The 53763-nt window shown below is 64.8% G+C and carries 60 protein-coding genes (2 of these 60 running past the window's edge); 36 read left to right on the top strand and 24 right to left on the bottom strand.

Annotated elements, in window-relative coordinates; translation table 11 throughout:
* On the bottom strand, positions 1-636 hold the 5' portion of the coding sequence (locus BMI88_RS15590; RefSeq protein ID WP_078520771.1) for a Ppx/GppA phosphatase family protein. 510 nt of this gene lie to the left of the window's left edge; only the first 636 of its 1146 coding nucleotides appear in the window; it begins with the start codon at positions 634-636; the stop codon falls past the left edge of the window.
* Positions 637-767: 131 nt separating this feature from the next.
* Complete coding sequence (locus BMI88_RS15585) at positions 768-1826, bottom strand: ATP-binding protein (RefSeq protein ID WP_078550220.1); 1059 nt, start codon at positions 1824-1826, stop codon at positions 768-770.
* A 390-nt stretch (positions 1827-2216) separates the two neighbouring features.
* On the opposite strand from BMI88_RS15585, the gene BMI88_RS15580 reads away from it, so the two are divergent.
* Positions 2217-2477 (top strand): hypothetical protein, encoded by a 261-nt coding sequence (locus BMI88_RS15580; protein ID WP_146673603.1) that lies wholly within the window; start codon positions 2217-2219, stop codon positions 2475-2477.
* On the opposite strand, the gene BMI88_RS15575 is transcribed toward BMI88_RS15580, so the two are convergent.
* From BMI88_RS15575 to BMI88_RS15565, 3 genes are read right to left on the bottom strand one after another with little or no spacing between them, the layout of a single operon-like run.
* Entirely contained in the window at positions 2474-2995 is a 522-nt protein-coding gene (locus BMI88_RS15575) for a gamma carbonic anhydrase family protein (RefSeq protein WP_078550218.1), read from the bottom strand. The two genes, BMI88_RS15580 and BMI88_RS15575, sit on opposite strands and share 4 nt — an antisense overlap.
* Positions 2992-3636, bottom strand: coding sequence for a guanylate kinase (gmk, locus tag BMI88_RS15570; protein WP_078550216.1), 645 nt, complete (start codon positions 3634-3636; stop codon positions 2992-2994). The genes BMI88_RS15575 and gmk overlap by 4 nt, the downstream gene beginning before the upstream one ends.
* 5 nt (positions 3637-3641) lie before the next feature.
* Entirely contained in the window at positions 3642-4577 is a 936-nt protein-coding gene (locus BMI88_RS15565) for a YicC/YloC family endoribonuclease (RefSeq protein WP_246831905.1), read from the bottom strand.
* Positions 4578-4751: 174 nt separating this feature from the next.
* On the opposite strand from BMI88_RS15565, the gene BMI88_RS15560 reads away from it, so the two are divergent.
* Complete coding sequence (locus BMI88_RS15560; RefSeq protein WP_078550212.1) at positions 4752-5516, top strand: PAS domain-containing protein; 765 nt, start codon at positions 4752-4754, stop codon at positions 5514-5516.
* Between the two features lie 146 nt (positions 5517-5662).
* Here BMI88_RS15560 and BMI88_RS15555 read toward each other — a convergent pair whose 3' ends face one another.
* Positions 5663-7033, bottom strand: a complete 1371-nt coding sequence (locus tag BMI88_RS15555; protein WP_078520777.1) for a 3-deoxy-7-phosphoheptulonate synthase class II — start codon at positions 7031-7033, stop codon at positions 5663-5665.
* A 222-nt stretch (positions 7034-7255) separates the two neighbouring features.
* Between BMI88_RS15555 and BMI88_RS15550 the strand changes: the two genes are divergently transcribed.
* From BMI88_RS15550 to BMI88_RS15525, 6 genes are all read left to right on the top strand, one after another.
* The gene (locus BMI88_RS15550) at positions 7256-8284 is read left to right on the top strand and encodes a GlxA family transcriptional regulator (RefSeq protein WP_108722344.1); all 1029 of its coding nucleotides are present in this window, start codon (positions 7256-7258) and stop codon (positions 8282-8284) included.
* 191 nt (positions 8285-8475) lie between these two features.
* A complete protein-coding gene (locus BMI88_RS15545; RefSeq protein ID WP_078550210.1) occupies positions 8476-9660 on the top strand; it encodes an ABC transporter substrate-binding protein in 1185 nt (394 codons plus the stop codon).
* A 104-nt stretch (positions 9661-9764) separates the two neighbouring features.
* On the top strand, positions 9765-10625 hold the full coding sequence (locus tag BMI88_RS15540) for an ABC transporter ATP-binding protein (RefSeq protein WP_078540797.1): 861 nt from the start codon (positions 9765-9767) through the stop codon (positions 10623-10625).
* Positions 10622-11326, top strand: coding sequence for an ABC transporter ATP-binding protein (locus BMI88_RS15535; RefSeq protein WP_078540796.1), 705 nt, complete (start codon positions 10622-10624; stop codon positions 11324-11326). Before BMI88_RS15540 ends, BMI88_RS15535 begins: the two co-directional genes overlap by 4 nt.
* 3 nt (positions 11327-11329) lie before the next feature.
* A complete protein-coding gene (locus tag BMI88_RS15530; RefSeq protein WP_078550208.1) occupies positions 11330-12337 on the top strand; it encodes a branched-chain amino acid ABC transporter permease in 1008 nt (335 codons plus the stop codon).
* A complete protein-coding gene (locus BMI88_RS15525; protein ID WP_078550206.1) occupies positions 12334-13662 on the top strand; it encodes a branched-chain amino acid ABC transporter permease in 1329 nt (442 codons plus the stop codon). Before BMI88_RS15530 ends, BMI88_RS15525 begins: the two co-directional genes overlap by 4 nt.
* A 102-nt stretch (positions 13663-13764) precedes the next feature.
* On the opposite strand, the gene BMI88_RS15520 is transcribed toward BMI88_RS15525, so the two are convergent.
* The 5 genes from BMI88_RS15520 to dusB all read right to left on the bottom strand — a co-directional run bounded on the left by BMI88_RS15520 (position 13765) and on the right by dusB (position 20936).
* Positions 13765-15165 carry a sigma-54 dependent transcriptional regulator gene (locus BMI88_RS15520; protein WP_078550204.1) on the bottom strand — a complete coding sequence of 467 codons (1401 nt, stop codon included), beginning with the start codon at positions 15163-15165 and terminating at the stop codon, positions 13765-13767.
* Positions 15162-17444: a PAS domain-containing sensor histidine kinase gene (locus BMI88_RS15515; protein ID WP_246831904.1), complete on the bottom strand. Its 2283-nt coding sequence runs from the start codon at positions 17442-17444 to the stop codon at positions 15162-15164. The genes BMI88_RS15520 and BMI88_RS15515 overlap by 4 nt, the downstream gene beginning before the upstream one ends.
* 73 nt (positions 17445-17517) lie before the next feature.
* Positions 17518-18888: a response regulator gene (locus BMI88_RS15510; protein WP_078550200.1), complete on the bottom strand. Its 1371-nt coding sequence runs from the start codon at positions 18886-18888 to the stop codon at positions 17518-17520.
* Positions 18889-18891: 3 nt separating this feature from the next.
* Positions 18892-19959, bottom strand: a complete 1068-nt coding sequence (locus BMI88_RS15505) for an ATP-binding protein (RefSeq protein ID WP_078540791.1) — start codon at positions 19957-19959, stop codon at positions 18892-18894.
* Positions 19956-20936 (bottom strand): tRNA dihydrouridine synthase DusB, encoded by a 981-nt coding sequence (gene dusB, locus BMI88_RS15500; RefSeq protein WP_281478276.1) that lies wholly within the window; start codon positions 20934-20936, stop codon positions 19956-19958. The genes BMI88_RS15505 and dusB overlap by 4 nt, the downstream gene beginning before the upstream one ends.
* Positions 20937-21152: 216 nt before the next feature.
* Between dusB and BMI88_RS15495 the strand changes: the two genes are divergently transcribed.
* The 4 genes from BMI88_RS15495 (at position 21153) to BMI88_RS15480 (ending at position 24622) form a co-directional block, all read left to right on the top strand.
* Positions 21153-22280, top strand: coding sequence for a bifunctional 2-C-methyl-D-erythritol 4-phosphate cytidylyltransferase/2-C-methyl-D-erythritol 2,4-cyclodiphosphate synthase (locus tag BMI88_RS15495; protein ID WP_078550197.1), 1128 nt, complete (start codon positions 21153-21155; stop codon positions 22278-22280).
* Between the two features lie 4 nt (positions 22281-22284).
* Positions 22285-22794: a phosphatidylglycerophosphatase A gene (locus BMI88_RS15490; protein WP_078550195.1), complete on the top strand. Its 510-nt coding sequence runs from the start codon at positions 22285-22287 to the stop codon at positions 22792-22794.
* The gene (locus tag BMI88_RS15485) at positions 22791-23264 is read left to right on the top strand and encodes a CinA family protein (RefSeq protein WP_078550193.1); all 474 of its coding nucleotides are present in this window, start codon (positions 22791-22793) and stop codon (positions 23262-23264) included. Before BMI88_RS15490 ends, BMI88_RS15485 begins: the two co-directional genes overlap by 4 nt.
* Before the next feature lie 179 nt (positions 23265-23443).
* Positions 23444-24622 (top strand): ammonium transporter, encoded by a 1179-nt coding sequence (locus BMI88_RS15480; protein WP_078550701.1) that lies wholly within the window; start codon positions 23444-23446, stop codon positions 24620-24622.
* A gap of 78 nt (positions 24623-24700) precedes the next feature.
* On the opposite strand, the gene BMI88_RS15475 is transcribed toward BMI88_RS15480, so the two are convergent.
* On the bottom strand, positions 24701-25159 hold the full coding sequence (locus BMI88_RS15475; protein WP_078550191.1) for a type II toxin-antitoxin system RatA family toxin: 459 nt from the start codon (positions 25157-25159) through the stop codon (positions 24701-24703).
* A gap of 84 nt (positions 25160-25243) precedes the next feature.
* Here BMI88_RS15475 and hpt point away from each other — a divergent pair, with 84 nt between their 5' ends.
* Together hpt and BMI88_RS15465 are read left to right on the top strand one after the other, a co-directional pair.
* Positions 25244-25792 carry a hypoxanthine phosphoribosyltransferase gene (gene hpt, locus BMI88_RS15470; protein ID WP_078520791.1) on the top strand — a complete coding sequence of 183 codons (549 nt, stop codon included), beginning with the start codon at positions 25244-25246 and terminating at the stop codon, positions 25790-25792.
* Positions 25789-25971 (top strand): hypothetical protein, encoded by a 183-nt coding sequence (locus BMI88_RS15465; protein WP_078550189.1) that lies wholly within the window; start codon positions 25789-25791, stop codon positions 25969-25971. Before hpt ends, BMI88_RS15465 begins: the two co-directional genes overlap by 4 nt.
* 85 nt (positions 25972-26056) lie before the next feature.
* Here BMI88_RS15465 and BMI88_RS15460 read toward each other — a convergent pair whose 3' ends face one another.
* The 5 genes from BMI88_RS15460 to BMI88_RS15440 form a co-directional block, all read right to left on the bottom strand.
* On the bottom strand, positions 26057-26977 hold the full coding sequence (locus tag BMI88_RS15460; RefSeq protein WP_078550699.1) for a branched-chain amino acid ABC transporter permease: 921 nt from the start codon (positions 26975-26977) through the stop codon (positions 26057-26059).
* Between the two features lie 94 nt (positions 26978-27071).
* Positions 27072-27968, bottom strand: coding sequence for a branched-chain amino acid ABC transporter permease (locus BMI88_RS15455; RefSeq protein WP_246831903.1), 897 nt, complete (start codon positions 27966-27968; stop codon positions 27072-27074).
* Positions 27969-28031: 63 nt separating this feature from the next.
* Complete coding sequence (locus BMI88_RS15450; protein WP_198453301.1) at positions 28032-28739, bottom strand: ABC transporter ATP-binding protein; 708 nt, start codon at positions 28737-28739, stop codon at positions 28032-28034.
* A gap of 11 nt (positions 28740-28750) precedes the next feature.
* A complete protein-coding gene (locus BMI88_RS15445) occupies positions 28751-29524 on the bottom strand; it encodes an ABC transporter ATP-binding protein (RefSeq protein WP_078540781.1) in 774 nt (257 codons plus the stop codon).
* Between the two features lie 72 nt (positions 29525-29596).
* Positions 29597-30814, bottom strand: a complete 1218-nt coding sequence (locus BMI88_RS15440) for an ABC transporter substrate-binding protein (RefSeq protein ID WP_078550188.1) — start codon at positions 30812-30814, stop codon at positions 29597-29599.
* A gap of 372 nt (positions 30815-31186) precedes the next feature.
* On the opposite strand from BMI88_RS15440, the gene BMI88_RS15435 reads away from it, so the two are divergent.
* Positions 31187-32101 (top strand): LysR family transcriptional regulator, encoded by a 915-nt coding sequence (locus BMI88_RS15435; RefSeq protein ID WP_078550186.1) that lies wholly within the window; start codon positions 31187-31189, stop codon positions 32099-32101.
* A gap of 54 nt (positions 32102-32155) precedes the next feature.
* On the opposite strand, the gene BMI88_RS15430 is transcribed toward BMI88_RS15435, so the two are convergent.
* A complete protein-coding gene (locus tag BMI88_RS15430) occupies positions 32156-32596 on the bottom strand; it encodes a hypothetical protein (RefSeq protein ID WP_078550184.1) in 441 nt (146 codons plus the stop codon).
* Between the two features lie 315 nt (positions 32597-32911).
* Here BMI88_RS15430 and BMI88_RS15425 point away from each other — a divergent pair, with 315 nt between their 5' ends.
* The 11 genes from BMI88_RS15425 (at position 32912) to BMI88_RS15385 (ending at position 42833) form a co-directional block, all read left to right on the top strand.
* On the top strand, positions 32912-33223 hold the full coding sequence (locus tag BMI88_RS15425; RefSeq protein WP_078550182.1) for a virulence factor: 312 nt from the start codon (positions 32912-32914) through the stop codon (positions 33221-33223).
* A 14-nt stretch (positions 33224-33237) separates the two neighbouring features.
* Entirely contained in the window at positions 33238-34131 is an 894-nt protein-coding gene (locus tag BMI88_RS15420; protein ID WP_078550180.1) for a 5,10-methylenetetrahydrofolate reductase, read from the top strand.
* Entirely contained in the window at positions 34128-35114 is a 987-nt protein-coding gene (locus tag BMI88_RS15415; RefSeq protein ID WP_078520801.1) for a methyltetrahydrofolate cobalamin methyltransferase, read from the top strand. The genes BMI88_RS15420 and BMI88_RS15415 overlap by 4 nt, the downstream gene beginning before the upstream one ends.
* Positions 35115-35499: 385 nt before the next feature.
* On the top strand, positions 35500-36990 hold the full coding sequence (locus tag BMI88_RS15410; protein ID WP_078550178.1) for a DUF2927 domain-containing protein: 1491 nt from the start codon (positions 35500-35502) through the stop codon (positions 36988-36990).
* Positions 36991-37042: 52 nt separating this feature from the next.
* Positions 37043-37210: a hypothetical protein gene (locus BMI88_RS19790; RefSeq protein ID WP_165756950.1), complete on the top strand. Its 168-nt coding sequence runs from the start codon at positions 37043-37045 to the stop codon at positions 37208-37210.
* Between the two features lie 13 nt (positions 37211-37223).
* Positions 37224-38405, top strand: a complete 1182-nt coding sequence (locus BMI88_RS15405; protein ID WP_078550176.1) for a VWA domain-containing protein — start codon at positions 37224-37226, stop codon at positions 38403-38405.
* Positions 38402-38776 (top strand): hypothetical protein, encoded by a 375-nt coding sequence (locus BMI88_RS19785; protein ID WP_168174005.1) that lies wholly within the window; start codon positions 38402-38404, stop codon positions 38774-38776. Before BMI88_RS15405 ends, BMI88_RS19785 begins: the two co-directional genes overlap by 4 nt.
* Entirely contained in the window at positions 38773-39405 is a 633-nt protein-coding gene (locus BMI88_RS15400) for a DedA family protein (RefSeq protein ID WP_168174004.1), read from the top strand. Before BMI88_RS19785 ends, BMI88_RS15400 begins: the two co-directional genes overlap by 4 nt.
* Before the next feature lie 34 nt (positions 39406-39439).
* Complete coding sequence (locus tag BMI88_RS15395; RefSeq protein ID WP_078550697.1) at positions 39440-40132, top strand: M48 family metallopeptidase; 693 nt, start codon at positions 39440-39442, stop codon at positions 40130-40132.
* Between the two features lie 56 nt (positions 40133-40188).
* Complete coding sequence (locus BMI88_RS15390; protein WP_078550173.1) at positions 40189-41463, top strand: hypothetical protein; 1275 nt, start codon at positions 40189-40191, stop codon at positions 41461-41463.
* A complete protein-coding gene (locus BMI88_RS15385; protein ID WP_078550170.1) occupies positions 41460-42833 on the top strand; it encodes a cytochrome P450 in 1374 nt (457 codons plus the stop codon). Before BMI88_RS15390 ends, BMI88_RS15385 begins: the two co-directional genes overlap by 4 nt.
* A gap of 108 nt (positions 42834-42941) precedes the next feature.
* Here the strand turns inward: BMI88_RS15385 and BMI88_RS15380 are convergent, their stop codons facing one another.
* On the bottom strand, positions 42942-43616 hold the full coding sequence (locus BMI88_RS15380; RefSeq protein WP_078550168.1) for an AAA family ATPase: 675 nt from the start codon (positions 43614-43616) through the stop codon (positions 42942-42944).
* Positions 43616-44233 (bottom strand): thiamine phosphate synthase, encoded by a 618-nt coding sequence (locus BMI88_RS15375; RefSeq protein WP_078550166.1) that lies wholly within the window; start codon positions 44231-44233, stop codon positions 43616-43618. The genes BMI88_RS15380 and BMI88_RS15375 overlap by 1 nt, the downstream gene beginning before the upstream one ends.
* Before the next feature lie 100 nt (positions 44234-44333).
* On the opposite strand from BMI88_RS15375, the gene BMI88_RS15370 reads away from it, so the two are divergent.
* The 7 genes from BMI88_RS15370 (at position 44334) to BMI88_RS15340 (ending at position 49863) form a co-directional block, all read left to right on the top strand.
* Positions 44334-45089, top strand: coding sequence for an RNA methyltransferase (locus BMI88_RS15370; protein ID WP_078550164.1), 756 nt, complete (start codon positions 44334-44336; stop codon positions 45087-45089).
* Between the two features lie 20 nt (positions 45090-45109).
* Positions 45110-45838 carry a hypothetical protein gene (locus tag BMI88_RS15365; protein ID WP_146673602.1) on the top strand — a complete coding sequence of 243 codons (729 nt, stop codon included), beginning with the start codon at positions 45110-45112 and terminating at the stop codon, positions 45836-45838.
* Between the two features lie 69 nt (positions 45839-45907).
* Entirely contained in the window at positions 45908-46957 is a 1050-nt protein-coding gene (gene alr / locus BMI88_RS15360) for an alanine racemase (protein WP_078550160.1), read from the top strand.
* A complete protein-coding gene (locus BMI88_RS15355; RefSeq protein WP_078520812.1) occupies positions 46954-47745 on the top strand; it encodes an ABC transporter permease in 792 nt (263 codons plus the stop codon). The genes alr and BMI88_RS15355 overlap by 4 nt, the downstream gene beginning before the upstream one ends.
* On the top strand, positions 47742-48488 hold the full coding sequence (locus BMI88_RS15350) for an ATP-binding cassette domain-containing protein (RefSeq protein WP_078550158.1): 747 nt from the start codon (positions 47742-47744) through the stop codon (positions 48486-48488). Before BMI88_RS15355 ends, BMI88_RS15350 begins: the two co-directional genes overlap by 4 nt.
* A gap of 127 nt (positions 48489-48615) precedes the next feature.
* Positions 48616-49389, top strand: a complete 774-nt coding sequence (locus tag BMI88_RS15345) for a DNA repair protein (RefSeq protein ID WP_246831902.1) — start codon at positions 48616-48618, stop codon at positions 49387-49389.
* Positions 49390-49425: 36 nt separating this feature from the next.
* Positions 49426-49863: a paraquat-inducible protein A gene (locus BMI88_RS15340; protein ID WP_078520814.1), complete on the top strand. Its 438-nt coding sequence runs from the start codon at positions 49426-49428 to the stop codon at positions 49861-49863.
* Between the two features lie 33 nt (positions 49864-49896).
* Here the strand turns inward: BMI88_RS15340 and BMI88_RS15335 are convergent, their stop codons facing one another.
* Both BMI88_RS15335 and BMI88_RS15330 read right to left on the bottom strand, forming a co-directional pair.
* Positions 49897-50124: a DUF1150 family protein gene (locus tag BMI88_RS15335; protein WP_078520815.1), complete on the bottom strand. Its 228-nt coding sequence runs from the start codon at positions 50122-50124 to the stop codon at positions 49897-49899.
* A gap of 23 nt (positions 50125-50147) precedes the next feature.
* Complete coding sequence (locus BMI88_RS15330; protein WP_078540722.1) at positions 50148-50558, bottom strand: Hsp20 family protein; 411 nt, start codon at positions 50556-50558, stop codon at positions 50148-50150.
* 232 nt (positions 50559-50790) lie between these two features.
* Between BMI88_RS15330 and BMI88_RS15325 the strand changes: the two genes are divergently transcribed.
* The 3 genes from BMI88_RS15325 to BMI88_RS15315 all read left to right on the top strand — a co-directional run bounded on the left by BMI88_RS15325 (position 50791) and on the right by BMI88_RS15315 (position 52653).
* Positions 50791-51009, top strand: coding sequence for a DUF465 domain-containing protein (locus tag BMI88_RS15325; protein ID WP_078520817.1), 219 nt, complete (start codon positions 50791-50793; stop codon positions 51007-51009).
* Positions 51010-51110: 101 nt separating this feature from the next.
* Complete coding sequence (purE, locus tag BMI88_RS15320) at positions 51111-51596, top strand: 5-(carboxyamino)imidazole ribonucleotide mutase (protein WP_078520818.1); 486 nt, start codon at positions 51111-51113, stop codon at positions 51594-51596.
* A complete protein-coding gene (locus tag BMI88_RS15315) occupies positions 51589-52653 on the top strand; it encodes a 5-(carboxyamino)imidazole ribonucleotide synthase (RefSeq protein WP_078550156.1) in 1065 nt (354 codons plus the stop codon). The genes purE and BMI88_RS15315 overlap by 8 nt, the downstream gene beginning before the upstream one ends.
* 43 nt (positions 52654-52696) lie before the next feature.
* Here the strand turns inward: BMI88_RS15315 and BMI88_RS15310 are convergent, their stop codons facing one another.
* Together BMI88_RS15310 and BMI88_RS15305 are read right to left on the bottom strand one after the other, a co-directional pair.
* Entirely contained in the window at positions 52697-53500 is an 804-nt protein-coding gene (locus BMI88_RS15310; RefSeq protein WP_078550154.1) for a VOC family protein, read from the bottom strand.
* 12 nt (positions 53501-53512) lie between these two features.
* A protein-coding gene (locus BMI88_RS15305) for a DoxX family protein (RefSeq protein ID WP_078550152.1) crosses the window boundary here: on the bottom strand, positions 53513-53763 show its 3' portion. 154 nt of this gene lie beyond the right edge of the window; the window shows 251 of its 405 coding nt (coding positions 155-405); its start codon lies off the right edge, out of view — the gene reads right to left on this strand; the stop codon is at positions 53513-53515.

The raw sequence follows: 53763 nt of genomic DNA, 5'->3' as shown, positions 1-53763 counted from the left end.
GTCCGGCCCGTCGGGCTGGTTGAACCCTTGCGAGAGCCGCATGATCGCGCGGGCTCGGTCGCCGGGCGGCACATCTTCGAGGTCAATCCAGACCAGCTCGGTCGAGCCGCCGCCGATATCGACCACCAGCACTTGCTCGGAATTGGGTGACACCAGCGAGGCGCAGGAGATCACGGCCAGCCGGGCCTCTTCCTCGGGCGGGATGATCTCCAGCGGCAGGCCGGTCTCGCGGCGCACATAGCGGATGAAATCGCGCGCGTTCTTGGCCCGGCGGCAGGCCTCGGTCGCCACAAGACGCATCCGGGTGACCCCGTGGGTTTCGATCTTGCGTCGGCAGATTTGCAATGCCTGAACGGTCCGCGACATCGAGCTGCGCGACAACCGGCCATAGGTTTCAAGACCTTGGCCCAGCTGGACGGCTTTTGAGAAGCTATCCACCACCTGAAACTGAGAACCCCGTGGACGGGCAATCAGCATCCGGCAACTGTTGGTGCCAAGGTCGAGAGCGGCATATAGCCCCTCGCCGGACTTGGCGGATTTGGTCGCGGGGGACTCGACCTGAGCCGGTTTCACCGCCCGCGCGGGCGATGCAGCTGTCGGGAGCGCGCCCGCCGACCGGGGACGCTTGGGCGCCATGATTACGCCCTCCGATTTGAAGTTGCTCTAAAGCTATCGGTTTGCGCCTCCCGGTTCAAGGGAGCGCGACGCGGAAGTGATAGAAGCTCCGCGCTTTTCGCGGGCCGCAACCGGGTCGCCCCGGCGCGCCCTCAGACCGCGGGCAGGATCACGGTGAAGCAGCTGCCCTCGCCCTTCTTGCTGTCGACGCGGAAGCGCCCACGGTGGCGCGCCACGATATGCTTGACGATGGCGAGCCCCAACCCGGTGCCGCCCTTCTCGCGCGAGCGGTGGGTGTCGACGCGGTAGAAGCGCTCGGTGATGCGCGGCAGATGCTGTTCGTCGATCCCCTCGCCGCGGTCGATCACATCGACGCGATAGGCTTTGCCGCGCAGCACCGGTTCATGCGCGATCGCGGAGACGCGCAGCCGCACCTCGCCGCCCTGCCCGCCATATTTGATCGCGTTCTCCACGAGGTTGGAGAAGACCTGCGTCAGCTGATCGGGATCGCCCTGCACCGGCAAAGCCCCGGTCTCGCCCTCGGAGATCAGCTTCACCTGTGCCGCCTCGGCGACGGGTTCGAGCGTCTGCGTGACCCCCTTGAGAACCAGCGCCAGATCGACCTTGGTTGTCGGGCGCATCCGTTCCTCGCCCTCGACGCGGCTCAGCGACAGAAGATCGCCCACCAGACGGTTCATCCGCGCCGCCTCGCGCTCCATGATCGACAGGAACCGATCCCGCGCCGCCGCATCGTCGCGCGCGCTTGAGCGCAGCGTCTCGATGAAGCCCATCAGCGCGGTCAGCGGCGTGCGCAACTCATGGCTGACATTGGCCACGAAATCGCGCCGCATCGCTTCGGCGGATTCGAGCGCGGTGATGTCCTCGAAGCTTGCCAGAACCGAATTCGTGGCAAGCGGCCCTTCGGGCGCGGGCGGCAGTGGAGAGAAATGCACCAGCGTGATCGTCTCGGCCTGACCGGTGGGGTGCAGCCGCAGGCGCACCGGATCGGGCCGCGCACCGCGCAGCGCCGCGCTCACCGCCGCGCCGAAACCGGGCTGGCGCAGCACCGTCACATAGGGACGCCCCAGAAACTGCGTGCCGAAAAGCCGGTTGGCGGCAAGATTGCCCTGCGCGATCCGCTCGTCGCGCCCGATCAGCAAAACCGCGCTCGGCAGCGCGTCGAGAACCTGTCCGATCGCCCCTTGGCTCATTGCCATGTCTCCCCGCCTGCCATCGCCGTCGCGGCAAGGTTTGAGCGATGCGACGCGACCTGTAAAGCCTTGCCATGCGCAAAAAACCGAACACCGCTTCGGTTCTGCAACTCACGCTTCGCGGTTAACAATCGATGGCTTGTGAAGTAGGTGGAAAAAAGCTAAACCTAGACGTGTATTTCATGGGGCCTTTCCGGGTCCTGTCACTTACACCGCGGGGGCGATGAGGTTTGCACTATTACTATGTCAAGAACCCCCCGTTCCCGTCTCGCCTTACAAGCCGTTCTCTTTCAATGTGTGAAGGCGTCTGAGACCAGCAACCTGCTGCTGGTCGACCCCGCGCGTGAGCTGCCGTCTTCGCTCAAAGAGATCTCCGGCCAGGCGATTCAGGTGCTTCAATACGACCAGATCACCGCGCAAAAGATGGTGAAGCTGCGCCCCGAACTGGTGCTGGCTCCGCTTCTGTCGGAGAGGTTCGACATTCTCGACCTCGCGAAGCGGCTCGAGGAATTCGGGTTCACCGGCAAGCTGCGAGCCTATTCCCGCCCGCTGCCCAATATCTCAGCCATCCGGCAGGAGGTGCGCGCCGCGCATCCCCAGCTCGACTTCGACATCTTCACCCTGCCGGTAGATGAGTTTCGCGACAATTAACCGATCGCTTTGAGCCCCTTCGAGAAGCGCGCAGCGTTTTCGCGGTAATGCGCGGCCGAGCCCAGCAGCGCCTGCAGCGCCTTCTCGTCGAGCTGGCGGACCACCTTGCCCGGCGCGCCCATCACGAGGCTGCCATCGGGGATTTCCTTGCCTTCGGTGATCAGCGCGCCCGCGCCGATCAGGCAGCCCTTGCCGATCTTCGCGCCGTTGAGCACCGTCGCCCCCATGCCGATCAGCGAGCCGTCCCCGATCGTGCAGCCATGCAACATCGCCTTGTGCCCGACCGTGCAATTCGCGCCGATCACCAGCGGAAAGCCCATATCGGTGTGGCAGACGACGTTTTCCTGAATATTCGAACCCGCGCCCACGCGGATTTCCTCGTTATCGCCGCGCAGCGTGGCGCCGAACCAGACCGAGGCCTCAGCCTCCAGCACCACCTTGCCGATCAGATTGGCGTCCGGCGCGACCCATGCGTCTTCGGCGATTTCGGGCGCGATCCCGTCCAGTTCGTAAATCATCTCGTCTCGAATTCCCTGTTCAGTTTTCGCACGAATTCATTCAGCCCGGTCTGACGGTCGCGGCGGCTGCGCTCGGCGGTCAGGATGGTGCGCAACTGCTCTTCGGCGCGGTCAAGATCGTCATTGACCAGAACATAGTCATATTCCGACCAATGGCTGATTTCGGCGAGCGATTTTTCCATCCGGCCGTTGATCACGGCATCGCTGTCCTGCGCACGGCTGCGCAGCCGCTCTTCCAGCGCCGCAATCGAGGGCGGCAGGATGAAGATCGAGACCACGTCCTTGCCCAGCGAGGAGTTGCGGATCTGCTGCCCGCCCTGCCAATCGACGTCGAACAGCGTATCGCGCCCCTCGCCCATCGCGGCCTCCACCGGCCCTTTCGGCGTGCCGTAGAAATTGCCGAACACCTCGGCATGTTCCAGCATGTCGCCCTGATCGACCATCTTCTCGAACTCGGCGCGGGACTTGAAGAAATACTCCACCCCGTTGCTCTCGCCCGGACGCGGATCGCGGGTCGTGGCCGAGATCGAGAAGCGCAGCGTCGGGTCCCAGGTCATCAGCCGCTTGGCCAGCGTGGATTTGCCTGCGCCCGAGGGCGAAGAAAGGATAATGAGAAGGCCGCGGCGGCTGGTATCGGGCATCGAAATTACTCTACGTTCTGAATCTGCTCGCGCAGCTGGTCGATCGCGTATTTCAACGCCAGACCGATCCGCGTCAACTCCGCATCGCCCGATTTCGAGCACAGCGTATTGGCCTCGCGGACGAATTCCTGCGCGAGAAACTCGAACTTGCGGCCCACGGGGCCGGTCTCGGCCAGAAGCGCACGCGCGGCCTCGACATGGACGCGGAGCCGCTCGATCTCTTCGGTGACATCGGCCTTGATCGCGATCAGGGCCAGCTCCTGCGCGACCCGGTCGGGATCGGCCTCGGTGGCCTCCATCACCCGCGCAAGCGCGGCCTTCAGCGTCTCTGCGGCTTTCGGGGCGCGCGCGGCAGCAGCATCAGCGGCCTCGTCGGTCAGCGCGGCGATCTCGTCGATGCGCGCGGCCAGCAAGGCGCCGGTCCGGGCGCCTTCTTCGCGGCGCATCGCGACAAAACTCTCCAGAACGGGCTCGAAACTCTCAAGCAGTGCGGCCAGCAGTGCCGCGGGATCCTCGATCGTGCCGCCCGAGTGATCGACCACTCCGCGCATCGCCATCAGATCGCTCGGCTTGAGCGGCGCCAGCGCCACGCCCTTGCGCTCGGCGGCGCGCTCGACCCTGTCGACGGCAGCAAGGGCGGCATTGAGCACGTCGGGCTCGATCCGCATCGCGGCACTGCCTGCGGCCTGCGTGAGCTTGAGGTTCAGCGTGACATTGCCCCGCGCGACGCGTTCGCCCACCGCCTTGCGCAGAGTCGGCTCCAGCCCCTCGATATCGGGCAGCCGCAGCCGCAGGTCGAACCCTTTGCCATTGACCGAGCGCAGATCCCAGCTCCAATCATGCCCCGCGCCGCTCCCCTGTCCGGCGGCAAATCCGGTCATCGAGACGGTAGCGGCGGCGGGCGCCCCCTCCGGGCGCGGCTCTGGAGCGGGTTTAACCATTTAAGAGTTTCTTTCCCCATGTGACGAAAAAATGGCCTAACTTGGCCTTGGTAAGAGTTCAGTAACGATTTCGCCCTGACGGTCAACCGCAAGGCGGCACATGCCGCCCGATCGCCGGGCGCGAGACAGCCACCCCGCGCCCGTGCCGCGCGGGACGAAGCAAGGGTGATTGAAATGGATCGCGAGACCGACAGCAACGCCGCATCCCCCGCCTCGGCCAAAGGTCGCCGGATCGGGAACGAGCTGCGCGCCTATTGGGAAGCGCTGCTGGCCGGCCGGCCGATGCCCGCGCGCGCCGATATCGATCCGCGCGGCATCGACCGCGCGCTGGAATTCGCCTTCATCCTCGAACGGGTCGCACCGGGCATGGGGCGGTTTCGTCTCGCGGGCCAGCATATTTGCGACCTGATGGGGATGGAGGTGCGCGGGATGCCCCTGACCTCGCTGTTCGCGCCCGAAGGCCGCAAGCAGATCGCCGATCTGACCGAGGCCGTCTTCGCGCGCCCCGCGATCGCCGAGGCGCAGCTGGTCTCGGAGGCCGGGATCGGCAAGCCGGGGCTGGCGGGCCATCTGGTGATGCTGCCGCTGACGGATGATTTCGGCGCGGTGACGCGGGTGCTGGGATGTTTCGTGGCAGAGCCTCTGCGCAATACGGGCGAGGCGGAAGACATCCACGATGCAGGCCGCGCCCCGCGCCGCTTCACGGTCACGGGCGCCCGGATCAAGCAGCTGGAGATGCCGCCCCAGCCCAAACCTGCCGGACGCGATTTCCGCGCCGCGCCCCAATTCGAGCAGCCCGCACCGATGCCCGCCAGTTCGGGCTTCGCCGAGGGCCAGACGCCCTACACGCCACGCCCAAAAACCCGCGCCGAGCATCTGGCAGAGATGACACCGGACGAGCGCCGCGCTATGTTCCGGGTGGTGCGTCAGGAGGGGTAGAGAAGCCCTCGCGCTGGCGCTCAGCTACAGCCCGCAACTTCCTATCACGCTTTGATTATTCTCTGCAGCGCCACACTTGAAAAAGGCCCGGACACAAAGGTCCGGGCCAATCAATCCGTTGAAACCTGCCGCAGCGCGGCGCGCGCTTATTGCGACGCGGCTTTCGCGAACTTGCGGCGGTCCTGCAGTTCCTCGGCGACGAGGAAGGCCAGTTCCAGCGACTGGCTCGCATTCAGACGCGGGTCGCAGGCGGTGTGGTAGCGCGAGGACAGATCGCCATCGGTCACGGCGCGCACGCCGCCGGTGCATTCGGTCACGTCCTTGCCGGTCATCTCGAAATGCACGCCGCCGGGGATCGTGCCCTCGGCTTTGTGGATCGCGAAGAATTCCTTCACCTCGCGCAGCACGGACTCGAACGGACGGGTCTTGAAGCCCGAGGCCGATTTGATCGTGTTGCCGTGCATCGGATCGCAGGACCAGACGACATTCGCGCCCTCGGCCTCGACCGTGCGGATCAGGCGCGGCAGGTGATCGCCGACATTGCCCGCGCCGAAGCGCGCGATCAAGGTCAGACGGCCCGCCTCGTTTTCCGGGTTCAGCTTCTCCATCAGCACCTTGAGGTCGTCCTCGGTGGTGGTGGGGCCGCATTTCAGACCGATCGGGTTCTGCACGCCGCGTGCGAATTCGACATGCGCGCCGTCGGGCTGACGGGTGCGGTCGCCGATCCAGAGCATGTGGCCGGTGCCCGCGATCGGCAGGCCGGAAGTGGAATCGATGCGGCAGAGCGCCTCTTCATATTCCAGCAGCAGCGCCTCGTGCGAGGTGTAGAAATCGACCGAAGCCAGCTCATGCGCGGTTTCCGAGGTCACGCCCGCGGCCCGCATGAAGTCCATCGCCTCCGAGATCTGATCGGCGACCTGACGATATTTCTCGGCGTCGTCGGCATCGGTGAAGCCCGCGATCCAGCTTTGTACGCGGTGGATGTCGGCGAAACCACCGGTCGAGAAGGCGCGCAGCAGGTTCAGCGACGCGGCCGCCTGCGTGTAGGCCTGCAGCATCCGGTTCGGATCGGGCAGACGCGCCTCCGAGGTGAATTCGAAGCCGTTGATGATGTCGCCGCGGTAGCTCGGCAGCTCGGTGCCGTCGATGGTCTCGGTCGGTGCCGAACGCGGCTTGGCGAACTGCCCCGCCATGCGGCCGACCTTGATGACCGGAACCTTCGCGCCCCAGGTCAGCACGACCGCCATCTGCAGCATCACCTTAAAGGTGTCGCGAATGTTATCGGCCGAGAATTCCCCGAAGGACTCGGCGCAATCGCCGCCCTGAAGCAGGAATGCCTCGCCGCGCGCGGCTTTCGCCAGCTCCGCCTTCAGCGTACGTGCCTCGCCCGCGAAGACCAGCGGCGGCATCCGCGACAGCTGTGCCTCGACAGCGTTCAGCGCCCCCTGATCGGGATAGTCGGGCATCTGAACCCGCGGTTTCGCGCGCCAGTCCGATTTGCTCCAACCCTTGCCCATCTGATCCTCCAAAAGCGTGGTCGTTTCATTCGGCGCCGCTTATAGACGGCGCGGGTCAGGGAAACAAACCCGAAATTGCATTTCCGCACGCCTGCGGGCCCCTCCGTAAGTTCCCCCTCTTGCGGCGGGCCCCAATTTCCTGTTTCGGTGATTCACCACAGATGACGGATTGACGACATGCCTGATCCCCGCCCCACCCGTCGCCCAGCCCCTTCGCAGGGGATGATCCGGATCGCCCCGGACGCGCGCCAGCGCTCGGTCGTCTTCATGCTTCTCGACCGGTTCACGATGATGGCCTTCGCCAGCGCCATCGAGCCGCTGCGCCTCGCCAACCAGGTTTCGGGCCGCACGCTTTATACGTGGAAACTGGCCTCGGAAACCGGCGAGGATGTCACCTGCTCGAACGGCACGACCTTCCGTACCGATATCGGGCTGGAGGAACTGGGCCGCGATACGATGGTGCTGGTCTGCGGCGGCATCGACGTGGCCGAGGCGGTAACCAAGCCGCTTTTGAACTGGCTCCGGCGCGAGGCGCGGCGTGGCGCGACGATCGGGGGCCTGTGCACCGGCTCTTATGCGCTGGCCCGCGCAGGGCTGCTCGACGGCAAACGCGCGACGATCCACTGGGAGAATGTCGACGCCTTCGCCGAGGATTTCCCCGATATCGAGCTGACCAAGGGCGTCTTCGTGATCGACGGCAACCGGGTAACGACGGCGGGCGGCACCGCCTCGATCGACCTGATGCTGCGGCTGATCGCCCGCGATCACGGCGAAGAACTGGCCAATACCGTCGCCGATCAGCTGATCCATTCCTCGATCCGCTCGGATCGCGACACGCAGCGGCTGTCGATTCCCACCCGGATCGGCGTGCGCCACCCCAAGCTCGCACAGGTCATCGGCCGGATGGAGCGCAATATCGAAGACCCGATCAGCCCCGCGACGCTCGCGACCGAAGTGGGCATGTCCGCGCGCCAGCTGGAGCGGCTGTTCCGTCGCTACCTCAACCGCTCGCCGAAGCGCTACTACATGGAATTGCGCCTGCAAAAGGCGCGTAACCTGTTGATGCAAACGGAAATGAGCGTGATCAACGTGGCCATGGCCTGCGGCTTTGCGAGCCCATCGCATTTCTCGAAATGCTACCGCGCGCATTACCAGACCACACCCTACCGTGAACGCGGCGCGAGCGCTGCGGGCGAAAAGGAAAGCCTGGACTCCACCGTGGATTTAGGGCCGGAAGACTCGCTCGACTGAAAATTGCGCAATCTCCCCCCGCGGCTTTCACGAATTTGCACATAACCCCAAATTGCCGTTACGTCGCATTGCGCGCACCTTGACCTTCGGGTCCGTTTTTCGCGTCATCGCCCCACTCGCGGTTCTTCACATTTGACAAACCGCGCACTAACCTCGCGCAAGAACGCGAGTTCCAACACGGGAGTGAACACATGAAAAAACTGCTTCTGGCTTCGGCTGCGATCGCGCTTGGCGCGACTGGCGCATATGCCGATGACGTGAAGATGGGCGTCCTGCTGGGCTTTACCGGCCCGCTTGAATCGCTCGCCCCGCCGATGGCGCAGGGTGCCGAGATGGCGATCAAGGAAGTCTCCGATTCCGGCAAGCTGCTGGGTGGCGACACCGTGACCGCAGTCCGCGGCGACTCGACCTGCGTCGACGCAGCAGCCGCGACCGCGGCAGGCGAAACGCTGGTCACTACCGACAAGGTCGCTGGCATCATGGGCGCAATGTGCTCGGGCGCGACCACCGCTGTCCTGCAAAACGTCGCCATGCCGAACGGCGTCGTGATGATCTCGCCCTCGGCAACCTCGCCGGCACTCTCGACGCTCGAAGATGATGGCCTGTTCTTCCGCACCGCTCCGTCGGATGCGCGTCAGGGCGAAGTCATGGCCGACGAGATCCTCGAGAAGGGCATCAAGAACGTCGCCGTGACCTACACCAACAACGACTACGGCAAGGGTCTCGCCGACAGCTTCGAGAAAGCCTACAAGGCCAAGGGCGGCAGCGTCACGATCTCGGCCGCGCACGAAGACGGCAAGGGCGACTACTCCGCTGAAGTCGCCTCGCTCGCTTCCGCAGGTGGCGACGCGCTCGTCATCGTCGGCTATATCGACCAGGGCGGCTCGGGCATCCTGCGCGGCGCACTCGACACCGGCGCCTTCGAGACCTTCGTCTTCCCCGACGGCATGGTCAGCCAGACGCTCGAAGACAATTTCGGCTCGGAAATCAACGGCTCCTTCGGCCAGCTTCCCGACTCGGCAGGCGACGGCATGAAGACCTATCTCGGCATGGCCGAGAAAGCCGGCTTCGACGGCTCGTCGGCTTATTCGGGCGGCGCCTATGACGCAGCGGCTCTGATGCTGCTGGCGATGCAGGCGGCGGATTCCACCGACCCGAAAGTCTACAAGGACAAGGTCATGGAAGTCGCGAACGGCCCCGGCGAGAAGATCTATCCCGGCGAGCTGGGCAAGGCGCTCGACCTGATCAAGGAAGGCAAGCCGGTCGACTATGAAGGCGCGACCGCCGTCAACCTGATCGGCAATGGCGAAGCCGCGGGCACCTTCCGCGAAATCGCGATCAAGGACGACAAGATCGAGACGGTGAAATACCGCTAAGCGGTCATCAGAGCTGAAGCAGCCCGGAGCGATCCGGGCTGTTTTCAATTATAAAACAACAAGATGCGGCGTGAAGCTAACGCGCCTACAACTCAGGGGACCCTATGATCCGGGTTGAAAACCTAGTCAAATCCTTCGGCGGATTCCGCGCGGTCGATGGCGCGAGCCTCGAAATCGCGACCGGCTCGATCACCGGGCTGATCGGCCCGAACGGCGCCGGCAAATCCACGCTCTTCAACGTCATCGCAGGCGTGCACGAACCCACCGCGGGCCGTGTCACGATGGATGGCGAGGACATCACCGGGCTTGCCCCGCACGAGCTGTTTCACAAGGGGCTGCTGCGCACCTTCCAGATCGCGCATGAATTCCCCTCGCTCACCGTGCGCGAGAACCTGATGATGGTGCCCACCGGTCAGGCGGGCGAAACGCTCTGGAACACATGGTTCGGGCGAAAACACATCCGCGACGAGGAAGCGGCGCTTCTGAAGAAGGCCGATGAAGTGCTTGATTTTCTGACGATTTCGCATCTCAAGGATGAGAAGGCGGGCAACCTCTCGGGCGGTCAGAAAAAGCTTCTGGAGCTGGGCCGCACGATGATGGTCGAAGCCAAGATCGTCTTCCTCGACGAGGTCGGCGCGGGCGTGAACCGGACGCTTCTGAACACGATCGGCGATGCCATCGTGCGCCTCAACAAGGAGCGCGGCTACACCTTCTGCGTGATCGAACACGACATGGATTTCATCGGCCGCCTCTGCGACCCGGTCATCGTGATGGCCGAGGGCAAGGTGCTGGCCCAGGGGTCTGCCGATCACATCATGGAAAACGAGGCCGTCATCGAGGCCTATCTCGGCACCGGGCTGAAGAACAAGGTCAAGGCCGAGGAAACGGCCGAGACCGCCGCCCATGAAGACCACGGCGCGCAGCCCGGTCTGGGTGACGAAGCCGGCAAAGGGGGTGCCCAATGAGCTATCTCAACGCCTCCAACATGACCGGCGGCTACGGCAAGGCCGACATCCTGCACGACTGCACGCTGACCGTCGAAAAGGGCGAGATCGCCGTGATCGTCGGCCCCAACGGCGCGGGCAAATCCACCGCAATGAAGGCGGTCTTCGGCATGCTCGGCCTGCGCGAAGGCAAGGTCACGCTCGACGGGCAGGACATCACCGGCCTCTCGCCCCAGGACCGCGTTAAGAAAGGTATGGGCTTCGTCCCGCAGGTGAACAACGTCTTCCCGACCATGACGGTCGAGGAAAACCTCGAGATGGGCGCCTTCATCCGCGACGACGATTTCCGGGGCACGATGGATCAGGTCTTCGATCTGTTCCCGATCCTGAAGGAAAAGCGCCGCCAGAACGCGGGCGAGCTGTCCGGCGGGCAGCGTCAGCAGGTGGCCGTGGGCCGCGCGCTGATGACCCAGCCGAAACTGCTGATGCTCGACGAGCCGACCGCGGGCGTCTCGCCCATCGTGATGGACGAGCTGTTCGATCGCATCATCGAGGTCGCCCGCAGCGGGATCTCGATCCTGATGGTCGAACAGAACGCCCGACAAGCCCTTGAGATCGCGGATAAAGGCTATGTCCTCGTGCAAGGCGCGAACAAATACACCGACACTGGCGAGGCCCTTCTGGCCGACCCGGAAGTCCGCCGCACCTTCCTGGGGGGCTGAGGAATGGAACTCATCAACGCGCTTGTCGCGGTTACCAATTACGTCATCATCCCCGCCACCGCCTATGGCGCGCAGCTTGCGCTCGGCGCACTCGGGGTCACGCTGATCTACTCGATCCTGCGGTTCTCCAACTTCGCCCATGGCGACACGATGGCCTTCGGCACCGGGGTCGTGATCCTGATCACCTGGGGTTTCCAGGCGATGGGGATCAGCTTCGGCCCGCTGCCGACCGCCCTTCTCGCCCTGCCCTTCGGCATCGCGGTCACCGCGGCGCTGATGCTTGGCACGGACAAGGTCGTTTACCAATATTACCGAAAAGTCAGGGCCGCGCCCGTGGTCATGGTCATGGTTTCGGTCGGCGTGATGTTCGTGATGAACGCGCTCACGCGCTTCCTGATCGGCGTCGACCAGATCAATTTCGACGACGGCACGCGCTTCGTCATCAACGCCCGGCAATGGCGCGACATGACGGGCCTGCACGAGCCGCTGACGCTGCGCTCGACCCAAGTTATCACCGTCGTCACCGCGATCATCACCGTGGCCGCGCTGTTCTGGTTCCTCGGCAAGACGCGCACCGGCAAATCCATGCGCGCGTTTTCCGATAACGAGGATCTGGCGCTGCTGTCGGGCATCGATCCGAACAAGGTCGTGGCCGTCACCTGGATCATCACCGGCGCGCTCGCGACCATCGCAGGCACGCTCTACGGGCTCGACAAATCGTTCAAAGCCTTCACCTATTTCCAGCTTCTGCTTCCGATCTTCGCCTCGGCCATCGTCGGCGGCATCGGCAACCCGGTGGGCGCGATCGCGGGCGGCTTCGTGATCTCCTTCTCGGAAGTGGGCCTCACCTACGCGTGGAAGAAGGTCGCGACCTATCTGGTCCCGAGCTGGGAGCCGGACGGCCTCGTCCAGCTTCTCTCCACCGACTACAAATACGCAGTCAGCTTCACGATCCTGATCCTCGTCCTGATCTTCAAGCCGACCGGCCTCTTCAAGGGGAAAATCGTATGAGCAGCAATCGTCAGGCTGGCGAGACCAGCCGTCTCCGCGCCCCCCTCTTCTTCGCCATCATGGCCGCGCTCATCCTGCTCGAGGGCTTCACCTCCGGCTGGAACTCGGCGCTCGGCATTCTCAACATGGGGCTTCTGTCGGCGATCATGGCGCTCGGCGTGAACATGCAATGGGGCTATGCGGGCCTGTTCAACGCGGGCGCGATGGGCTTCCTCGCGCTTGGCGGCCTCGCCCCGGTGCTGATCTCCATGCCGCCCACCCCCGGCGCCTTCTCGGGCGGCGGTCCGGGCATCATGGCGGCCTTCTTCGTGGCCATCGTCGCGGTTCTCGCGGCGGTCTGGATCTGGCGCAATCTGCGCGGCAAGACGCGCGGCCTCGCCGTGACCGCCGTGCTGGTCGTCGGCTTCTTCACCTATCGCTGGCTGTTTGATCCGGCGGTCGAGGTGATCGAGGCGATCAACCCCTCGGCGCAGGGCAACCTCGGCGGGCTGGGCCTGCCGACGCTGATCTCCTGGCCCGTGGGCGCAGTTCTGGCCGCAGGCGCGGCCTGGCTGGTCGGCAAGACCGCCCTCGGCCTGCGCTCGGACTATCTCGCGATCGCCACGCTCGGCATCGCAGAGATCATCGTCGCGATCCTGAAGAACGAGCAATGGCTCGACCGGGGAGTTCTGAACGTCAACGGCATCCCGCGCCCCTGGCCGGTGCCCTACGAGATCGACCTGCAGAACTCGCCCGACTTCGTCGCGCAGATGCAGGCTTGGAGCCTCGACCCGCAGCTGGGCTCCACCATCGCGGTGAAGCTGGCCTTCCTCGTTCTGTTCGTGATCGTCATCCTCGCGCTGATCTGGCTGACCGAGATGTCGCTGAAATCGCCCTGGGGCCGGATGATGCGCGCGATCCGCGACAACGAGATTTCGGCTGCGGCAATGGGCAAGAACGTCACCCGCCGCCACCTGCAGATCTTCGTGCTGGGCTCGGCGGTGATCGGGCTTGCGGGCGCGATGATGATCTCGCTCGACGGGCAGATGACGCCGACTTCCTACAACCCGCTGCGCTACACCTTCCTGATCCTCGTGATGGTGATCGTGGGCGGCTCGGGCAATAACTGGGGCTCGATCCTGGGTGGCGTGCTGATCTGGTATGTCTGGGTCAAGGCAGGCGACTGGGGCCCGGATATCATGGGCGCGCTGGCGGCACCCTTCCCCGATGGCGGGCTCAAGGATCACCTGATCCAGTCGGCCCCGCATATGCGGATGCTGGTGATGGGGATCATCCTGCTGATGGTGCTGCGCTTCAGCCCGCGCGGGCTCTTGCCGGAGAAATAAAAATGAGGGGCTCTGCCCCTCGCCCGTTCCGGGCTCACCCCGGGATATTTCTTCCAAAACGAAGACAGGACGCGCGCCCCGAAAGGAGGCGCGCGTTTTTCGTTACTCCTCGCCGCCGTCGAATTGGGCGACGCGGGCGCCCGCCTTGTTCGTGGTGACGACGCCGAGCGATTTGAGTTTGCGGTGCAGCGCCGAGCGCTCCATGCCGACGAAATTCGCGGTGCGCGAGATATTGCCCCCGAAGCGGTTGATCTGGGTGAGCAGGTATTCGCGCTCGAACAGCTCGCGCGCCTCGCGCAAAGGCAGCGTGGCGAGCGCGCCGCCCAGAACGATGCGCCCCTCATCCGCCGGGCGTTCCTGACCGGGCAGCTCGCGCGCCTCAATCGCGCCCGTGCCTTCGCCGAGGATCAGCACCCGCTCGATCACGTTGCGCAACTGGCGAACGTTGCCGGGCCAATCCATCGTCTGCATCAGCGCCGCGGCCTCTTCCGAGATCTCACGCAGCGGCAGGCCCTGGGTCTCGTTGAAGCCGCGCAGGAAATGGTCCGCCAGAAGCGGCACGTCCTCGCGCCGCTCCGACAGCGGCGGCACCTCGATCGGCACCACGTTCAGCCGGTCGTAGAGCTCCTGCCGGAAAAGACCCTCGCGGATCTGCGTCATCAGATCGCGGGTCGTCGACGAGATCACCCGCAGATCGACGCGGACCTTGTCGGCCCCGCCCACGCGCAGGAATTGCTGTTCGGTCAGCACGCGCAGGATTTTCGACTGCGTGCCGAGCGGCATCTCGGCCACCTCGTCGAAATAGATCACGCCGCCATGGGCCTGTTCCAACAGGCCCTTCTCGACGCCGCGCTCTGGTGTTTCGCGCCCGAACAGCACCTCTTCCATCCGGTCGGGCTCGATCGAAGCGGAATTCACGGTGATGAACGGCCCCGCCGCACGGGTCGAGAACTGGTGGATGTAGCGCGCGGCCATCTCCTTGCCCGAGCCCGGCTCGCCCGTCAGCATCACCCGGCCGTTCGACTTGGTCACCTTGTCGAGCTGATCCTTCAGCCGCCGGAACGCGGCCGAGTCGCCGATCATCTCGCCCGAGGACATGTCGCGGCGCTTGAGCGTCGAGTTCTCGCGCCGCAGCCGCGCCGTCTCCATCGCGCGCGAGATCACCACCATCAGCTGGTCGATGTTGAAGGGCTTCTCGATAAAGTCGTAGGCGCCCTGCTTGATCGCCGCCACCGCGATCTCGATATTGCCGTGGCCCGAGATGATGATCACCGGCACGTCCGGGTTGTCGCGCTTGACCGTCTTGAGGATGTCGATCCCGTCCATCTTGCTGTCCTTCAGCCAGATATCGAGGATCATCAGCGCCGGTTCCTGCGCGTTGATCTCGTCCATGCACTCGTTGGAATTCGCCGCGAGGCGTGTCTTGAAGCCTTCGTCGCGCAGGATGTCGGCGATCAGCTCGCGGATGTCTTTCTCGTCGTCGACGATCAGAATGTCGCTCATGTCACTTCCCCGGGGGCTTCGCCCCTCTCCTTGATGGCTCTGAGCGCTGCTCGGGCGCGTGGGAGCCTGATTTCGGCGAGCGCCCCGCGATGGGCACCCTCTGCAAAGGCGGGCGCATCGCTCAGGGTCAGCGTTCCACCATGTTCCTCAATGATCTTCTTGACGATGGGAAGGCCCAGCCCGGTGCCTTTCTCGCGCGTCGTCACGTAAGGCTCGAACAGCCGCGAGCGGTCGGGCGGCAAGCCGATCCCGTTATCCGCGATATGGATCGTCACATGCTCGGGCGCGACCTGCATATCGAGGCGAACCTCGGGCGCGAAGCCTTCTTCCACGTTGCCTTTTTCCGTATAGGACTCAATCGCTTCGCCAGCATTCTTCACAAGGTTCGTCACCGCTTGCGAGATCATCGTCGCGTCCAGCTCGACGATCACCGGCTCACTCGGGACATCCGTCACCAGCTTCGCGCCATGCAGGCTGTCTTGCTGCAGGGTCGCGGCGTCGCGCACCAGCTGCGCCAGATCGTGATCGGCGCGGTCGGGTTCCGGCATCCGGGCGAAGCGCGAGAATTCATCAACAATGCGCCGCAAGTCATTGGTTTGCCGCACAATCACGCCGGTGAGCTGATTGAGCGTTTCAAGATCTTCGCCCTCGGTCATCTTGCCGAATTTGCGCTTGATCCGCTCGGCCGAAAGCTGGATCGGCGTGAGCGGGTTCTTGATCTCATGCGCGATGCGTCGCGCCACGTCGCCCCACGCCGCCATCCGCTGCGCGGAGACCAGATCGGTCACATCCTCGAAGGCCACCACATAGCCCTCGGGCGTGCCCAGATCGTTGCGGCGCACCGCCATGCGCACCAGCAGGCTTTCCAGCCGCCCACCGCGCGAGACCCGGATTTCCTCTTGCGCGACCTCGTTAAGTCCGTCCTGCAAGCGATTGTAAAGCCCAACGAATTCCGGAACGGCGGTCGAGAGCTCGCGGGCATTGTCACGCGCACTATCAAGCGCCAGCAAGGTCATCGCCGCCCGGTTCACGAAGTCAATGCGCCCATCGGCATCCAGCCCGATCACCCCCGAAGTCACCGAAGACAGCACGGAATCGAACATCCGCCGACGCTCCTCGGTCTCGCGGTGGTTCTCGATCAGGGCCATGCGCTGACCCTTCAACTGTCCGGTCATCCGGTTGAACGCCTCGCCGAGGGTCGCGATTTCGTCGTCGCCCTCGGCCTCGATGACCCGCGCATCCAGATCGCCCGAGCCGACGCGCTCTGCCGCGGCAGCAAGCCGCCCGATGGGGCGCGACAGGCGCTCGGCGAACCACAAGCCCATCCAGAGCGCGGCGAGGATCAGGATCAGCGCAAAGCCGAAATAGAGCAGCCCGAATTCGAAAATCACCCGGCCGCGTGCGCTTTCCAATTGCTGATAGAGCGTCACCGTCTCGCGCGTTTTATCGAGCAGCGCGAGGATCTGCCCGTCTACCTTGCGCGAGATATAGAGATAGCGGTCCACAAACGCATCGAGCCGGATCAGCGCGCGCAGTTCCGAGTTCGGCCAATCCTCGATCAGCACCGTCTCGCCCTTCTGGGCCTCGACGATGTCGCGCGGAGAAGGCTCTTCGTAGTCAAAGAGATAGGAGCGATCGCCCCGCGCGACGATCCGGCCCGTGCCGTCGATCACATAGGCCTCTTTCACGCCGCGCTGGATGCCCGCCTGCCCGGTGATCAGCAATTCGCGCAGTTCGCCATCCGACATGAAGGTCGAGGCCTGCCGCCGCAGATTGAGGAAATTCGCGAGCGCCCGGCTATCCTGCACAAGATCGCGCTTATGCTCGGACTGATACGCCTCGGCGGCCTGAAGCGACGTGCCCACGACCGAGCGCACGCGATCCGAGAACCAGCCCTCGAGACCGATATTCACCGTGAGGAACGCGAAGACCGCGACGAGGATCGTCGGCACCAGCGCGATGCCCGCGAAAACGCCCGTCAGGCGCAGGGTCAGCCGCGATCCGGCGGAATGGGCGCGCCTTGCGGCGATGATCTGCACCAGCCGCATCAGGATCAGACCGGCGAGTAGCAGGAAATAAACGAAATCGGCGAGCAGGATCAGGCGCAGCGCGGTGCTGTCCGCCCCCTGTCCCAAGGGCCCTAGGACTATAAAAGTCGCAATCGCGAGCGCCGGGCCCAAAACGACCAGACCGAAGGTAAACAGGTTGCGCACCCGCTTCTGGCGGCGAAAGCGCGCCAAACGGTCCCAGCCTGAGCGATATGCCGTGCTGCCCTGCACTAATGCCCCCTCATTCCAGACCGTGGCTCGCGAATCCGTGTGAACGGAAAAGCCACAGCCCCCTGTTGCGGGTTTACATCAGTTTGCGGCGGCGTGTCACCTGAATATCCAGATCGGTGATCTTTTTACGCAACGTATTGCGGTTGATGCCGAGCAAATCGGCACATCTGGCTTGGTTGCCACCGGTCGCATCGAGCGCGATTTCGATCAGCGGCGCCTCCATTTCCTTCAAAATCCGGTCGTAGAGGCCCGGCGGCGGCAGCGTGCCGCCGTGAAGGTCGAAATAGCGCCGCAGGTGGCGCGCGATGGAGGCCGAGAGCTTCTCGCCCTCGCCGCCTTGGCGCAGCGGTTCGATCGCGGGCTGGTTGCCCAGCACGAATTCGGCCTCGGCGCGGGTGATTTCTTCCTCGGGCGAGGTCACCGCGAGACGGCGGATCGTGTTCTCCAGCTGGCGCACGTTGCCGGGCCAGGAATAGGCGCGCACGAGTTGCAGCGCCTCGGGCGTGAAGCGGCGCAGGCCCAGCCCGTCGCGCTCGGCGCGGGCGAGGAAATGCTCGGCCAGAAGCGGGATATCCTCGACCCGCTCGCGCAAGGACGGCACGTTCAGCGTCACGCCGCCCAAGCGGTAGAACAGGTCCTGACGGAACTTGCCCGCCTCCATCAGCCCCGCGAGGTCGATCTGTGTCGTCGCCATGATCCGCGGCGCGGGATCGGGCAGCGCGTCGAGCATCCGCACGATCCGCGCCTGAGTGTCGTCGTCGTAATCGCCAACCTCATCGAAGACGAGCGAGCCACCCTTGGCCTTCGCCACCAGCGCCGCCGGGCCGTCCGCGCCCTGCAGATCACCCGCCTGCGCCACCACGAAGGGCAGCGTGCGGCGATCGGAGAAATCGTGAATAGCCTTCGCGATCAGGGACTTGCCCGTGCCGCTCTCACCCGCGATCAGCACCGCGAGATCGGCATTCATCACCCGTGCGACAAGCCGGTAAAGCTCCTGCATCGCCGGGGTCCGCCCGACCAGAGGTAGATCGCCCGCATCGCCGCCACCTTCGATCTCGCGCGGGGCGGTCGGGCTGCGCCGCTTCTGCTCCAGCGCCTTTTGCGCGCGCTTCATCAGGTCCGGCAGATCGAACGGTTTGGGCAGATAGTCGTAAGCCTCGGCCTCGGCGGCCTGGATCGCGGTCATGATCGTGTTCTGCGCCGAAATCACGATGACCGGCAGGCCCGGACGCTCCTCGGAGATTTTCGGCAGCGCCTCCAGCCCGTTTCCGTCAGGCATGATCACATCCGAGATCACCAAGTCGCCTTTGCCCTCTTCGACCCAACGCATCAGCGTCACCAGCGAGGCAGTGGCATGAACCTTACAGCCCGCCCGGGTCAGGGCCTGGGTCAGAACGGTGCGGATTGTGCGATCGTCATCCGCGACAAGTACGGTGCCGTCCATGGATCAGGCCTCCTTTGGCGCAACGGGAAGTGAAATGCGAAACCGGGTCTTTCCCGGGACCGAGTCGAGCGTGACCCAGCCGTCGTGATCGTTGATGATCTTCGAGACAAGCGCGAGACCAAGTCCCGTGCCGTTCTCACGGCCCGAAACGAAGGGCTCGAAGATCTCGTTGGAAATTTCCGGCGGAATGCCGGGGCCGTCGTCGATGATCTCGATCTGCAGCGGCAGAGGCTGCCCCGATCCATCGGCGCGGCGCAGACGCAGGCTGTGTTCGTAGAAGGTACGGATCTTGATTTCTCCATTCCCTTCCGAGGCTTCTGCGGCGTTCTTCAACAGGTTCAGGAAGACTTGAGTCAATTGATCCGCATCGCCCAGCGTCGGCGGCAGCGAGGGATCGTAATCCTCCTTGATCGTCATATGCGCACCGAAGCCGACGCCTGCGGATTTGCGCGCGCGGTCGAGCACATCATGGATATTGACCGGCTTCTTCTCGGGCGCGCGGACGTTGCCGAACTGTTCCACCTGCTCGAGCAGCTTCACGATCCGGCGCGTCTCGTCGACGATTAAGTCCGTCAATTCAAGGTCTTCTCCGGACAAGTTCATGCTCAGAAGCTGGGCCGCGCCAGCGATCCCGGCAAGCGGGTTCTTGATCTCATGGGCCAGCATCTCCGCCATGCCGATGGCCGAGCGCGCCGCCGATTTCACGAGGCTCGCGCGGCCCAGCCGATCAGCCAGCTCGCGCGGCTCGATCAGCAGCAGCACCCGGTCGGGGTCTTCGCCCACGGGGGCGGCTTGCAGATTGCATTGCACCGGGGCTTTCTCGCCCGTCGTCAGCTCGACATCGTTAACGAAAAGCGAGGCGCGGTTCTTCCGAACCCGGTAGAAGATTTCTTCCAAAGGCGCGGAAATCGCGAGCCTTTCGCCGATCGCCTTACCTCTCAGCGCCTTGGCGGACAGGTTAAGGAACAGCTCGGCGGCCGGGTTCACCTCGTCGACAAGATCATCGCCATCGATCAGCAAAGCCGGGGTCGGAAGCGAGGTCCAGATAATGCCGGGGGCCGGAAGGTTCATGCGGCGCACCTTTCCCCGAAAGCGCGCTCGATCAGCGACAAGGTCGCCTCCGGCGTCTGGCTGACCATCATCTCGGCGCGCAGCGGCGCATTCGCCGCCTCGCAATACCAGCCCAGATGCTTGCGCGCGAGACGCAGCCCGAGATCACGTCCGTAGAAACTCAAGATCGCCTCGTAATGCTCTGAAATGTAATCGCAAAGCGCATTTCCGTAGGGAACCTGCGGCTTCGGCGATCCGAAGATTTCGTGCCCGATTTCAGCCAGCCGCCACGGCGCGCCCTGCGCCCCGCGACCGACCATCACACCCGCCGCGCCCGATTGCGCAAGCGCTGCGCGGGCGGAGCTCGCATCGACCACATCGCCATTGGCGATCACCGGGATCGAGACCGCGTCGACCGTCTCGGCAATCGCTTCCCAATCGGCGCTGCCCTTGTAGAACTGCATCCGCGTGCGGCCATGCACGACGATCATTTTCACGCCCGCAGCCTCGGCCCGGCGCGCGATCTCGGCTGCGTTATGCGTGTCGTCACACCAGCCCAGCCGCATCTTCAGCGTCACCGGCAGGTCGACCGCGCCCACCGTCGCCTCGATCAACCGCAGCGCATGATCGGGATCGCGCATCAGCGCCGAGCCCGACGCCCCGCCCGTCACCTTCTTGGCCGGACAGCCCATATTGATGTCGATGATCCGCGCGCCCATGTCCGCGACCATCTTCGCGGCCTCCGCCATCGGCTCGGGCTCGCGCCCGGCGAGCTGCACCGAGGTCGGCAGCTCCAGCCCCATCTCGACCCGTGCTTTCGCGCGCACCGAGGGTTTCGCAGTCAGCATCTCTCCCGACGCCACCATCTCGGACACGACGAGACCCGCGCCGAAACGCGCCACCATCCGCCGGAACGGAAGGTCGGTGATCCCGGCCATGGGCGCGAGAAAGACCGGCGGGGTCAGTGTGATGTCGTCGAGAACCAAAATCTTCGGCACGGAGGTGTCCTGTCACTCGTCTTCCTTCGAATTAGGCGTTTGACCAAAGAATCACAATTGCGTCCACCCCTTTTTAGGTGGGAAAATCAGCATCCGCCTATTTTTTAATCACCTAACTGTGGCCAGTTGTCACATCGCGCGACGTATCGCGTCCAGCGGCACCGATTGCGCAAAGCCGCGTCTTCGCCTAAGCCCTTGGGCGATCAGGGAGCCGCCATGAGCAACGCCATCATCATCGTCGCCGCCGGGCGTGGCACCCGCGCTGGCGGAGAAACCCCGAAGCAATGGCAGAGCCTCGCGGGGCAGCCGGTGCTGGCCCATACCGTTGCCGCTTTCAAAGGCATCGGGCGGATCGTGGTCGTTCTGCATCCCGAGGACATGACGCGCGGCATCGCGCAGTTTCAGGGCGAGGTCGCGCTTTGTGCGGGCGGTGCGAGCCGCGATGCCTCGGTGCGCAATGCGCTGGAGATGCTCGAGGGCTCGGGCGTCGAGAAGGTGCTGATCCATGACGGCGCCCGCCCGCTGGTGAGCCGCGCGGTGATCGACGGCGTACTCGACGCGCTCGACAACGCACAGGCCGCAGCGCCCGCCTTGCCCGTTTCGGACGCGCTCTGGACCGGCGAGAACGGTCAGGTCACCGGCACACAGGATCGCAGCGGGCTCTACCGCGCGCAGACCCCGCAGGGTTTCGATTTCGACGCGATCCTCAGCGCCCATCGCGCCCATCCGGGCGGGGCTGCCGATGACGTGGAAGTGGCCCGCGCGGCCGGTCTTTCGGTTGCGATCACGCGCGGCTCGGAAGACAATCTGAAGATCACCTACCCGGAGGATTTCGCCCGGGCCGAGAGACTGTTGGGAGACAAGATGGATATCCGTTTGGGCCATGGCTACGACGTGCACGCGTTCGAGCCGGGCGATCATGTGACGCTGTGTGGGGTCACGGTGGCGCATGACAAGAAGCTCAAGGGGCATTCCGATGCTGATGTGGGCATGCACGCGCTGACCGATGCGATCTATGGCGCGCTGGCCGAGGGCGATATCGGGCGGCATTTCCCGCCATCGGACCCGCAATGGAAAGGGGCCGCGTCGGAGATTTTCCTCGACCACGCGGTGAAACTGGCCGAGACGCGGGGCTTTCGTCTGGGCAATGCCGATGTCACGCTGATCTGCGAGCGCCCCAAGATCGGCCCGCATGCCGCCGAAATGGCGCAGGCTCTGGCGCGCATCATCGGGATCGAGCCGGGCCGGATCTCGGTCAAGGCCACCACCTCCGAGCGTCTAGGTTTCACCGGGCGCGAGGAAGGCATCGCCGCCATCGCCACCGCTACATTGATCAAGGAGTAACCCCATGCTGCGCGTCCTCAACACGGTCGGATTTGTCGGCTTGCTGAAACCCGCGCCGGGCACCTGGGGGTCGCTGGTCGCCGTTCTGGTCGGCTGGGCGATCGAGCATTACCTGGGCTTCATCCCGCTGGTGATCGCCACCATCGCGGTCACCGCGCTCGGCTTCTGGTCGGTGCGCGCGCAGCTGGGCGACAGCGCCGACGACCCTTCCGAGATCGTCATCGACGAGGTGGCGGGCCAATGGGTCGCGCTCCTCTTCCCGGCCTTCGGCTTCTGGCAGCGCGGTCTCTCCACGGGCGTCGATCTGCACATGGTCTGGCCCGGCCCGGTCGCGGCGTTCCTGCTGTTTCGGCTGTTCGACATCTGGAAGCCGTGGCTCGTGGGCCGCGCCGATCGCCGCCATGACGCGACGGGCGTGATGCTGGATGACATCTGGGCCGGGGTCTTCGCCGGGATCGTGTCGATCATCCTCGCAGGCCTCTACCACATCGTCTTTCTGGGCATGATGGGATGAGCCGCGCGTCGGACGTTCTCGACGCCTGCAAGGCGCGCGGCCTGATGGTCGCGACCGCCGAGAGCTGCACCGGAGGGATGGTCGCCGCAGCCCTTACCGATATTCCGGGATCGTCCGCGGTCGTGGAGCGCGGCTTTGTCACCTACACCAATGACGCCAAACGCGAGATGCTGGGCGTCAGCGCGGAAAGCCTCGACGCCCACGGCGCGGTCTCCGAGCCTGTCGCGCGCGAGATGGCCGAGGGCGCGCTGAGCCACTCCCACGCCCAGATCGCCGTCGCGATCACCGGCATCGCGGGCCCCGGCGGATCGGAATTCAAACCCGAGGGCCGCGTCTGTTTCGGCCTCGCGCGCGAGGGCGCCGAAACCCAAGTCGAGACGGTCGAATTCGGCGCACTCGGCCGCGACAAAGTGCGCGAAGCGGCCCGCGATCACGCGCTCGCCCTGCTGCTGTCGGCGGCGCAAGCCTGACTCCAAACCGCCCACGTCATAAGCACACGCACCCCGCACCGCCCATTTTTCGCGCAGTTACAAAAGTGACGCGCGAATAGGCGGGTTTTGCGCAAAATGTCTCTTTATTGCGCGCGGCGCTTATGGCCCCTGCCCTCCAGAGGGAATTTCGAGGAGGATTTGTCGAGATGGAAGCGGGGATGAACGCGGCCGATACCGCGTGGATCATGGTGGCGACGGCGCTGGTTTTGCTGATGACGCTGCCGGGGCTGGCGCTGTTTTACGGCGGGCTCGTGCGGGCGCGCAACGTGCTGTCGATCTTCATGCAATGTTTCTCGATTGCGGCGCTGATGAGCGTGCTGTGGCTGTTGTTCGGCTATTCGATCGCCTTCGGGGACGCCAATGGATATTGGGGCGGCTTGGGTAAATTCGCGCTGCTGGGCATCACGCCGGACACGCTGTCGGGCTCGATCCCCGAGATCGTCTTCTTCGCCTTCCAGATGACCTTCGCGATCATCACGCCCGCGCTGATCGTCGGCGCCTTCGTGGAGCGGATCAACTATGGCTTCGTGATGGTCTTCACCGGCCTTTGGATGCTGCTGATCTACGCGCCCGTCGCGCATTGGATCTGGGGCGGTGGCATCATGTCCGATGGCGGTATCTGGGGTGCGGTCGGCACCAAGGATTTCGCGGGCGGCATCGTGGTGCACGAAACCGCAGGCCTCGCGGCCCTCGTGCTGGCGCTGATGATCGGCCCGCGCGTGAAGCGCACCACGCCGCCGCATAACCCCGGCATGGTCGCGATGGGCGCAGGGCTGCTCTGGGTCGGCTGGTTCGGCTTCAACGGCGGCTCTGAACTGGCGGCAGACGGCGTGGCCGGCATGGCGATCACCGTCACCCATATCTCCGCCGCGGCCGCCTCGCTCAGCTGGGCGCTGTGGGAGCGCATCAAGTTCGGCCGCGCCTCGATGGTGGGCCTCGTGACCGGCACGATCGCGGGTCTGGCCTCGATCACCCCGGCCTCGGGCTTCGTCGGTCCGATCGAGGCGCTGGTGATCGGCTTCGCCGCCGGGATCATCTGTCAGGAATTCGTCGTGCTGATCCGCGAGAAGCTGCATGTCGACGACAGTCTCGACGTCTTCGCGGTCCACGGCGTGGGCGGCATCTTCGGCACGATTATGATCGCGGTCTTCGGACATGGCAGCTTTGTCGCCCAACTCGGCGCGCTGGCCGTCGTCGGCGTGTTCACCGTCGCGGGCAGCTGGGTTCTGGCGATGCTGGTGCGGCTGGTCTTCCCGCTTCGCGTGAGCGACGAGCACGAGACCAACGGGCTGGACCTCTCCACCCATGGCGAGCGCGCCTATGACATGAACTCCTGATCGCAGGGGTTTGACCCGAAATGGAAAAGGCCGCCCCCGAAGGGCGGCCTTTTTCGTAGAACGTAAGGCGAGATGCCCTCAGCCCTTCGGCCCATACAATTCCTCGGCGCGTTTCTCGAAGGCGCGCACGATCCGCTGCATCGCCTCGTTGAAGACGACCCCGATCACGCCCTGCAGGATCGCGTTCTTGAACTCGAAATCGACGTGGAAATCGACCTCGCAGGAGCCGTCATCGCGATCGGACATGCGCCAATGGCTGTGCATGTATTTGAACGGCCCGTCGAGATATTCGGTCTCGATATGGTGCTCCTCGGGATGCAGCACCACGCGCGAGCCGAACTTCTCGCGGAACACTTTGAACGAGATCACCAGATCGGCCAGCATCAGGATCGAGCCGTCCGGGCGTTCCTCGCGCGAGCGCACGCGGGCTGCCGAATTCCACGGCAGGAATTTCGGATAGCTCCCCACATCGGCCACCAGATCGTAGATCTGTTGCGCGCTATAGGGCATGACCCGGTTCTCGTGATGCTTAGGCATGTCTCTCCCGTTTTCTTGCGCCTCTTGATGCGCTAAAGCTAAGCCCGAGTTCAAGCCCTACAACCCGTTTCGAGGCCCGACATCATGACGCAGCGCCCCTATGTGATCGACCAGATGATTTCGGCCAAACAGATCGCGGCCCGGGTCGAGGAATTGGCCGCCGAGATCACCCGGACCTTCAAGGGCACCGACAAGCTGGTCGTGGTGGGGCTGCTGCGCGGCTCCTTCGTGTTCATCGCCGATCTGGTGCGCGAGATCGACCTGCCGGTGGAGGTCGATTTTCTCGAGGCGTCGAGCTACGGCGACGCGATGACCAGCTCGCGCGAGGTGCGCATCCTCAAGGACCTGCGCGCAGGCATCGAGGGGCGCGACGTGCTGGTGGTCGAGGATATCGTCGATACCGGCTTCACGCTGCATCACGTCATGGGCATGCTGCGTGCGCGCAAACCGGGGCGGATCGAATGCTGCGCGCTGCTCGACAAACCCTCGCGGCGCGAGGTCGATGTGCGCGCCACCTGGACCGGCTTCGAGATACCCGACGAATTCGTCGTGGGCTACGGCATCGACTTCGCGCAGCGCAATCGCAACCTGCCCTTCATCGGCAAGGTGCGCTTCACCGAGGATGCTTCGTGAATTACACGTGGCTGCTGCGCATGGCGCGGTGGGCACGCCGCCCGCCGTCGATGACGCAGGTGAAGATCGTGGCCGTCGTGGCGCTGGCCGTGATCGCGATCGTGGTGATTGAGAAGCTGGGATATTGGCCGGACTGGGCGACGGTGAACCCGCGTGCCCTGCGCGCGCCCAGACCTTAAAGTCGCGGCCTCTCTTCGGGCTTGCCAAAAATATCTCGGAAGGCTCGCAAAGCGAGCGGGGGCAGAGCCCCCGCCACGCCAGTTTTTACAGCGACGAAATGCGCAGCAGACGCGCGATCTCGCCGACGATGCCGCGGCGGAACAGCAGCACACAGGCAATGAAGGTGCCGCCGATCACGACCTGCACCCACGAGCCGATGCCCGACAGGAAGTGCTGCAGCGTGACCACGATGAACGCGCCCACGACCGGACCGAGGATCGTGCCCATGCCGCCCAAGAGCGTCATCAGGATCACCTCGCCCGACATCTGCCAATGCGCGTCCGTCAGCGAGGCGAACTGGAACACCAGCGCCTTGGTCGAGCCCGCAAGCCCGGCCAGACCCGCCGAGAGCACGAAGGCCAGCAGCTTGAAACGGTCCACGTTATAGCCCAGCGACAGCGCGCGCGGCTCGTTCTCGCGGATCGCCTGCAGCACCTGACCGAAGGGCGAATGCACGATGCGGTAGATGGCGAGGAAGCCGACGATGAAGACGGCCGCCACGAAGTAATACATCGTGATCGGATCGCTGAGGTTGAAGATGCCCAGCAGGTTGCCGCGCGGGATGCCCTGCAGGCCGTCCTCGCCCCCGGTGAAGGGCATTTGCAGCGCGAAGAAATACACGATCTGCGCGAGCGCGAGCGTGATCATCGCAAAGTAAATACCCTGCCGGCGGATCGCGAGCGAGCCCACGACCCAGCCCATCGCAGCGGCCGCGAGCGTGCCTGCAATGATGCCGAGGATCGGCGGGAAGCCCCAGACCTTCAGCACATGGCCCGCCACATAGGCCGCACCGCCGAAGAAGGCGGCATGGCCGAAGCTCAGCAGGCCGGTGAAGCCGATCAGCAGGTTGAAGGCCGCCGCAAACAGCGCAAAGCACAGCAGCTGCATCACGAAGACCGGGTAGAGGAAGAACGGGGCCACCGCGAGGAAGCCCAGCAGCACCACCCAGAACACCGCCTGCACCATGCGGCCGCGCTTATGGGTCTCGGGGCTGACGTCGTCCTGTTCGAATTCGCCGATTTCGCTCGTCGTACTTGTCGTATTGCTCATGTCTTCACCCTCACCCTTGACGTCCGAAGAGGCCCGACGGGCGCACAAGAAGCACGATCACCATCAACAGGAAGATCACCGTGTTCGCAGCGGGCGCGTAGAAGACCTTAGTCACGCCCTCGATCAGCCCCAGAGAGAAGCCGGTAATCACCGCCCCCGCAATCGAGCCCATGCCGCCGATCACGACGACCGCGAAGATCACGATGATCAGGTTCGCCCCCATCAGCGGGCTGACCGAGTAGATCGGTGCCGCCAGCACCCCTGCGAGACCCGCAAGGCCGGTGCCGAAGCCGAAGGTCAGCATCACCATCAGCGGCACATTGATCCCGAAGGCTTTCACCAGCTCGGGGTTCTCGGTGCCTGCGCGCAGCCGTGCGCCGATCCGGGTCCGCTCGATCACGAACCAGGTCACGAAACACACCACGATCGAGAAGACGATCACGAAGAGGCGGTATTTCGGGAACATCATGAAGCCGAGATTGGTCACGCCCTTCATGCTCTCCGGCATCCCCGGATAGGGCGTGCCCGACGCGTTGAAGAAGTTGATGAACAGGCCCTGCAGCACCAGCGTGATCCCAAAGGTCAGCAGCAGCGAGTAGATCGGGTCGAGCTTGTAGAGCCTGCGCAGCAGGAAGCGCTCGATCAGCATCCCGAAACAGGCCACCAGGATCGGCGCGAGGATCAGCGCCGGCCAGAAGCCGATATGCAGATCCGCCATGCCGATCCACTGACCGACATAGGAATACATGATCAGCGCGAGGAACGCGCCCAGCATATAGAGCGCGCCATGCGCGAAGTTGACCACGTTCAAGAGGCCGAAGATAACCGCGAGCCCGAGGCTCAGCATCGCGTAGAACACGCCGTTGTTTAGGCCCAGCATCCCCTGGGCAAGAATAAGTCGGATCATCGGATCCATCGGGGTTGTCCTCCCTGTCGGGTCACGGGCGCCTGAGCCCGGCCCGGTTTCTCGTTACACGCTCAGGTAATGGTTCAGCCGGTCCATCGAGGCTTCGACCTGATCGGCTTCGATCACATCGATCACCTCGCCATGTTCGATGACGTAATGGCGGTCGGCGAGCGGGGCGGCAAAGCGGAAGTTCTGCTCCACCAGAACGATCGTATAGCCGCGCGATTTCAGGTCGCGGATCACGCGGCCGAGGGTTTTCACGATCACGGGCGCAAGACCCTCGGTGATCTCGTCAAGAAGCAGCAGCCGCGAGCCGGTGCGCAGGATACGCGCGATGGCCAGCATCTGCTGTTCGCCGCCCGAAAGCCGCGTGCCCATCCGCTTGCGGACATTGGCGAGGTTCGGGAACATCTCGAAGAGTTCCTCCACCGACATGCCGCCCTCGCCCACGCTCGGCGGAAGCATCAGGTTTTCCTCGACATTGAGCGAGGCGAAGATGCCGCGCTCCTCGGGGCAGTAGCCGATCCGCGCATCGGGCGAGATCTTGTGCGTGGGTTTCGTCAGGAACTCCTCGCCATTGATCTTGATCGAGCCTTCGCGGCGATCGACCATGCCCATGATCGAGCGCAGCGTGGTCGACCGGCCTGCGCCGTTGCGGCCCAGAAGGGTGATCAGCTGCCCCTCGCCCAGTTCGAGATTGATCCCGTGCAGCACGTGGCTCTCGCCATACCATGCATGCAGGTTCTCGATTTTGAGCATCGGTTTGATCATCGTTTCGGTGCTCATGCGACCTCCTCCTGCTCATCGGCGGAGACGCCCATATAGGCCTCCATGACAGCCGGGTTCTTCGACACTTCGGAATAGGGCCCTTCGGCCAGAACTTCGCCGCGCGCCAGCACGGTGATCGTGTCGGCCAGTTCGGCCACGACGCCGAGGTTATGCTCCACCATGACGATGGTGCGCCCCTCGCGGACACGGCCGATCAGCTCGGTCACGGCGCCCACGTCCTCGGTGCCCATGCCCTGGGTCGGCTCGTCGAGCAGCATGAGTTCCGGCTCCAGCCCCAGCGTCGTTGCGATCTCCAGCGCGCGTTTGCGCCCGTAGGGCAGCTCCACCGCCTTGAGATGGGCGAACTCCTTCAGACCCACCTGATCGAGCGCCGCCACCGCCTTCGCGTCGAGATCGTGCAGCACCGATTTGGAGCGCCAGAACTGGTAGCTCACGCCCAGCGAGCGCTGCAGCGCGAGGCGCACGTTCTCCAGCGCCGTCAGGTGCGGGAACACGGCGGAAATCTGGAACGACCGCACGATGCCCATATTGGCGATCTCCGCGGGTTTGCGATTGGTGATATCGCGGTCGTTGAAGAGGATCTTGCCCGATGTGGGCGTGATGAATTTCGTCAGCAGGTTGAACATCGTCGTCTTACCCGCGCCGTTCGGGCCGATGATCGCGTGGATCGCGCCGCGCTTGATGCGCAGGTTCACGTCATTGACGGCCACGAAGCCGCCGAAACTCTTGGTCAGGTTCTTGGCCTCGAGAATGATATCGTCGCTCATGGTCTCGCTTTCGGACTGATACGCAGGCGCAGGGCGGTCGCGATGCCGCCCTGCGCCAAGGATTTGCTCAGATCACTTGTTGACCAGCTTGCAGCCGCCCGCTTCGAGCGAGGCATAGGCCTCGTTGCCCGGAATCGTGCGTGCCACGTCGGCCACATCCCACGGATCTTCGCCGCCGTCCTTCACCTTGAGCAGATACATGTCATGCTCGAGAAGGCCGTCGGGACGGATGGTGCCGCCCTTGGCGAAGAAGTCGTCGATCTTCATCTTGCCAAGCTGCTCACGCACCTTGTCGGCGTCGTCGGTGCCAGCCGCCTTGATCGCCTCGAGATAGGCCATGGTCAGCGAGTAGTCGGCTGCGTGCACGAAGGTCGGCGCTTCGCCGCCCGAGAACTTCTCGTACTCCGCTTTCCACTTCCGGCTCTCGTCATCCATGTTCCAGTACCAACCGCTGGTGAACTGGAGACCCTTGGCGACGTCGGTGCCGAGCGACTTCACGTCCGAGATCAGCACGAGCATACCAGCGAGCTGCTGGCCGCCTGCGACGATGCCGAATTCATGCGCCTGCTTGATGGCGTTGACGGTGTCCTGACCCGCATTCGCGAGACCGATCACCTTCGCGCCCGAGCTTTGCGCCTGCAGCAGATAGGAGGAGAAGTCGGTGGTTGCCAGCGGCACGTCCGAGCTGCCCACGACCGAACCGCCCAGATCCTTCACGACCGAGGACGTGTTGTCCTGCAGCGCGTGACCGAAAGCGTAGTCGGCGGTGATGAAGTACCAGCTGTCGCCGCCATTCTTCACGACGGCCGTTGCGGTGCCGACCGGCAGCGCGTGGGTGTCGTAGCCGTAGTGGATACCGTATTTCGAGCAGTTCTCGCCGGTCAGGGCCGCGGTGGCAGCGCCGGTGGCGAAGGTGATGGTCTTCTTCTCGGAGGCGAGTTGCTGCACGGCAAGCGCCACTGCCGAGTTGGTCAGGTCGGCGATCATGTCGACATGCTCTTGGTCGATCCACTCGCGAGCGGTGGCCGAACCGACATCCGCCTTGTTCTGGTGGTCGGCCGAGATCACTTCGATCGGCTTGCCGAGAACTTCGCCGCCGAAGTCGCGCACGGCCATCTTGACCGCGTCGACCGCGCCCTTACCCGAGAAACCGGTCGAATAGACGCCGGACATATCGCCCAGCACACCGATTTTCACGGAGCCGTTCGAGATCGCGTCCTGCGCCATCGCGCCGCCTGCGGCCAAGCTCAGCGCCGCGGCACTCACACCTGCGTAAATAGCTGATTTCATCAACATTCCTCCCATTGGTTGATAGATTCGGCTCCCCGGCGCGCGGCGCCATGAGAGCACACCGACGGGACGCCTTTGCGGTCCCTGCCGGAATAAGATCTTGTGTTTCTCCTCGTGCGACCGTCCCTGCTCCTCAACGCGGCCGCCAGTGAATTCAGCGTGGAAACGGGCGGACATTCAAGTGCTTGCGCCGCCGCGGTTCCCGATGACCCGATAAACTTCCTGTCAGTGCACGCACCTTAGGCAGAAACCGGCCATGTGCAAAAGGCTAGGTGGGAAAATGCACGCGACCATGCCACGTATTGCCAAACGCATGTGCGAAAATGCCCATATTACCCGTTTTTCCGACGCGGGGCCGCAAAAGGACCGTCAATGAGCTTCGATTGGGACGATCTCCGATTCTTTCTTTCGGTGGCCCGGGCCGGTCGCCTGACCGTCGCAGCCCGTGCGATGGGCACCGATCATGCCACTGTATCACGTCGGGTCAAATCTCTGGAGACCCAGCTTGGCGCGCAATTGTTCGAGCGCAGCCCGCGCGGCTATGCGCTCTCGGAACATGGCGAGCGGCTACTGGCGAAGGCCGAGCAGATCGAGAATGTCGCAGCCCGCGTGCAGGACGAATTGTCGGGCACGCTCTATGCCTTGTCCGGTACGGTGCGGATCGGCGCGCCCGATGCGTTCGGGGCGTTCTTCCTCGCGCCGCGTCTGGCGGAGTTCATCAAGGCCAATCCCGAACTGGAGGCGCAGCTGGTCGCCACGCCGCGGCTGTTCTCGCTGTCCAAACGCGAGGCGGATATCGCGATCACCCTGTCGCGGCCCGAAAAGGGGCGGCTCGTGTCACGCAAGCTCACCGAATACACGCTGCATTTCTATGCGTCCCCCGATTACCTCGCCCGCAATCCGGGGATCAACCGCAAGGAAGATCTGCTGAAGCACCCGCTGGTCGGCTATATCCCCGAGCTGATCTACACGCCGGAGCTGGATTACCTGTCGGTCACGCTGGGCGATCACACGCCGCGTCTCTCCTCGACCAACCTCTTCGCGCATAAGCATGTCGCGGAGGCCGGACACGGGATCGCGGTGCTGCCCGACTTCCTCGCCCGCCATTCGACGAAGCTGGTGCCGATCCTGCCCGACGAGATCGAGATCCGCCGCACCTTCTGGCTGGTGACCCATGAAGACCTGCACGAGATCGCCCGCGTCCGCGCCGCGATGCGCTTCATCGCCGAGGAGGTCTCCAAGAACCGTGCAGAGTTCCTGCCCCGGATCACAGCCACCAGCACCTGACCACCCGACCGCAAAGCGACCGGGCGTCGTGGCGCTGTCATTCCTGTGCGGGCATTACTGTGCGGGCTTGCGCGCGAAATCGTCGATGGTGATCCCGCCATTGGCATTCTTGTCGAGCTGGGCGAACCACTTGGCCGTGCTGGTCTGGAACTCGGCCAGCGTCACCAGCTTGTCGCCATCGGCATCGGTCGCGGCCATCGTCATGCCATCTGCCATCTTCTGCATCTGCGCGCGCTGCTGGCCCTCGTAGCCCGCCACGTCATTGGCGCGCGCCTCGTCGAAGACCGCGTGTTCCTCGGCGTCGAGCTTGCCGTCTTCATTGGCATCGAAAGAGGCAAAGACATCCGAGCGCATCTGCTCCAGCTCGGCCAGCGTGGCCGTGCCGTCGCCATCGAGATCCCAAGTGGACATGAACTGCTCGCCGGGGGTCTCTGCCTGAGCGGCGAAGGGGAGCGCGGTGAACAGCGCCGCGATCAGAATGGAGGTCTTGGTCATCTCGGATCATCTCTCTGACTTGGCCGCACCGCAGAGGGGCGACCTGTTTTCGGGTTGCCCGGAGGATGTAGACAGTGCGGCGCGTCACAGAATGTGCCAGATCGCCGCGCGGCGTTTGTGCCGCAGGCAGCTTGAGCGGCGCTCATGATCTTGGCGCGGATTATTCCGATGCACAGAGGTGGCCCAGCCCCCTGCCCGGCTGCTATCACCTGCCCCACAGTCACCGGCACGTCGCTCAGCCGCGACGGAATGTCGAAAATCCACCCTGTCCCGCGTCGGTTTCGGGCAATTCTGCGCATACGAGGAGAGATTCGCATGGCACAGATCACCTTGGTCTATTGGCGTGACATCCCGGCCCAGATCATCGCGGGCAAGGGACGGCGTGGCGTCAAAAAACCGCTGCCCGAACGGTTCGAGCAGGCGATCGACCGCGCGGCCATGAAGATCGGCGCCCGCGACAGCGACGCCTATCTGGCCGAGTGGCGCAAAGTGCCCGAGGGCGAGGAGCCCGGCGACGATGCCGAGGCGGCCGAAGCCGTGCTGGCGCGTATTCTCTCTGACTATGACGACGCGCGGTTGCGTGCGTTGATTGCCAATGACGGCTGGAACACCCAGCCCGACGCGTAAGGGAGAATAGGCGCATGGCTCTTGTGAATTTCCGCCGCGAGGCTGCGAAACCGGCCCGCCCGCCGGTCAACGGCAAGATGGTGGCTCTGCTGGAAGGTGCCTCGGTCGAGGTCATGCCGCGCACCGCCGCCAAGGTGGAAAGCTTCGCGCCTTTGTTCGCGAAGGGCTCCCGCGTCTATATCGCTCATATCGACGGCACCCCGATCGAGGAGATGCTCGCCACCGCCAAGCGTCTGCGTGACGAAGGCTTCGAGCCGATGCCGCACTTCCCCGCGCGCATCATCCGCGACGAGGCGCAGCTCAATGACTGGGTCGCGCGCTACCGTGGCGAGGCAGGTGTCGAGCAGGCGCTGCTGCTCGGTGGCGGCGTGGCCGAGCCGAAGGGCGAGTTCCACTGCGCGATGCAGATGATCGAAACCGGTGCCTTCGACGGCTTCGCCCGTCTGCACGTCGCCGGCCACCCCGAGGGCAACCGCGACATCGACCCCAATGGCGGTGAGGCCGAGGTGATGGCCGCGCTGAAGCTCAAGCAGGATTTCGCGAACCGCACCGATGCGGATATGGCGATCGCCACGCAATTCGCCTTCGAGGCCGGTCCGATCCGCGACTGGGCCAAGCGTCTGGAAGCCAACGGCATCGAAATGCCGGTCCATCTCGGCATCGCGGGCCCCGCGAAGCTGCAGACGCTCCTGAAATTCGCCATCGCCTGCGGCGTCGGCCCCTCGCTGAAAGTGCTGCAAAAGCGCGCCCGCGACGTGACCAAGCTGCTCATGCCCTTCGAGCCGACCGAATTGCTGGCCGATCTGGCCGCCGATTGCCCGTCGAATATCGAAGCCGTGCATTTCTTCCCGCTGGGCGGTATCACCGCGACAGCCAATTGGATCGCCGAACAGAGAGGCCATGAATGACCCGCACCGTCCTTGAGTCCAAAACCAAAACCGTCGTGATCGGCTTTGACGAGCCCTTCTGCGTCATCGGTGAGCGGATCAACCCCACCGGCCGCAAGAAGCTGGCAGCCGAGCTCGAGCAGGGCGATTTCTCGACCGTCGAGAAAGACGCGCTCGAGCAGGTCGCCTGCGGCGCTACGGTTCTGGACATCAACTCGGGCGCGGTGTTCTCGAACAAGATGGCCGAAGACCCGCGCTATGCGGATAACAACTTCGTCGAACCCTCGCTGATGCGCGACCTGATCAACTGCGTGCAGGGCGTGATCGACGTGCCGCTCTGCATCGACAGTTCGGTTCCGGCGGCTCTCGAGGCGGGTCTGGAAGCCGCCGAAGGCCGTCCGCTGCTGAACTCGGTCACGGGCGAGGAAGAGCGTCTGGAACTGGTTCTGCCGCTCGTGAAGAAATACAACGTGCCGGTCGTGGCGATCTCGAACGACGACACCGGGATTTCCGAAGATCCCGACGTGCGTTTCGCCGTGGCCAAGAAGATCGTCGAGCGCGCCGCCGATTTCGGCATCCCCGCGCATGACATCGTGGTCGATCCGCTGGTGATGCCGGTGGGCGCGATGGCCTCCGCGGGCCGTCAGGTCTTCACGCTGGTCAACCGCCTGCGCGACGAGCTGGGCGTGAACACCACCTGCGGCGCGTCGAACATCTCCTTCGGCCTGCCGAACCGCCACGGGATCAACGGGGCCTACCTGCCGATGGCGATCGGCGCGGGCATGACCTCCGCGATCATGAACCCGGTGCGCAATCAGGAGATGGAGGCGATCCGCGCCGCCAACCTGCTGATGAACCACGACCCGAACGGGATGGAGTGGATCCGCCTGTCGAAGACGCTCGACGCGATGAAGGAGGGCGGTCTCAGCTTTGCCGAAGCCTCGGCAGCCGCGGCCACCTCCTCGGCCGGTGGGCGTCGCGGCGGGCGTCGTCGCCGCGCCTGATCCGCCCCACCAAGACTGTCGAACGCCCGGGGCTCGCTCCGGGCGTTTCGCATTTTGCGCATCGCGCTTCTTTCGCGTTTCTTTCGGCCCGGAGTTGCGGCCCTTCCAGCGGCGATTGTTGCGAAACCGGGCACAAATCGTCCGTGGCTCCGCGACAATGGCGATCATCACCTCGCGATTCGCGGATCCGTGATCAATCCGAGCGCCCACGCACAGAAACCGTCTCACTCAGCGCTTTGCAGCCTTGGCTGTGCAGCAAACCGGCGGGATGTCGCCGCTTCAGGGCGCGCAGGCTCAAAATTCCAATTATAAGGCAAAGATTTACTGGTCGGGCTTAAACCCGTATGTGTACCTTTGCGGCAACGAACAGGGATCACACGCTGCCATGCGCTTAGCATTCAAACCGCTCAGCGCGGCCTCCCCGGCGCCAACGCGCCTCGGGACGGCACCGCGCTCAGGCCTGCTGAAAGGCGCGTCCGCCGGACGTGCTGCGGCGCGGGCGGGCACGCTTGCCGCGCTGACGATCGCGGGCGCCCTCGCCGCCTGTTCGACCAACAGCCCCGAAGTGACGACGGCCCGCGGCACGGCCCAGCTGCTCGATCTGTCCGCGACCGATCTGGCGCCGGGGCTGAAGAACGGTCCCCCGTCTGAGCGGCTCCCCGATAACAGCCATCTGGGCGCCGACTTCATGGAGCTCAGCTTCTTCCTCGAATCCGGTCGCGCCCTGCCGCGCTTCACCCGGTTCGAAGGCCCGGTCTCGATCACGCTCGCAGGCAACGCGCCGCCCGTGGCGCAGACCGAGCTTGGCCATCTGGTCCACCGGCTACAGAGCGAGGCGGGGCTGAACGTCTCGACCGAGCCGGGCAATGCCAACACGATCTCGGTGCAATTCGTACCCAAACGGCAGATGCGCCAAGAGGTTCCAAATGTCGCCTGTTTCGTGGTGCCGAACGTCGAGAGCTGGACGGATTACCGCAATTCGCATGGCGACGAGGCCAGCGATTGGGCCAAGCTGACGCGGCGCCAATCCGCCACCGTGTTCATCCCCGCCGACTCCACCCCGCAGGAAATCCGCGACTGCCTGCACGAAGAGGTCAGCCAAGCGCTGGGGCCGGTGAACGATCTCTACCGCCTGCCCGACACGGTCTGGAACGACGACAATTTCCACACCGTGCTGACCAAGTTCGACATGACGATCCTGCGCGCCTATTACGATCCGGCGCTGCATACCGGCATGAGCCCCGCCGAAGTGCGCGCGGCCCTGCCCGCAATCCTGTCGAAGATCCACCCGTCGGGCGGTTCGATGCACGCCCTGCCCGCCGATCCGACGCCGCGCGCCTATGTGAAAGCGATCACCACCGCGCTCGGTCACGGGGCGAGCGACAAGCGCCGCCGCGCCGCCGCCGAACGCGCCACGAAGATCGCCACCTCGCACGGCTGGCATGACAGCCGCGCCGCCTTCGCGTGGTTCGCGGTCGGGCGGCTGACGATGAAGACTGACCCCGAGAAAGCGGTCGAGGCCTACAAGAAAGCGGGCCGGATCTATCGCGCGACACCGGGCGCGGAAATTCAGGCCGCCCATATCGACATGCAGCTGGCGGCCTATGCGCTTGGCACGGGCCGCGCGCAGGAGGCGGTGACGCTGGTGAACCGCGCGCTGGCCTCCGATGTCTCGACCGAGAACGCCTCGCTGATGGCCACGCTCTACATGATCCGCGCCGAGGCCTATGGCCAACTGGGTGACGCGACGAAGGAACATCAGGCCCGTCTCGACATGCAGCAATGGGCGCGCTATGGCTTTGGCTCTGACGCGGCAGTGAAACGCCGCGCGAATGAGGTGGCGGCCCTCGCCAATGCGGGCGCTCGCGTGAACTGACCGCAAAAGGCGGACCGGGCGCGCCCGGACCAAGACCGTAAGGGGGCGCAGCATGTATGTTCTGGCAGGGGTCGTGATCGGGCTGATCTGGGGCGACTGGAAGGCCCGCAAACGCGGCGGCAACAAGCTCGACCGGGCGCAATATGCCGCCGTCCACGCGATCGGGCTGGCGCTGGTGGGCCTCTTCGTCACCGTGATCATCAACCGCATCTGGGCATAATCGGAGGGCGGCGATGTTCCTGCCATTCTTCGATGCTCTGCGGCGCGGCGGTGTTCCCGTCTCTCTGCGCGAATATCTGAGCTTCCTCGAAGGGCTGGCCGCGGGGCTTTGCACCTACGATATCGACGGCTTCTACTATTTCGCCCGCGCCGCGATGGTGAAGGACGAACGCTTCCTCGACCGGTTCGACCGGGCGTTCTCCGAGGCCTTCTCAGGGCTGGAGGCGATCACGCCGGACGATGTACTCAACGCCGTCGATCTGCCCGAGGAATGGCTGCGCAAACAGCTGGAGAAACACCTCACCGACGAGGAAAAAGCGCAGATCGAGGCGCTTGGCGGGTTCGACAACCTGATGGAGACGCTGAAAAAGCGGCTCGAAGAGCAGAAAGGCCGCCATCAGGGTGGCAATAAATGGATCGGAACGGGGGGCACCTCGCCCTTCGGCGCTTACGGCTACAATCCCGAAGGCGTGCGGATCGGACAAAAGGAAAGCCGCCACCAGCGCGCCGTGAAGGTCTGGGACAAGCGCGAGTTCCGCGACTTCGACGACACGGTGGAACTGGGCACGCGCAATATCAAGGTGGCGCTGAAACGCCTGCGCCAATGGGCGCGGCACGGCGCGAATGAGGAACTGGACCTGCCCGGCACCATCCGCGCCTCGGCCGAGGCGGGCTATATCGACGTAAAAACCCGGCCCGAGCGGCACAATGCGGTGAAGGTGGTTCTATTCCTCGATGTGGGCGGCTCGATGGACGCCCATGTGCAGCTGGTGGAGGAACTGTTCTCCGCGGCCAAGTCCGAGTTCAAACATCTCGAGCACTGGTATTTCCACAATTGCCTCTACGAGGGCGTCTGGAAATCGAACAAGCGCCGCTGGAACGAGGCGACGCCGACCTTGGACGTGCTGCATCGCTATGGTCCCGATTACAAATGCATTTTCGTGGGCGACGCCTCGATGTCTCCCTATGAGATCACCCATCGCGGCGGCGCCAACGAGCATTGGAACGACGAGGCGGGCCATGTCTGGCTGACCCGTGCGCGCGAGCAATGGCCCGATCACACATGGCTCAACCCGATCCCGGAACGCGGCTGGGGCTACACGCAGTCGATCCAGATCATCCGCGAGATCTTCGAGAACCGGATGCATCCGCTGACCCTCGAAGGGATCACCGCGGCGATGAAGGAACTCGGATGAACCGGCTGCGCTACCTCTGGGGGCATCACAAGATCGCCTCGTTAGGCTTCGTCCTCGCGGTCGCCCTGTCGCTGTTCTTCGGCGCGAGGTTCGTCTCTCGCGCGCTCTACTGGTCCGACCCCGCCCATCTGCATCAAAGCCCCGAGGAATGGATGACGCCGGGCTATATCGCGCGCAGCTGGCATCTGGAGATCGAAGAGGTCGACGCGATCCTCGGCATCGAGGATGGGCGTGCGCTGGTCGGCGCGGGCCGCCCGACCTTGGAACGCATCGCCAAGGCCAAGGGCGAGCCGCTGCAGGATCTAATCCGCAAACTCTCGCTCGGCCTGCCCAAGACGATCGCCGACAAAGAGGCGCAGCCACAGCAATGAGCTTCTCCGACCTCACAGATTGGCTGCTCGCGCAGGTGCCGCTTTACGGGCCGTGGCTCCTCGGCCTCACGACCTTCCTGAGCTGCCTCGCGATTCCGGCCCCCTCCTCGCTGATGATGATCGCGAGCGGAGCCTTCGTGGCCTCGGGCGATCTGGACCTCGCGACCGTCGGCGGCGCGGCCTTCACCGGCGCGGTGATCGGCGATCAGGTGGGCTTCCAGCTCGGCCGCCGGGCCGAGCGCTTCCTACCCCATCCCGACACGAAACGCGGCGCACTTGTCGCGAAAGCGATGGCCGCCCTGCGCAAACGCGGCGCGGTTACCGTCTTCTTCACCCGCTGGATGTTCTCCGCGCTCGGGCCTTGGGTGAACCTCGCAGCCGGCGCGTCCGGCTTCGCGCATCGCCGCTTCACCCTGGCCGATCTCGCGGGCGAAGCGGTCTGGGTCACCACCTATGTGGGCCTCGGCATCACTTTCGGGGCCAATCTGGACGCCGCGGCCGAGCTTGCGGGCAACGCGCTGGGGCTGCTGGGCGCGGGTGCTGCCGCCTTCGCCTTCGGCTGGTGGCTGTGGCATGCGGCCAAGCGCGCCCCCAAAGCCTCCAATCCGACGCCTGATCACGACGCTTGATCACGGGCCTGCGAGCCGCCATATCCTTCCCATGTTGTTGCGCCTTCTCCCCATCCTGCTGCTGGTCCTCTACGGCTTCGCCATGTGGCATTTCTCGACCTGGCAACTCAAACGCCAGCTGAACGGGAATTCGCGCCGGTTGCGCGACAGCAAGCTGGAGCCCTATCTCGACCGGCTCGCCGCTGCGCTCGAGGTCTCGGAAATTCCGGTCCATGTCTATCAGATCGAGCCGGTGAACGGTCTCGCCGCCCCCGATGGCCGCGTCTTCATCACCGAAGGCTTCATGCGCAAATATCGCAGCGGTGAGGTATCCCCGGAGGAACTGACCTCGGTGATCGCGCATGAGCTGGGCCATGTCGCCTTGGGCCATTCGCGCCGCCGCATGATCGACTTCTCAGGCCAGAACGCCCTGCGCGCCGTGCTGATGACGGTGCTTGGCCGCTTCATCCCCTTCATCGGCCCGTGGATCGCCAATCTGATCACCGCAGCACTGGCCGCTCGCCTCAGCCAGCGCGACGAGTTCGAGGCCGATGAGTTTGCCTCCGCCCTGATGATCAAGGCGGGCTTCGGCACCGAGCCGCAGGTCACGCTGTTCCACAAGCTCGACGCGCTGACCAAGAACGCGGGCCAGACCACGCCCGCCTGGCTGCTGACCCACCCAAAGACCGAAAAGCGCATCGCCGTCATTGAGGCGAACCAGTTGCGCTGGTCGCGCGCAGAGCACTGATTTTCCTTACTTTCGCCGCGCAGGGCCGCTAATCTGCCCGCGAGGAAGGGCAGTGAATGACAAGCGGGTCTCTAGCGCGGGTGCACAGGCGCCGGGTGTTCTACATCCCCGGCTACGACCCGATTCATCCCCGCCGCTACCGCGAGCTCTACCGCAAGGAAGGCGCAGACCAAGCCCGCATCTCGGGCTACGAGATCGCGCTGGCCCCGAAACGCGCAGGTGGCCACTATGGCTGGCACGTCACGTCGACGCAGGATGGCGCCGAGGTCGAGGCCGATGTCGAGGTGCTCGTCTGGTCCGATATCGTGCGCTCATCCATGGGCAAGTCGATCCCCGCGACCTACGCGCAACTGGTCCGCACGGCCTGGGCCTATATCGCCTCCGGCGCGCTGTTCCGACTGATGCGGCTGCGCAAAGGCCCGGTGATCGCCGCGCTCTACCCGATCGTCGCGCTGATCGTGCAGGCGCTGATCGGGATCGGCCTCGGCTGGGCCGGTGCCGCACTCGCATCGGCGCTCCTGCCCGGCTTCCCGCTCGACTGGCTCGCGGGCCTCATCCTCGCCGCCGCGATCCTAGCCCTGACCTTGCGCTGGTTCCGGGCCAAGGACGGCAAGCTCTTCGCCTATTACCTGATGCATGACTACGCCTTCACCGCCCGCTGGGGCGGCGCGAACCCGCCCGAACTCGAAGCCCGCATGGCCGAATTCGCCGCCCGCATTGAAGAGGCGATGCGCGAGGACTGGGACGAGGTGCTGATCGTCGGCCATTCCTCGGGCGCCCATCTCGCCGTCTCGATCCTCGCCGACCTGATCCGCGAAAACCGCCTCCCCCCTTCCTCTTGGCAAAAATATCCCGGGGGGAGGCCGTCAGGCCGGGGGGCAGCGCCCCCAGCGCTCGCCTTCCTCTCGCTCGGTCAGGTCGTCCCGATGGTGAGCTACCTGCCCCGCGCGACCCGCCTGCGCGCCGATCTCGCCTACCTCTCCACCCGGCCCGAGCTGTTCTGGCTCGACGTCACCGCGCCGGGCGATGGCTGCGCCTTCGCGCTCTGCGATCCGGTCGCGGTCTCGGGCGTGGCACCAGAGGGCCAGATCCACCCGCTGGTGATCTCCGCCGCCTTCACCCAAACGCTGAGCCCCGAGCGCTGGCGCACCCTCCGCTGGCGCTTCTTCCGGCTGCATTTCCAGTATCTGTGCGCCTTCGACCGGCCCGGAGATTACGACTATTTCCGCCTCACCGCCGGACCGCTGGCGCTGGCCGAGCGCTTCCACGGTCGCGCCCCGTCGCAAAGCCGGATCACGACGCCCGCGAACCGGTTCACGAGCGTCACATGAGCCAGCCGTCCCGCGTGCCCCCGAAACCGACGCCGCGCCCGGATCGCGTCTCGCTCTGGCGCTATTTCCGGCTGTTCAAGTCCGACATCCTCTCGGCCCAGCCCGCGCGTCTCTACCGCGCGTGGATGGCGGAGTTCCGCACGCCGTTCTTCAGTTCCTATATGTGCAACGACCCCGATCTGGTCGATCTGGTGCTCAACAAACGCCCGCTGGATTTCCCGAAATCGGACCGCGTGCGCGAGGGGCTGAAACCGCTTCTGCGCGAGAGTGTCTTCATCACCAATGGCGAACAATGGCAGCGCCAGCGCCGGATCATCGATCCGGCCTTCGAGGGCGGCAAACTGCGCGAGACCTTCCCCGCGATGTGGGCGGCGGGTGAGGATTGCGTCGATCGGTTGAATATGAAGACCGACGCCGAACCGTTTGATATTGAAACGGAAACCTCTCACGTCGCCGCCGATATCATCTTCCGCACCCTGTTCTCGATCCCGATCGAGGATGCGACCGCCAGCGCCGTGTTCGCCGCTTTCAAGCGCCATCAACGCGCCTCTCCGGTGGTCAATCTCGGTGCGCTGCTGCCGCTGCCGCGGTGGTTTCCGCGGTTCCATGCGCGCGAGACGAAACGCACCGCGGCCCGTATCCGCGCGCTGATCGAACGGCTGACGACAGAGCGCGCCGCCCGGATCGCCGCCGGCAACGCGCCCGACGATCTGGCGACCAAGATCATGACCACCGCCGATCCCGAAACCGGCGAGACCTTCGACACGGCCGAGATGGTCGATCAGGTCGCGATCTTCTTCCTCGCGGGCCACGAGACCTCCGCCTCGGCGCTGGCATGGGCGCTCTATCTGCTCGCGACGCATCCCGAATGGCAGGATCGGTTGGCCGAAGAAGCCGATACCGCGCTGGCGGAAAACCAAGACTTTTCCGTGCTTTCCAAGCTGAAGTTGAACCGCGCCACGTTCCGCGAAGCGATGCGGCTTTATCCGCCCGTGCCGATGTTCGTGCGCGAGGCGACCTGCCCGGAAACCTTCCGCAAGCGCGACGTCAAACCGGGCAGCCAGGTGGTGATCTCACCTTGGCACCTGCATCGCCACGAGCGGCTCTGGGACAATCCCGACGGGTTCGACCCGAGCCGCTGGGAGACCGAGAACGGCAAGACCTGCCAGCGCCGCGCCTATATCCCGTTCTCCTCGGGCGCGCGGGTCTGTCCCGGCGCAAGCTTCGCAATGGCGGAGGGGCCGCTTGTGCTGGCAATGCTGCTGCGGGCGTTTCGGTTCGAGGCTGTCGAGGGGCGCGAACCGGTCCCTGTCGCGCATCTGACGGTACGCGGAAAGGACGGGATTTGGCTCAGAATTTCAAAGCGTTGAGGGGGCTCTGCCCCCGTCGCCGGAGGGCGACAATCCTAAGAGAAAGAGGGGGCTCTGCCCCCGCTGGCCCTGCCAGCCCCCCGGGATATTTCGGCCAAGCCGAAGGGATCAATCGCGCACGACCAGATCGGCGGCGCGGCTCTCGCGCGTGATGGTGCGACCATTGGGCAGGTCGTTTTCCTCGACGCGGCGGCGCGTCTCGGCCAGATCACAGCCCTGATCGCGCCAGCGTTGGGTCAGCCGCTCGCGCAGCACCTCTTCTGGCAGGTCGATGCGGATCGTGAGATCGAAGAGCGGGTAGAGATCGCTCCAACCGGGCCGCGTCAGCAGCAGGTAATTGCCTTCGACGATCAGATATTTCGCCGATCCCGGCACGCTTGCGCCGCCCGGGACGGTGGCGTCCAGATCGCGGTCGAAGGTCGGCACGGGCTCGTCCTGACGGCTCGATTTCAGGCGCGCAAGAAGCTGCGAAAAACCTTCCGTATCAAAGGTTTCCGGCGCGCCTTTCACGTTGCGCAGGCCGCGCGCGTCGAGCCAGTCATTGTCGCGGTGAAACCCGTCCATCGCGACGATAGCCGATTGCGTCCCGAGCGCCTCGGCCAGCTCATGCGCAAGATGCGACTTGCCCGCACCGGGGCCGCCGACCAGCCCGATCAGCAGCCGCTCGCCCGGAAGCTGGCGGATATGCGAGGCCAAATCGGCGCGCGGCACCTGCAGCTCGCTCTCCATGAAGGCCCCGTGATCGCCCATCGGGCCGTCGCTATCGCCGAGCCAATCCGGCATCACGACATCGCCTTGATGAACCGTCCCAAAGCTGCGGCCGGGTCGGCTTCGCGCCAGACCTCGTCGCCGAAGGCGAACCAGTCGGTGACGGGGGCGAATTTCGTGACGAGCTCTTCGGTGAGCGCACCTTCGGCCACCACCGGCACTTCGATCACTTCCGACCACCAGGCGAACAGCTCGTGTTCGGCCGGCTCCGCCGTGCCCAGATTGGTCTCGCCGATCGGGCCGAAACAGACATAGTCGGCCCCCGCCTCGCCCGCGTTCATCCCCTCGTGGCGGGAATTGCCGCAGTAGCTGCCGACGATCGCGTCGTCGCCAAGTTCCTTGCGGCCGTAGCGGATCTGCTTCGCGCCGTCGGTGAAATGCACCCCGTCGAGCCCGTGGCGCTCCACGAGAGCGACATGGGATTCGATCACCAGCGCCACGTCGCGGGCATGGGCCACTTCGCGCATCGCATCGGCGATCCGACCGATCTCGTATTCGTCGCGGCTAGCCAGCGACAGCCGGATGCAGGCGATGTCATGCGCATCGAGCACCGAGGCCAGTATCGGCGCGAATTCCTCGGCGTCGAAAGCGGGCGGCGTGATCAGGTAAATCTGCGGGCGGTCTTCGGCCATGGGCAGGCTCCTTTGCGGGTCTTGGCCGCCTATTAACGCAAGCGGCGCGGCCTTGCCAGTGCCAGCTTGCGCGACTAGGAGAGGCGCGAAAGGACCGCCCATGCCCAATACGCCCGAAATTCCCGATCCCGCCCAGCCCGCCTTCATCCTCGTGCGTCCGCAGATGGGCGAGAATATCGGGGCGGCGGCGCGCGCGATGCTGAACTTCTCGCTGCGCAAGATGCGGCTGGTGGAGCCGCGCGACGGCTGGCCCAACCCGAAAGCGGTGGCGATGGCCTCGGGGGCGGCTGGTCAGGTGCTCGATTTCGCGGGCGTCTATGACAGCGTGGCGGAGGCGGTGGCCGATTGCGATTACGTCTTCGCCACCACCGCGCGGGGCCGTGAATTGCCCAAACCGATCTACACGCCCGAGGCGGCGATGGAGGAGGCGAGGAAGCGCATCGTTGCGGGCCAGAAGGTCGGCGTGCTGTTCGGGCCCGAGCGGACGGGGCTGGAAAATGACGACATCCTGCGCGCCAATGCGATCATCACCGTGCCGGTGAACCCGGAATTCTTCTCGCTCAACCTCGCGCAGGCGGTGCTCCTGTCGGCCTATGAGTATTCGCGCCATACGCTCGACTCGGTGCCGGTCGATCCGGGGCTTGCGGGCCATGATCCGGCAAGCGCGGTCGAGGTCGAGAAGCTGGGCGATCACTTCGAGCAGCGGCTCGAGGAGGCGGGCTTCTTCCACCCGCCCGCGAAAGCGCCGATGATGAAGCGCAACCTGCGCAACATGTGGACGCGTTTCGCGATGACGCGCTCGGAGGTGCAGACGCTGCACGGCGCTCTGCGACAAATTCTCCGCCCGCGCGACTGACGCTTGGTCAAAGACGCCGCTTGCGCCATCTTGGCAGCATGTGGCGCGTGATCCGGGTCTCAGTATTGGCACTTCTGGCGGGTGGGCTTTTGGGTCTGCTCGCGCTGTTGTGGTTCTACCCGGTACTGGCGGCGGGGCTGTGCCCGCGCTGTTTCGGGATGGACCGGGCCGCGCCGGGCATTTTCGTCGAACATGAGATGAGCCGCGCAGAGCGGCGCGATCTGGTCGAGACGGTCGATGCGGCGCGCGACACCGTCGCCCAATTCTACCCGACGCGCGAAGCCCATACCCGCATTCTCGCCTGCACGAGCGATGCCTGCGACAGGCGCCTTGGCGGACGGGGCGCTGCGGCGGTGACCTATTCGCTCGGGGCCTGGGCGGTGGTGCGCGTCGCCCCGCGCGGGCTGACCGAGACGATCCTTGCGCATGAGTTGACCCATACCGAGACCCATGCCCGGCTGGGCGTGTTGGGACAGGTGCGCGGTCGTATGCCCGCGTGGTTCGACGAGGGGCTCTCGGTGCTGGTCTCGAACGATCCGCGCTATCTGGGACCGGGCTCGGGCATCGAGCGCTGTCAGGCGCTGCCGCGCGCCGACCTGCCCAGCTCGCCTTTCGACTGGGCGCCGCAGGCCGGGCGCGACAACGGGCTTTATGCCGAGGCTGCCTGCGCCGTGCTGATCTGGGAGGCGCATCAGGGCGGGCCGGAGGCCATCCTGGCGCGGCTGGAAGACGGGCGCAGCTTTCCCTGAAACGCAGCCATGCGCGCGGCTTGCGCGGATTGCCCTTGACCTGAGGCCGTGTGAGCAGAAAAAGGGGCCATGGCACAGGCAAATCTTCATATCGACCTCGACGCAGTGGTCAGCAATTGGCGCGCTCTCGATGCGCAATCGGGCGCGGCGACGCGCACGGCGGCGGTGGTGAAAGCCGACAGCTACGGCTTGGGCGCAGGGCGCGTGGCCCCGGCTTTGTATCAGGCGGGGGCGCGGGACTTCTTCGTCGCGCTGGCCGAAGAAGGCGCGCGGTTGCGCCCGCATCTGGGCGAGGACGCGCGGATCTTCATTCTCGGCGGTCATATGGCGGGCGATGCGGGTTTCCTGCGCGACGCGCGGCTGATCCCGATGCTGAACTCCGCCGAACAGGCGCAGCGGCATCTGCAGGCGATCCCCGAGAGCCCGGTGGGCGTGCAGCTCGATACCGGGATGAACCGGCTCGGGATGGAGGCGGCCGAGTGGCAGGCCACCGCCCCGCAGCTGATGGAGCGCGGGATCGAATTGGTGATGAGCCACCTCGCCTGTTCCGACGAGCCCGAGCACGAGATGAACGCCAAGCAGCTGACCGAATTCAAACGGATGACCGACGGGATGGGGCTGAGCCGCTCGCTCGCGGCGACGGGCGGCATCCTGTTGGGCCCCGATTATCATTTCGACGTGACGCGGCCCGGCATCGGCCTCTACGGCGGCCGCCCCTTCGAGGCGGCGCGCCACGTGGCGACCCTGTCGCTGCCGGTGATCCAGACCCGTGTGGTCCAGCCCGGCGAGACCGTGGGCTACGGCAACACCTGGACCGCCGAGCGCGAGACCAAAATCGCGACGCTCTCGGCGGGCTATGCCGACGGGATCCACCGCGTGCTGTCGAACATCACCGCGCTTTACGCAGACGACACGCCCTGTCCGCTGCGGGGCCGCGTCTCGATGGACCTGCTGACGGTGGATGTGACCGATCTCGACACGGTGCCCGACACGCTCGATCTGCTGGGGCCGCATCAGGGCGTCGATACGCTGGCCGATCTGGCGGGCACGATCGGCTATGAGATCCTGACCTCGCTCGGCCCCCGCTATGCCCGGAATTACGCGGAGCCCACCGCATGAATGCAGCGGCGCTCAGCCGACCGCTGGCCGCGCTGGGGCGGGCCACGCTCGCGCTGATGGCGGCGACGGGGCGGCTGTCGCTCTTTGTGGGCGAGACGCTGAGCCACCTGCTGCGTCCACCCTTCTACCTGCGCGAGTTCTGGCTCGCGTGCCTCAATATCGGCTGGCTGTCGCTGCCGGTCGTGGGGATGACGGCGCTGTTCACCGGCGCCGCGCTCGCGCTGCAGATCTACGCGGGCGGCGCGCGCTTCTCGGCCGAACAGGTCGTGCCCTCGATCACCGCAATCGGCATGGTGCGCGAGCTGGGCCCGGTTCTGGGCGGTTTGATGGTGGCCGCGCGCGTGGCCTCATCCATCGCGGCCGAGATCGGCACGATGAAAGTGACCGAGCAGATCGACGCGCTCACCACGCTCTCGACCAATCCGATGAAATATCTCACCGTGCCGCGCGTGCTGGCCGCGACGCTTTGCGTGCCGATGCTGGTCGGCGTGGGCGACGTGATCGGGATCATGGGCGGCTGGATGGTCGGCGTGAACCGCCTCGGCTTCAACTCGGCCACCTATCTCAAGAACACATGGGACTTCCTTGAATTCTGGGACGTGGGATCGGGCCTCGTGAAAGGGGCGGCCTTCGGTTTCATCGTGGCCACGATGGGCTGCTATCACGGGATGAATTCGGGCCGCGGCGCGCAGGGCGTGGGCCGGGCCACGAAATCGGCGGTGGTCGCCGCCTCGGTCGCGATCCTCGCCGCGAATTACGTGCTGACGGAGGCCTTCTTCTCGGCATGATCACCCTCGACGGCATAACGCGGAGTTTCGGATCGAAACACGTCCTGCGCGGCGTCAATCTGGTGGTGCCGACGGGGCAATCCACCGTCATCATCGGCGGCTCGGGCACCGGCAAATCGGTGCTGCTGAAATGCATCCTCGGGCTGATCGAACCCGATGGCGGCAAGATCACCCTCGACGGGGTCGACGTCCATGAGGGCGAGCGCGATGCGTTTCTCGCCCGCTTCGGGATGCTGTTTCAGGGCGGCGCGCTGTTCGACAGCTTTTCCGTCTGGGAAAACGTGGCGTTCCGCTTGCTGCGCGGCGCGCTGAAGCGGCCCAAGGCGGAGGCGCGCGAGATCGCGGTGGAGAAGCTGCGCCGCGTGGGTCTCTCGCCGGACGTAGCCGACCTGTATCCGGCGGAACTGTCGGGCGGGATGCAGAAACGCGTGGGGCTTGCCCGCGCCATTGCCGCGGAGCCCGAGATCATCTTCTTCGACGAACCCACGACCGGGCTCGACCCGATCATGGCGGGCGTCATCAACGAGCTGATCCGCGAGATCGTGACCGAGATGGGCGCGACCGCGATGACGATCACCCATGACATGTCCTCGGTCCGGGCGATTGCCGACCGCGTTGCGATGCTTCATGCGGGCAAAATTCGCTGGGAAGGTCCGATCGCGGAAATGGACGAAACTTCAGACCCTTACGTCCAGCAGTTCATCCATGGACGTGCCGAAGGGCCGATCGAAACGCTTCGTTAACACACAGGCTGCGGAACCAAGCGAATTTCCGCGCATTCTCCCCAAGTGCTTGATCCGCCAACGAGACTCGATCTCGGACCGGAACGGGCCGCTATCTTCAATATGGGAACCGGGGGGAGGTCACATCATGCAAACCGAACAGGTAGGAAGCGCCAATCTAGACCGTTTCAACGCGGCGATTGGCCAAACGCTCACCGTCACTGTCGTAGTCACCGCGCTTGCCGCCATCGGCGCGGTCGCAGCCGCGTCGCTCGGCCTGATGCCCTGGCTCAGCCTCGAGGCGCAATTCGGCGAAACCGCCCTGCCCGATTTCGGTGTCTGGCTGCAGGTGGGCGCGGCCTTGCTGGCGCTGATTCTGTTGCTCTATCTGCCCTCCTGCTCGCGCGTGTCGAAGCTCGAAGGCAGCCATCGCCGCTTTCATGTCGGCATGGATGACGTGGCCCGCGCCTATCGCAGCGCCCACGATTCCGATCGCGCGGGCGCCTTCGCACTCTCGGGCGAATTCGACGCGGTGCGCGAGCGCATCACTCATCTGCGCCAGCATCCCGATCTGGGCGGGCTGGAGCCCGAACTTCTGGAACTGGCCGCGCAGATGAGCCTGCAATCGCGCGATCTCGCCGAGGTCTATTCCGCCGAGAAAGTCAAACGCGCCCGCGCCTTCCTCGAACAGCGCCAGCAAGAGGCCGAGACCTTGAGCGATCAGATTTCTGTCGCCCGCCGGACCTGCTCGGAGCTGCGCGAATGGTTGACCGATGTCGAGACCGAAGAGCGCGAGGTCAGTGCCGAGTTCAGCCTGCTGGAGCGCGACCTGCGTGACATCCTGCCGCTGCTGGGCTACGAAATCGAAGACGGCCCGCAGCCCAACGTGGTGCCGATCGCGAAGAAAGAATCCAAGTCGTAACGGGGCCTGAGCGCCCCTTGGGGTGAGCTCCGGCCGATGCTGAAATACGCCAATCTGGCGCTCTTGCTACTCTTCCCCCTCGCCTGGGCCGCGCCGCTTCTGCGCGCGGGGCTGTTGCCCTTCTTCGGGCTGGAGGAGATTTCGGTGCTCAGTGGGTTGCAGACGTTGTGGCGGACGGATGTGTTCCTCGCCCTGCTCGTCAGCTTCCTCGCGCTCTTTGCCCCCTATCTGAAGGTGATCGGCGTCGCGCTGATCCAGTTCGATCTGGCCGCGCCGCGCCTGCTGCCCGCGCTCAATATCCTCGGCAAGCTGGCGATGGCCGACATCTTCCTGATCGCGATCTATATCGTGGTGGCGAAGGGCGTGGGCGTCGGGCGGCTCGAGACGGCCTGGGGGCTGTACCTGTTTACTGGATGCGTCGCGGCCTCTTTCGCGATCTCGCATCTGGAAATGAAAAAGGCGCCGCGAGGGTGATCCCCCGGGCGCCTTTCGCGTCCTTTCAGCCGATCAATGGACCGAGACCGGGTCCAGATCGTTCTGCCGGGCCAGCGAGAAGGCCAGCTTGCGGTCCTTCACCAGCGCGAGCCGTTCGCCATCGCTGTCATGCACCGCATAGAGGTGATCGACATCGTCCAGCTCGGCCCGGATTTCCTCGGGCAGATCGACGACCGCCACTTCGCGGACATAGACGATGGGATGCTCGGCATTATCGCCGAAATCATATTCCGTATTCATTGCGCGTTTCCTTTCCTGCCTGTTCATTTCCGCTCGATCGGGATGGTCTGCACGATCGTCTCGGGCGGGGCCCGGTTCAGATCGACATGTAGTAGACCGTTCTCGATCGTCGCGGCTGCGACCTCGACCCCTTCTGCGAGCACAAAGCTGCGCTGAAAGGCCCGTGCGGCGATCCCGCGATGTAGGAACAGGCGTTCGCTGTCCTCTTCGCTTTGACGGCCGCGGATCACGAGTGCCCGGTCTTCGAGCGTGATCGCGAGGTCTTCCTCGCGGAAGCCTGCCACTGCGAGCGTGATGCGGAACGCATCCTCGCCGCGTTGTTCGATGTTATACGGCGGATAGGCATCCGATCCCTTGGCGGTGCGTTCCACCAGCCGTTCCAACTGGTCGAAGCCCAGCAGGTAGGGATGTGCGCCAAAACTCAGTTTCGTCATTCGGCAAGCCCTTGATCAAGCGACGTTGCAAGTTCGGGCCCCGATCTTCGGCAGCCCACTGATCAAATATGGGCGGCGTGGAAGCCCCCTGCAAGACCCCGCCGACCATTTACGCTGCTGGCAAATTTTCTCCTAAGTCGTTCGAAACCTGTTATATTGACCCTCCCACCTGACCGCCTTGGCCGAGTCGGGCGGATGATCTTTTGCGCAACCAGAACCGGACGATACGGATATGAACGCCCATCTCGAGATGGATCATGAAGAAGTGCTGCGGGTAAAACTGGAAGTGCTGCGCCGCGAACACCGCGATCTGGACGAGGCGATCCTGGCGCTCACGCAGGCCGTGCATTCCGATCAGCTGCGCCTTGTGCGGCTGAAAAAGCAAAAGCTGGCCCTGAAAGACGAGATCGCGCGGATCGAAGACCAGCTCACCCCCGACATCATCGCCTGAACCCGACCTCCGACCAATCCGATCGGCGCCTGCGCGCCTCCGGGGCTTGCCGCGACGGCACAGATTCCTATAGTGCGCGCTCCATCTGCAAAGGGGGCGTCATGAGCGTGAAAGTGGGAATCATCATGGGCAGCCAGTCCGACTGGTCCACGATGAAAGAGGCGGCGGAAATTCTCGACGAACTCGGTGTGGAATACGAGGCGAAGATCGTCTCGGCCCATCGCACTCCCGACAGGCTCTGGTCGTATGGCAAGACGGCCGTGGAACGCGGCCTGCACGTCATCATCGCAGGCGCTGGCGGTGCCGCACACCTGCCGGGCATGATGGCCTCGAAGACCCGCGTGCCGGTGATCGGCGTGCCGGTGCAGACCCGGGCGCTCTCGGGCGTCGACAGCCTCTATTCCATCGTGCAGATGCCCAAGGGCTTCCCGGTCGCGACCATGGCGATCGGGGCTGCGGGCGCGGCTAATGCCGGTCTCATGGCGGCGGGGATCTTGGCCGTGTCGGATGCGGATCTGGCGAAGCGGCTCGACGACTGGCGCGAGAAGCTCTCGGCCTCGATCAAGGAGGAGCCGGAAGATGAGTGAGCCCCTGCCCTATGGATCGGTGATCGGTATCCTCGGCGGCGGTCAGCTGGGTCGGATGCTTTCGGTCGCGGCCTCGCGTCTGGGCTACAAGACCCATATCTTCGAGCCGGGCGCGAACCCGCCCGCAGGCGACGTGGCCCATGCGGTGACGACTGCACCTTACGAGGACGAGGCCGCGCTGCGCGCCTTTGCCGAGGCGGTGGACGTCATCACCTATGAATTCGAGAACGTGCCGACCTCGGCGCTCGATCTTCTGGAAAGCCTCAAGCCGATCCGCCCGAACCGCAAGGCGCTGGCCGTCAGCCAAGACCGTCTGGTCGAGAAGGCCTTCCTCAACGATCTGGGCCTCGCCACCGCGCCTTTCGCCGCCGTGGACGATCTCGAGGACCTGCAGGAGGCAATTGCCGAGATCGGCTGCCCCGCGATCCTGAAGACCCGCCGTTTCGGCTATGACGGCAAGGGTCAGGTGGTGATCAACGCGCCCGAAGAGGCCGCCGCCGCGCTGGAGGATATGAAGGGCGCGCCCGCGATCCTTGAAGGCTTCGTGGAGTTCTTCAAGGAGATCTCCGTGATCGGCGCGCGCGCCGAGGATGGCGCGATCTCCTGCTTCGATCCGGGCCAGAATAAGCATGAGGGCGGCATCCTGCGCACAACGCTGGTGCCCGCCGCGATCACCGACAACCAGCGCACCGATGCGGTTCTGCTGGCGGCCAAGATCCTGAACAAGCTCGATTATGTCGGCGTGATGGGGGTCGAGCTTTTCGTCACCCGCGACGCGCTGATCGTGAACGAGATCGCGCCCCGCGTGCACAATTCCGGCCACTGGACGCAGGCGGGCTGCGCAGTCGATCAGTTTGAGCAGCATATCCGCGCCGTCACCGGCTGGCCGCTGGGCGATGGCTCGCGCCATTGCGATGTCGAGATGGAGAACCTGATCGGCGACGACATGGACCGGGTGCCGGGACTGGCGAAGCTCGCGCGGTATCAGGTGCATCTCTACGGCAAGTCCGAGGTGAAGCCCGGTCGCAAGATGGGCCATGTGAACCACATCCTGTAAGTGAAAAAGGCGCCCATCGCGGGCGCCTTTTTCTTAGCTCAGATCATTTCGCGGACCAATTGAAGCGCGTGCCCCACGGGTCGGCCACGCTGTCACCATAGGCCTCGCGGAAGGCGGCGAGCGGCTCTGCGTCCGCCTTCAGCCCCACCTCGACCAGACCGGTCGCGGGCTGGTGACGTTCCCTGGCGCCACGGCTGTTCCAGACATTGGTGGCGAGGTGGTGGTGATAGCCGCCCCAGCCGTGGAAATTCGCCCCCGGATAGCGGGCCATCACATCCGCACCGAGCGTCTCGGCATAGAACGGCTCCGCCGGGTCGAGCGCGCCCACCTGAAGGTGAACGTGGCCGATCACCGTGCCTTTCGGCGCACCGCGCCACGGGCCACGGGCCTCTGCCATCACGTCGCGCAGGTCGATCGGATCGGTCACCATCGCGATCATCCCATCCTTGCGCGGCCAGTCCTCACGGGCGCGGTCACGGTAGATCTCGATGCCATTGCCCTCGGGGTCGTGCAGGTAGACCGCCTCGCTGACGAGGTGATCGGACGCCCCGTCGAGCCGGATGCCGGTCTCTGCGGCGTGGTTCAGCCACGCGCCCAGATCGGCCCGCTCGGGCAGCAGGAAGGCGGTGTGAAACAGTCCCGCTTCCGACCGGCTCGATTTACGCGCCGATGTGTCGGCCTTGAGGATCACGAGCACCTTGCCGTCGACGCCGTAGCGCGCCTCGGTTGCGTCGCCCGAGATCCGCTCCAGCCCGAGCACGCTCTCGTAGAACGCACCCACCGCCGGGAGGTCATGCACCACGAGGGTCACATGGCCGATTTCGACATTTGCATCACTGGTAGCCATCGTCTCCTCCTGTCACTTCAGTTTGGTCGGGCGCAGCGCATAGAGGCCGTCACCCAGAGCCGCGAGCGCGAATTGCACGATGGCCCACATCACCGGATATTCCCAGCCGCCGCCCTGGTTCGAGAAGCTGAAGCCATTGCCCCAATGCGCCGTGAAGGCCGCGCCGAGCAGGATGAAGCCGAGCCCGAAGGATACGATCCGCGCATAGATGCCGGTGATCAAGGCGATACCGCCGAGAATTTCTGCCGCCATCGTGAGGATGC

It is taken from the genome of Thioclava sp. F36-6, assembly GCF_002020305.1.
Taxonomy (GTDB): domain Bacteria; phylum Pseudomonadota; class Alphaproteobacteria; order Rhodobacterales; family Rhodobacteraceae; genus Thioclava; species Thioclava sediminum.
Note: the sequence above shows the minus strand (reverse complement) of the source record. Positions and strands in the feature narration are given on the sequence as shown.

What these genes read in the sequence shown, in the direction of transcription:
- BMI88_RS15385 (WP_078550170.1), top strand. Translation starts at nt 41,460, where the DNA reads ATGAGCCAGCCGTCCCGCGTGCCCCCGAAACCGACGCCGCGCCCGGAT.
- BMI88_RS19785 (WP_168174005.1), top strand. Translation starts at nt 38,402, where the DNA reads ATGAACCGGCTGCGCTACCTCTGGGGGCATCACAAGATCGCCTCGTTA.
- BMI88_RS15355 (WP_078520812.1), top strand. Translation starts at nt 46,954, where the DNA reads ATGAATGCAGCGGCGCTCAGCCGACCGCTGGCCGCGCTGGGGCGGGCC.
- BMI88_RS15435 (WP_078550186.1), top strand. Translation starts at nt 31,187, where the DNA reads ATGAGCTTCGATTGGGACGATCTCCGATTCTTTCTTTCGGTGGCCCGG.
- gmk (WP_078550216.1), bottom strand. Translation starts at nt 3,636, where the DNA reads ATGCCCGATACCAGCCGCCGCGGCCTTCTCATTATCCTTTCTTCGCCC.
- BMI88_RS15535 (WP_078540796.1), top strand. Translation starts at nt 10,622, where the DNA reads ATGAGCTATCTCAACGCCTCCAACATGACCGGCGGCTACGGCAAGGCC.
- BMI88_RS15310 (WP_078550154.1), bottom strand. Translation starts at nt 53,500, where the DNA reads ATGGCTACCAGTGATGCAAATGTCGAAATCGGCCATGTGACCCTCGTG.
- BMI88_RS15405 (WP_078550176.1), top strand. Translation starts at nt 37,224, where the DNA reads ATGTTCCTGCCATTCTTCGATGCTCTGCGGCGCGGCGGTGTTCCCGTC.
- BMI88_RS15485 (WP_078550193.1), top strand. Translation starts at nt 22,791, where the DNA reads ATGAGCCGCGCGTCGGACGTTCTCGACGCCTGCAAGGCGCGCGGCCTG.
- BMI88_RS15420 (WP_078550180.1), top strand. Translation starts at nt 33,238, where the DNA reads ATGGCTCTTGTGAATTTCCGCCGCGAGGCTGCGAAACCGGCCCGCCCG.
- BMI88_RS15325 (WP_078520817.1), top strand. Translation starts at nt 50,791, where the DNA reads ATGAACGCCCATCTCGAGATGGATCATGAAGAAGTGCTGCGGGTAAAA.
- BMI88_RS15425 (WP_078550182.1), top strand. Translation starts at nt 32,912, where the DNA reads ATGGCACAGATCACCTTGGTCTATTGGCGTGACATCCCGGCCCAGATC.
- BMI88_RS15490 (WP_078550195.1), top strand. Translation starts at nt 22,285, where the DNA reads ATGCTGCGCGTCCTCAACACGGTCGGATTTGTCGGCTTGCTGAAACCC.
- BMI88_RS19790 (WP_165756950.1), top strand. Translation starts at nt 37,043, where the DNA reads ATGTATGTTCTGGCAGGGGTCGTGATCGGGCTGATCTGGGGCGACTGG.
- BMI88_RS15550 (WP_108722344.1), top strand. Translation starts at nt 7,256, where the DNA reads ATGATCCGGATCGCCCCGGACGCGCGCCAGCGCTCGGTCGTCTTCATG.
- BMI88_RS15555 (WP_078520777.1), bottom strand. Translation starts at nt 7,033, where the DNA reads ATGGGCAAGGGTTGGAGCAAATCGGACTGGCGCGCGAAACCGCGGGTT.
- BMI88_RS15330 (WP_078540722.1), bottom strand. Translation starts at nt 50,558, where the DNA reads ATGACGAAACTGAGTTTTGGCGCACATCCCTACCTGCTGGGCTTCGAC.
- BMI88_RS15350 (WP_078550158.1), top strand. Translation starts at nt 47,742, where the DNA reads ATGATCACCCTCGACGGCATAACGCGGAGTTTCGGATCGAAACACGTC.
- BMI88_RS15375 (WP_078550166.1), bottom strand. Translation starts at nt 44,233, where the DNA reads ATGGCCGAAGACCGCCCGCAGATTTACCTGATCACGCCGCCCGCTTTC.
- BMI88_RS15545 (WP_078550210.1), top strand. Translation starts at nt 8,476, where the DNA reads ATGAAAAAACTGCTTCTGGCTTCGGCTGCGATCGCGCTTGGCGCGACT.
- BMI88_RS15340 (WP_078520814.1), top strand. Translation starts at nt 49,426, where the DNA reads ATGCTGAAATACGCCAATCTGGCGCTCTTGCTACTCTTCCCCCTCGCC.
- BMI88_RS15430 (WP_078550184.1), bottom strand. Translation starts at nt 32,596, where the DNA reads ATGACCAAGACCTCCATTCTGATCGCGGCGCTGTTCACCGCGCTCCCC.
- BMI88_RS15540 (WP_078540797.1), top strand. Translation starts at nt 9,765, where the DNA reads ATGATCCGGGTTGAAAACCTAGTCAAATCCTTCGGCGGATTCCGCGCG.
- BMI88_RS15495 (WP_078550197.1), top strand. Translation starts at nt 21,153, where the DNA reads ATGAGCAACGCCATCATCATCGTCGCCGCCGGGCGTGGCACCCGCGCT.
- BMI88_RS15575 (WP_078550218.1), bottom strand. Translation starts at nt 2,995, where the DNA reads ATGATTTACGAACTGGACGGGATCGCGCCCGAAATCGCCGAAGACGCA.
- BMI88_RS15415 (WP_078520801.1), top strand. Translation starts at nt 34,128, where the DNA reads ATGACCCGCACCGTCCTTGAGTCCAAAACCAAAACCGTCGTGATCGGC.
- BMI88_RS15585 (WP_078550220.1), bottom strand. Translation starts at nt 1,826, where the DNA reads ATGAGCCAAGGGGCGATCGGACAGGTTCTCGACGCGCTGCCGAGCGCG.
- BMI88_RS15400 (WP_168174004.1), top strand. Translation starts at nt 38,773, where the DNA reads ATGAGCTTCTCCGACCTCACAGATTGGCTGCTCGCGCAGGTGCCGCTT.
- purE (WP_078520818.1), top strand. Translation starts at nt 51,111, where the DNA reads ATGAGCGTGAAAGTGGGAATCATCATGGGCAGCCAGTCCGACTGGTCC.
- BMI88_RS15390 (WP_078550173.1), top strand. Translation starts at nt 40,189, where the DNA reads ATGACAAGCGGGTCTCTAGCGCGGGTGCACAGGCGCCGGGTGTTCTAC.
- BMI88_RS15450 (WP_198453301.1), bottom strand. Translation starts at nt 28,739, where the DNA reads ATGATCAAACCGATGCTCAAAATCGAGAACCTGCATGCATGGTATGGC.
- BMI88_RS15525 (WP_078550206.1), top strand. Translation starts at nt 12,334, where the DNA reads ATGAGCAGCAATCGTCAGGCTGGCGAGACCAGCCGTCTCCGCGCCCCC.
- BMI88_RS15510 (WP_078550200.1), bottom strand. Translation starts at nt 18,888, where the DNA reads ATGGACGGCACCGTACTTGTCGCGGATGACGATCGCACAATCCGCACC.
- hpt (WP_078520791.1), top strand. Translation starts at nt 25,244, where the DNA reads ATGACGCAGCGCCCCTATGTGATCGACCAGATGATTTCGGCCAAACAG.
- BMI88_RS15315 (WP_078550156.1), top strand. Translation starts at nt 51,589, where the DNA reads ATGAGTGAGCCCCTGCCCTATGGATCGGTGATCGGTATCCTCGGCGGC.
- BMI88_RS15445 (WP_078540781.1), bottom strand. Translation starts at nt 29,524, where the DNA reads ATGAGCGACGATATCATTCTCGAGGCCAAGAACCTGACCAAGAGTTTC.
- BMI88_RS15335 (WP_078520815.1), bottom strand. Translation starts at nt 50,124, where the DNA reads ATGAATACGGAATATGATTTCGGCGATAATGCCGAGCATCCCATCGTC.
- BMI88_RS15505 (WP_078540791.1), bottom strand. Translation starts at nt 19,959, where the DNA reads ATGAACCTTCCGGCCCCCGGCATTATCTGGACCTCGCTTCCGACCCCG.
- alr (WP_078550160.1), top strand. Translation starts at nt 45,908, where the DNA reads ATGGCACAGGCAAATCTTCATATCGACCTCGACGCAGTGGTCAGCAAT.
- BMI88_RS15455 (WP_246831903.1), bottom strand. Translation starts at nt 27,968, where the DNA reads ATGATCCGACTTATTCTTGCCCAGGGGATGCTGGGCCTAAACAACGGC.
- BMI88_RS15480 (WP_078550701.1), top strand. Translation starts at nt 23,444, where the DNA reads ATGAACGCGGCCGATACCGCGTGGATCATGGTGGCGACGGCGCTGGTT.
- BMI88_RS15345 (WP_246831902.1), top strand. Translation starts at nt 48,616, where the DNA reads ATGCAAACCGAACAGGTAGGAAGCGCCAATCTAGACCGTTTCAACGCG.
- BMI88_RS15560 (WP_078550212.1), top strand. Translation starts at nt 4,752, where the DNA reads ATGGATCGCGAGACCGACAGCAACGCCGCATCCCCCGCCTCGGCCAAA.
- BMI88_RS15565 (WP_246831905.1), bottom strand. Translation starts at nt 4,577, where the DNA reads ATGGTTAAACCCGCTCCAGAGCCGCGCCCGGAGGGGGCGCCCGCCGCC.
- BMI88_RS15370 (WP_078550164.1), top strand. Translation starts at nt 44,334, where the DNA reads ATGCCCAATACGCCCGAAATTCCCGATCCCGCCCAGCCCGCCTTCATC.
- BMI88_RS15530 (WP_078550208.1), top strand. Translation starts at nt 11,330, where the DNA reads ATGGAACTCATCAACGCGCTTGTCGCGGTTACCAATTACGTCATCATC.
- BMI88_RS15380 (WP_078550168.1), bottom strand. Translation starts at nt 43,616, where the DNA reads ATGCCGGATTGGCTCGGCGATAGCGACGGCCCGATGGGCGATCACGGG.
- BMI88_RS15410 (WP_078550178.1), top strand. Translation starts at nt 35,500, where the DNA reads ATGCGCTTAGCATTCAAACCGCTCAGCGCGGCCTCCCCGGCGCCAACG.
- BMI88_RS15475 (WP_078550191.1), bottom strand. Translation starts at nt 25,159, where the DNA reads ATGCCTAAGCATCACGAGAACCGGGTCATGCCCTATAGCGCGCAACAG.
- BMI88_RS15440 (WP_078550188.1), bottom strand. Translation starts at nt 30,814, where the DNA reads ATGAAATCAGCTATTTACGCAGGTGTGAGTGCCGCGGCGCTGAGCTTG.
- BMI88_RS15520 (WP_078550204.1), bottom strand. Translation starts at nt 15,165, where the DNA reads ATGAGCGACATTCTGATCGTCGACGACGAGAAAGACATCCGCGAGCTG.
- BMI88_RS15460 (WP_078550699.1), bottom strand. Translation starts at nt 26,977, where the DNA reads ATGGTGCAGGCGGTGTTCTGGGTGGTGCTGCTGGGCTTCCTCGCGGTG.